Raw genomic sequence first — 52,911 nt, forward strand, 5'->3', positions numbered from 1 at the left:
GCGGGTCGACGAGGTACGTGAGGTCGGCGCTGGTGGGCAACCGGCCCACCGCGCTCACAAGTTCAGCCGAAGCCACCCACAGGGCTGCCCAGGCCAGCAGCACGGGCAGGGCCAGCCACCATGGCCGGCGGTGCAGCAGCAAGACCAGCAGGCTGCCGAGGGCGAGGTCGGACAGGTAACCGAGCGGGTTGGACCAACCCAGCATGGCGCGCGTACCCAGTGGGATCACCAGCACCAGGGCTGCCAACGCGGCAAGCCGGGTACGTGGGTGGTCTGACAGGTTCTTCACAAAAACTTCCCTTTTGCCATTAAATCGTCATGCATATGTGCTGGATGATAACAGGCCGGGGAAGGGAAAGCGGTTCGCTACAAGGCTGGTAACCAAAAGCCTGGCCCGCTTGCGCGGGCCAGGCAGAGGGCAAGTATCAGAAGTAGTAGGGGAATTTCAGGCTGAAGGAAAAGTCCGGTGCATCATCGGTCAGACCAATGGACAGGTTGGGTACGATGGTGAGGTTGTTGGTGGCGGCGAAGGTCAGGCCGACGTTGAAGTTGGCCGCGTTGTAGTCACTGTTGGAGATGGATTGCCAGTCGCCGCCGTCAGGTTTGATCTTGCTTTTGCGGGCGAACTGGTCCGACACCGAGAACGACATACTCATCTTTTCGTTCAGGGCAAAGGCGATACCGCCGCCAATCTGCCAGGAGTCGCCGAGTTTCACGTCACCTGGCACCTTGCTGTTGACCTGCGGGCTGATATCGCTGAACGAATCCTGCATGTTGTAGGTATACGACAGGCTGCCGAACAGCACGGCCGGGTCGAAGGTCTTGACCAGAGAGATGCCGGGGGTGATCGACCACACGCCGTTGCCGGTTGGCAGGCTGTCCGGTACAGACAGGTTGCTGTTGCCGTCGACCTCGCGCAGCTTGATGCCATACGGGTCCTTGCCGGTCGGTGCCTTGACCCGCAGGGTGGCGACAGCGTCCGGCCAGGTTTCGTCCTCGTCGAGGAACTTGTAAGCCACGCCCACGTTGATGTCGCCGATTTCCGGGTCACGGGTTACGCTGGCGTCCGAGGTGCTGGCGCCGGCGCCGCCTGCACCGCCGGAGGAGTAGGTGGACTCGCGGTACACCACGGGAACGTTGATGTCGAACTGCCAGCGCTGCGCCAGGTTATAGCGCGCAGTCATGTCCAGGGTCCAGTTGTCGGCCTTGATGCGGTCGAGGTTGATGCTGCCGAGGAAGATCGAGTCCAGCGCCAGGAAGCCATTGAGCGTGAGCGCCCGGGTATCGTAATGGGTATAGGTAACACCTGTTTCGAAGCTGAACTTGCCGCCGCCAAAGAACCCGCTGGCCTCGTCATACAGGTTGGATACGCTTTGCGCGGGTTCGGAATCGGCCGTAAGCGCCTGGCCGTAGGAGCTGCCTGTAGTGCCTGGCGCGCCAGACGCAACGGTCTGCGCCCCCTTGACCCCCTCGGCGGGGGACTTGACCAGGCGTTTGGGTGGCGCCGCTGCCGGGGCCTCCTCGACCTGTCGCACGCGTTGCTCAAGCACCATCAGCGCTTGTTGCTGCGCCTCGTAACGGCGTTTGAGTTCAATCAGTTCCTGTTTCAGTGCTTCGACCTGCGGGTCGGCGGCTGCGTAGAGTGCGGTGGGGGCCAAGGTAGTCAAACACACAAAAGCTCTGAGCGATAAAGATCGGTACATGGAGTTGCCGTCCCTTCCAACTACTTTTGATGAGACAGAGCGTAGATCAGTATCCGAAGGTGCGAAGACCTTTGAGCTGGTCAAGGCTGCCATTGAGCGACGCAGCGGTCGGTACGTTCTCGCGCATCACGACGTTCAGCGAGGTAACGTTGTTGACCCTGTTGCCGTTGCCGAGCAATGTCGAGTTCTGCATCAGGCCGCCCTGGGCCAGGCGTTGCACGCTGCTGCCCTGGTTATTGCTGGCATTGATGTTCAGCTGCACACCTACGCCGCTCGAAGACACGCTGAGCGCGCCGGCGCCGTTTTCGCCGACCAGGGTCTGGCCGGCGGCGAGCACCTGGCCTTGCTGTTGCACGGCGGGGGCCTGGTTGGCCTTGGTCACGTTGATATCGACGTTGTTGTAGGCGGTGTTGTTGTCACCGGCAGCACGCACTACCTGGGTGACGCCCTCGGTAGTGGTAAGGCCGTTGCCGCCGGTCACCACCCCGGTGCCCGCAGCAGAAGCGTTGCTCGACGCTGCACCTGTGCCTTTTTCATCAATCATCGAGACATAGAACTGGGGCTTGATGGTCGATTGCTGGACCTGCAACGTGGATGTCGCCCCGATCACGTCCCCTTTGGCATTTTGCCAGGTGCTGGACATGACGATGCCGAAACTCACGATCCGCCCCGGCATCACGTAGCGGCCACGCAGGTTGGCCAACTCCTGGTCCTTCAGTTCGATGGGTTTCAATGGCTCGGCGTGGCTGGGCAGGCTGGCAGCCAGGCAAGCCATGGCCAGCCACAATGAAGTCTTCATGAAATGCTCCCTGGAGCATCATGCTCCTTGTCATTAGAACAGTCGTTAGAAGAAGTCGCTTTTGATGAAGCCGAAATCCAGCAGCTCGGCGTCCTTCACTGGGGTGAAGTTGTCCACCCGGCCCTTGGCGGTCAGCGGCAGGGGTGGGTCGAGCAGGATGTTGTTCTTGTCGTAACCTTGGCCGATCACGGCGAAGATGATGCCGTTCCAGCCTTTGAGGAAGTCGTCGACTTTGTAGCGCCGATGGCCCAGTACAGGGTCACCGACATACACCCAGCCTTTGTCGACCTTCTGCATGACCACGAAGTGCTTGTAGCCGCGTACATCCATCAGCACCACGACCGGGATGCGTACGCTGTGAAGGGTGTCGGGCGCTACCCGGTAACCGCGGGCGCGCATCCCCAGGCTTTCGACGTAGCGTTTCATGTCGAGCATCGAGAAGCCTTGCGTGCGCACCAGGTCCTGGTCGGCGTGGGCCAGCATGCCTTCGATGATCTGATGTTCGTCCACATCCAGCCAGTAGGCCTGGCGCAGGATGGTTGCCAGTGCGGCGGCGCCGCAGCTGAAGTCGGTTTTCTGTTGCACCAGGTCGGCGAACTTGCGTTCACGCACGCTCTGGATGGGCTTGAATACCACGGCACCGCCCGGCAGGACGGACAGCGGCATTTGTGCAGCTTCGCTCACGCTGGCCAGGCACAGCAAAAACGCCAAGGCGATAATGCGCATGATCGGATGCCTTCCGGTGGGTGTTGAAGAAAGGCCCCCCGAAGGGGGCCTCAAGCGCAGCGTTTAGAACGAGGTGTTGGAGATGGCCAGCGAGTTGCTCTGCTGGTTGCCCACACCGGCTGCCACGTTCACGCCCAGGTTGCCGCTGCCACCGTTGACCGAACCGCTAAGGGTTGCAGTATTGGTAACAGGGTTGGCCCAGCCGGTCGGGGTCAGCACTTGGAAGGACACGGTATTGCTCAAGTCGTAAGCACTGCTTTCGCTGTAGCTCTTCGACACGTCGTTCGAGGATTGCTTCGATTTTTCGCCAGACTTGGAGAAGTCAGACGCCGAAGCATTCTCGTACGAAGAGTCGTGAGACTTGGTGTATGAAGAGTCCTTGGACTTGTCGTACGACGATTGATGCGACTTGTCGTAGTTGGAGTCGAAGGCTTTCTCGAACGACGAGTCGTAGGCACTTTCGTGCGACTTGTCGACCGATACATCCAGCGATGCGCTCAGCGAACCGTCGAAGGTGCTGGAGCGAGTGCGCTCGCGACGGCCATCATCGGTGGTAAGGGTACGCGTAGCGTTGGCGGCTGCATCCAGCGAAGCGTTGAGGTTGGCGCTGCTCGACGAGCTGTTGCTGCCGCTGGCTGAGCCGCTCAGGCCCCAGCTGTTGGAGCCACTGGCGCTGGAGTTGTTGGAACCACTGGCGTTCGAGCTGCTCGAACCGCTGGAGTTCCAGCCACTGGAGCCACTGGAGCTGGCGCTTTGCGAACCGGCCACGCTGAAGCTCGACGACGAGTTGCGGTCGTCGGTCGAGTTGAACGTGCCATCACGCGAGCTCGAGCCGCTGGCCGAGGTGGTGATGGTGATCGTGTCGACGCGATAGGTGCGGTCAGCCGCGTTGTTCACGATCAGGCCTGGGCCGTCCTGATTGGCGGATGCGGTGGCGGTAGCATTACCCAATGGTGCATTGGAGTTGGCAATAGCCATGGTGTTTTTCTGTTGGTTGAGGTCGCCACCGGCAATGTTGATGCCGATATTGCCCTCAGCCCCGCTGGCCGAGCCGCTCATCACAGCCGACGACTGGGTCGACCAGTTGTCGACCCGGTTGTTCCTGCTGGTTTGCTGAACGTCAGCAGTGGCATTGGCCATACCGAACACGAAGCTGTTATCCAGGCTCGAATCAGCGCCAGCATTGGCAATGGCAGCAGCGTTGTCCTGCTGGTTGCCGTTACCGGCCGCCACGTTGACGCCAACGTTCCCGCTGGAGCCTTGGCCCGAGTCGCTCATTTCGGCTTCGTTGATAGTGCCTTGGTTGGTGATGGCGTTACGGGTGCTGCTTTGGGTGTCAATAGCATCAGCCGTTGCATACACCGGTATTTTGGTTGGAGGAGGCGTGTGCTGGCCGTGATTATTGTGCCCATTGTGGTGCCCGCCACGCCGGTCGTTTTGGTCAGCTTGTACAGCAACAGCCATGACCGCAGCAATTGCGAAAACCAGAGGCTTGATTGCCATCGAGGGTTTCATGGTGATTCTCCGTACTCTATTTAGGTTAAGTGTTGTTCTTAACTGGAAGGGTCAATCCGCGACCCGGATGCTCAAGGTGTTGGCCATTCGGTTTCCCACCCCGGCACTCTGGTTCAACTGGATCACCCCACGGCTACCGGTGAAGGCCTGGTCACTTGTGGTGACCTGGCGATAGCCGGCCGGGATGTCAGTTGCTCCGGAGTTGTTGAGCAGCGCCACGTTCTGTTGCATGAGGACGCTGTCGTCGATGCTTTGCGGTTGCGCACTGAGGGTAATGCTCAGAGCGTTGGCTTGCTGGGTATTGGCACCGGCACTCTGGTTCACGCCCAGCGCCCCGCTGCCGTTGCTGAACGCGTTGCCCTGGATGGTCGAGCGGGCATCCATGGCGGGGTCTGCGGGTGTGTCCAGCCGTTGCCGGATCTGCGTGCTGGCGTTGGCTTCAGGCCCTGCGGCAATGGCGCGTGCGTTGACCTGTTGCTGTTTGTCGCCAGCGGCCTGATTGACCGAGAGGTTGCCCTGATAGCGGCTGCCGGAGTTGTTGATGTCGGCGTTATTGATGACGGGAACCAGCGACTCGGCGAAGGCCGGAGCACTGCACAGGGTGGCGAGGATCAGCAGCGTGTGCTTCATGTCACTTGCCCCCGCCGGTCAGGATCTGCAAGGGCGCAAGGCCGCGCTGCACACTTGAATTGACCATGTTCGAGATGCCGTTACCGGAGCCGCCCGTACCGCGACCGCCCGACAGGTTGGGCAACTGGTTCTGGTTACCGAGGTTGCCGCCCAGGTTGTTGGTCTGCTGGGTGATCATGTTGCTGATGCCCGCGCCGCTGCTGATGCTGGCGAAGTCGCCATCACTCAGTTCATTGGTTTGCTTGAGCACATAGGCAGAAGGGTTGGCGTTGACCGTGGTAGGACTCGGGTCGGGGATCAAGGGCGGTATGGTCGCATTGCGTACCTGCACGTCGCGCTTGATGATGATGATCCCGTTGTCCGCCTGGGCCGCAAGGCTCAGTGAGCCCAATACACAACCCACCAGCACCCAGTGATAGAGGCGTTTGTCACTCTTCCTCACGACGGCAACTCCTTCTTTGAGCGCTGGCCTTGTTCAGCGATGCGAACAACAGAGCAGAAGGTGTGCCGTTTTTGAGAAGCGCTTGCAGATCAACAGGTTAAGGTAAGGGGTTGAGAAGTTGCGGCGTTTTCTGTTTCAGCGCTGATACAGGCTGGCGGGAGTGGTGCGGGCGAAGCTGGCGCTGGCTTTGACTGGAAGGGATTTTGCAGGGGTGTTTCACTGGCTTGACACTACCCCCGGAGCGGGGGGGGAACCCCGCATTTTCGGGGGCTTTGACCCCCAAACCTGTGTCACTGGCTTAACACTCGGTCGGGCAGGATGGCGCATTGCTATCAATCAGCATGGCAACGGCCTGCAAGGCCAGCAATTGGCGCTGCGGCCAATCGCCCTCAAGTATCTGGTGCGCCTGATTGTGCCGTTTCAGCCAGGCAAGGCTGTTGTCGAAAAAGCGTTGCCGGTCCTTGATATCGGGCTGGTTGCGCTGGCCATCCGCAATCCAGTCCACGCCTTGCGGGCTTAGCAACAAATGCAGGTCGTAATGCCTTGCAAGCAAAGCCTGTTCCAGCCAGGCCGGGCAGTCATCGAACAAGGCCTGGCTCCAGAGCATGTTGCTGAGCAGGTGGGTGTCCAGGATCAACAACGGTGGGGCTTGTTCGCGGGCGCGGTCCTCCCAGGCCAGTTGGCCCCGGGCGATGGTGGGGATATCGGCGTAGCAGGTGTCGCGCCGCTCCTGGTCGATGAAGTGGCGCACGTATTCGGCCACTACCACGCCGCCGAAATGCGCCTGGATCACGCCGCTGAGCCAGCTTTTACCGCTGGACTCGGGGCCACACAGCACCAGCACCTTCATGGCGTGTTGAGCGCTCATGGCTGCACCAATGCCGGGTCACGGCGCCATTCCAGCCAACCGCGCACGGCAATCAGTGTGAGCACGGCAAAGAAGCCTGCGGTGAAATACAACTGCTGATGCAGGTACTGGCCCACATAGACGATGTCCACCACCACCCATAGTGGCCAGCATTGCAGGCGTTTCTGGGCCATCCACAGTTGCGCCACCAGGCTGAAACCGGTCAGGGTGGCGTCCAGCCAGGGCAGGGCGGCATCGGTCCAGTTGGCCATGGCCGCACCCAAGGCTGCGCTCAGCAGTACCCCGATAGCCAGGCCGGTGAACAGCGCCTGGTGTTGCAGGCGCGAAACCTGACGCGCGTCCTCAGCGTGGCCGGGGCGTTTCCATTGCCACCAGCCGTAGACTTGCAGGAGGGCGTAGGCCACTTGCAGCAGCATGCCCGAGTACAGCTTTACCTCGTAGAACAGCCAGCCATAGATCAGCACCATGACCAGGCCGATCGGCCAGCACCAGGCGTTTTGCTTGACCGTAAGCCAGACAGCGGTGACGCCGAGGACGGCGGCGATGAGTTCAAGGCCGGACATCGGCGATCCTTGGGGAGACTATCGGGGGAGGGCGCGATTGTAGCGGGTCGATGTGTTGCAGGCGAACCTTTGTAGGAGCAGCCTGGTGCTGCGAAGAGGCTGCTCCGGCAAAGGTCATACCCGGAATTGTCGCAACAGCTGCTCCAGCTCCTCGCTCAATTGCCCCAACGCCACCCCTGCATCGCTGGACTGGCGTGCCGCATCCGCGGTTTGCTGCGACAACCCGGCGGTATCCAGCACGTTGCGATTGATCTCCTCGACCACATGCGCTTGCTGCAAAGTGGCGCTGGCGATGGACGCATTCAACGCGGTGAGATTGGTCAGTGCCTGGTTGATGGCATCCAGGCTTGCACCGGCCTCGCGGGCCTGCTGGACGGTTTGACGCGAGGCTTCGCTGCTGGTGTCGATGGCCTTGACCGCGGCGTCCGACTGGCTTTGCAGGTGTGCGATCATGGTATGGATCTCGGCCGTCGACTGCGCCGTGCGCTGGGCCAGCAGGCGCACTTCGTCGGCAACAACGGCGAAGCCGCGGCCTTGCTCGCCGGCCCGTGCCGCTTCGATGGCGGCGTTCAGTGCCAGCAGGTTGGTCTGCTCGGCGATGGAGCGAATGACATCGAGTACACCGCCGATGCGCGTGCTGTGCCCCGCCAGGTCGCGGATCACCTGCACCGCCTGGTCGATGGTGAGCGACAGCCGATCGATCTGTACCAGGCTGCCATGGATGGCTTCCTGGCCATGGGCGACCTGTTGCTGCGCGGTGCGCATTTCGCCGGCGGCCTGTTCGGCAGTCTTGGCCACGTCCTGCACGGCGTAAGTCACCTCGTTCACGGCCGTGGCCACCTGGTCCATCTGTAGCGACTGCTGGGCACTGTGCTGCTGTGCCGCCCCTGCATTGTCGCCGACGTGCCCGGCGGACTGGGCCAACGAGTGGGCCGCGCCTTGCAACTGCCCGACCACCCCCTGCAGCTTGCCGTTGAAGCGGTTGAAGTGCTCGCCCAGGTGGGTGATTTCGTCACGGCCATGGGTGTCCAGGCGCCGGGTCAGGTCGCTTTCGCCGCTGGCGATGTTGCTCATTGCCTGCACGGCCTCCTGCAACGGGCGGGCGATGCTGCGGGCAATCAGCATGACCACCAGCGCCATCAGCAAGGCGATGCCCACGCCCACCAGCGAGGCGTCGCGCAACTGGCGGGCGAATTCGGCCTGCACGTCATCGACATACACACCCGAACCAATGATCCAGCCCCAGGGCTTGAACAGCTGTATGTAGGAAGTCTTGGCCACCGGCTCGCTGGCGCCGGGCTTGGGCCAGCGATAGTTGACCGGCCCGGCGCCCTGCTGGCGGGCCAAGGCGACCATTTCGTTGAACACGGCAAAGCCGTCGGGGTCGCGAATGGCCGAAAGGTCCTGGCCGTCGAGTTTGGGGTTGGCCGGATGCATGATCATCTTCGGCCCCAGGTCGTTGATCCAGAAGTAGTCGTCGTGGTCGTAGCGCAGCGCGCGTACCACTTGCAGCGCCTGTTGCTGGGCGGCATCACGGCTGAGCGTGCCGGCTGCTTCCAGCCCTTGGTAATAGGCCAGCACCCCGGCTGCGGTCTGCACGACGTGACGGGTCTTTTCGGCCTTGGCCTGGTACAGGTCACCGTGGATCTGGCGCAGCATCAACAGGCCTAGCACCACCAGCATGGCCACCGCCACCCAAAGGATCAGCCACAGGCGACGGCTGATCGACATAGATCTCAGAGTGTTCATCCAGGCGCTCCCGCATTGTTCTTTTTATTGAGGTGCATCCAAGCATGCTTTGCGACAGGCCCCCACCCGACTAATGGCTAAGTGCTATCTTCGCAAGAGTCTGCAACAGGTCGCGTCAAGCGATTGCAAAGCCGCTCTGCTAGGATTTCGGCCGCGCAAGATGAAACCTTTAGCAGGCGTGAACTTTTCTACTGGCGTTGCGCCCAACAGTCGCTGTAAAACAGCCGGGCCGCGTGCGGCAATTTCAAGCAAATCAAGAACAAGGGGCCTGCAGCAAGCAGCGCTCCATCCGGGGGAATGATGGATTTTTGGACTGCCTTCCAGGCAATCATCTTAGGTGTGGTCGAAGGGCTGACAGAGTTTCTGCCGATCTCCAGTACCGGGCACCAGATCATCGTCGCCGACCTGATCGGTTTTGGTGGCGAGCGGGCCATGGCTTTCAACATCATCATCCAGCTGGCGGCGATCCTGGCAGTGGTGTGGGAGTTTCGCAGCAAGATTTTCGAAGTGGTGTTCGGCCTGGCCAGCGAGCCCAAGGCGCGGCGTTTTACCGGTAACCTGCTGTTGGCGTTCATGCCGGCGGTGGTGCTGGGCGTGCTGTTCGCCGACCTGATTCACGAGTACCTGTTCAACCCGATTACCGTGGCGGCGGCACTGGTGGTGGGTGGCATCATCATGCTCTGGGCCGAGCGTCGCGAGCACCGCGTGCAGGTGGACCACGTGGACGACATGCGCTGGAGCCATGCGCTGAAGATCGGTTTTGTCCAGTGCCTGGCCATGATCCCGGGTACTTCGCGCTCCGGATCGACCATTATCGGTGGCCTGCTGTTCGGCCTGTCGCGCAAGGCAGCGACCGAGTTCTCGTTCTTCCTGGCGATGCCGACGATGGTCGGTGCGGCGGTGTATTCGGGCTACAAGTACCGTGACCTGTTCCAGCCCGGCGACCTGCCGGTATTTGCCATTGGTTTCGTGACGTCGTTCATCTTTGCCATGATTGCCGTGCGTGCGTTGCTCAAGTTCATTGCCAATCACAGCTACGCGGCGTTTGCCTGGTACCGCATTGTGTTCGGCCTGCTGATTCTGGCGACCTGGCAGTTCGGCTGGGTGGACTGGTCGACCGCCCATGGCTGAGGCGCTGCGTGAGCAACGGGTTGAGGGCGTGCGTAACGCGCGGCTGAAACTGCTGTTGTTGGCGGTGTTGTGCCTGCTGCCTTTATTGGGCGCGGCGCGCATGGCGTGGAACGACCAGGCCTGGTGGCCGCTGGCGCTGTACCCGGCGATGAGCCTGATCAGTTTGCTGCTGTATTGGCAGGATAAACAGCAGGCGCGTACCCAGGCCTGGCGCACGCCCGAGAAAGTGCTGCATGCCAGCGAGCTGTTGGGCGGCTGGCCCGGGGCGCTGGTGGCGCAGCAGGTGTTTCGGCACAAGACCCGCAAGGTGTCTTACCAGCTGGTGTTCTGGGGGATTGTGCTGGTGCATCAGGTGTTCTGGGCGGACTGGCTGTTTTTTGCAGGGCGCTACCTGCCTTTTGGTTGATGCGTGGCTGTACCGGCCTCTTCGCGAGTAAACCCACAGGGGTATCACATCCCTTGAAGCCTGTATTGTACCTGTGGGAGCGGGCTTGCCCGCGAAGAGGCCGGTACAGGCTGCCTAGATCACCAATCCCACCTGCAAGCGCTTCGGCAGCCGGCGCACCACCAGCTGGTGCGAGCGCTGCAACACATCACACAGCTCATCACGCCCCATGGGGTAGGGCAGCGCCATGCTGATCCATTTTGCCCGCGGCAGATACGGCGCAGGCCGCACCCCAGGGCGGTCGCAATAGCCGAGAAACAGCTCATCGGCCACCTTGAATGACAACCCCGCACCGGCCAGGTCGAGCACCGCGAACATCTTGTTGCCGGCTACCGAAAACACCCGGATTCCGCCCCATTTGTAGTCCTCCCGCGCACCCGGCAGGCTCAGGCAAAACGCTGCCACTTCGGCTTCGCTCATTTTCCTTTCAGACATACCGCTCTCCACAGGCCTCGAATGATGCCGCCAGGTGATCGATCCATACCCGCACGGCAGGCAGTACACCCCGCCGGTGCGGGTACACCGCCTGCAAGTACCCGCCTGGCAGTGACCAGTCTGGCAGCAGGCGCACCAGTTCGCCGCGCTCCAGCTCTTCCTCGCAAAACATGCTGGGCAGGGCAGTGAAGCCGAGGCCAGCCCGTACAGCAGCATTACGTACCACGAAATCGTCAATGGCCAAGCGCGGTTCCAGGGCGATTTCCTGTTGCTTGCCATGGGGGCCGAACAAGCGGAAGTGCACCAACCGGTCCGCCTCAGCGGCGCCCAGTACGGGTAGTGAAGCGAGCTCAGCCGGTTCACGGATGTGGTCGGCGAAACCGGGCGCGGCCACCAGTTGCATCTGTGCCTGGCGCAAGCGGCGGGTAACCAGGGCTGGGTCTTCGTCACCCAGGTCACGCACCCGCAGCGCCACATCGATGCCTTCAGAAATCAGGTCGACCCGGCGGTTGAGCAGCACCATGTCCAGTTGCACCAGCGGGTACTGCGCAAGAAAGCGGCTGATCACATCCGGCAGGAAGGCATGGGCCAGCGCCACCGGGCAAGACACCCGCAAACGCCCGCGCGGTTCGCTGCTCATGCTGGCCACGGCTTCATCAGCGGCTTCGGCTTCCAGTAGCATGGCTTGGCAGTGGTGCAGGTAGCGCTCGCCAACCGCCGTGAGTTTCAGCTGCCGTGTAGTACGTTGCAGCAGGCGGGTGCCCAAGCGCTCTTCCAGCTCGGCAATGCGCCGAGACAGGCGTGACTTGGGGATGCCCAGCTGGCGCCCGGCGGCGGCGAAGCCCCCGGCTTCGACCACGCGGGCAAAGTAGAAAAGGTCGTTAAGGTCTTGCATGGGAATGTCTCACTGTTCCACCTGTGGGACAAACTAACGCATTTTTGCCTGCTTATCAGCCATTGCTCATCCCGGTAGGATTCTCCCCATCGTGATCGCTTGACACCGCGGTCTTCAATCACAGGAGATTCCTATGAAACTGTTGCACATCGATTCCAGCATCCTGGGCGACAACTCCGCCTCCCGCCAGCTGAGCCGCGAAGTGGTTGAGGCCTGGAAAGCCGCTGATCCGAGCGTGGACGTGGTGTACCGCGATCTGGCCGCCGACGCCATTGCCCACTTCTCTGCCGCCACCCTGGTCGCGGCAGGCACCCCCGAAGACATACGTGATGCAGCCCAGGCCTTTGAGGCCAAGCTGAGCGCTGAAACCCTCGCAGAGTTTCTGGCCGCTGATGCCGTGGTAATCGGTGCGCCGATGTACAACTTCACCGTGCCGACCCAGCTCAAGGCCTGGATCGACCGCATTGCCGTCGCCGGCCAGACCTTCCGCTACACCGAAGCGGGCCCGGAAGGCCTGTGCGGCAACAAGAAAGTGGTGCTGGTGTCCACCGCAGGTGGCCTGCACGCTGGCCAGCCGACTGGCGCCGGGCATGAAGACTTCCTCAAGGTATTCCTCGGCTTCATCGGTATCACCGACCTGGAAATCGTCCGCGCCCATGGCCTGGCCTATGGCCTTGAGCAGCGCAGCCAGGCGATTGATGCTGCCCAGGCGCAGATTGCCAACGAGCTGTTTGCTGCTGCCTGATCCTGCAACTCAGAATGTTGGCGGCGTAATTACCCAGATCACTACGGCATCCACTTCACCGGGGTTGCCGTAGCGGTGGGGTTCCTGGCTGGAAAAGCTGAAACTGTCGCCTTCACCCAGCTGAAAATGCCGCTCGCCCACCCACAGCTCGAAGCTGCCGCTGAGAATGTAGCCGGCTTCTTCGCCTTCATGGCTGTAGCTTTGCTGGCTGTAGGTGCCAGGCGGGAAGCGTGAGTGCAGGACCTCCAGCTGGCGGTTGGGCTGGGGCGTGAGCAGCTGATCGACGATGCCATCCTCGTAATGCACGCTCAGGCGGCTGTTGCGCCGCACCACATAGCCCTGATCCTCGGGTGCGGTGGTGGCCTCACTGGCGAAGAACCACTGGATGGTCACGCCCAGGCTGCGGGCGATGTTGAACAGCGCCGGGATCGACGGATAGGAAAGGTTGCGCTCCAGTTGGCTGATGTAGCCCGCGGTCAGTTCACTGTGCGCGGCCAGCTCCGCCAGGGTCATGCCGCGGCGCTTGCGCAGGCCGCGGATGCGGGTGCCCAGGAACTGCGGCGCAGGGCCCCCGGTTTCGCTGGCGGGGGGCTGGGGGAGTTGGCTCATGCACGTCGGTCCATCGTAAAAGCCGCAGTATGTACAGCCTCAGAGCGACCAGGCAACCGTCAGGCCGTCGTGAATTGCTTCTTCAGCGGTGCGCGGCGCCAGGCAGTCGCCAACGCGGCGCACTTCTACCAGGCCCGCCAGCTCGCTGGCCAGGCTGTCCTCCGGTTGATGCCCCAGGCACAACACCAGGGTGTCGATACCCTCGAAGATCATCGGCTCGCCGCTGGCAGTGTGCTGCAAGTACACCGTATTGTCGTCGCTGCCATACAGGCGTGCATACGGGGTGATCGGGATGCCCAGGCGATGCAGCTCGCCGGCCAGCTGGTCACGTACATACAGCGGCAGGCTCTCGCCGCAATGGGTGCCGTTGACCGCAAGCTGTACCTGATGCCCTTCGCGCACCAGGCGTTCGGCAATACCGGGGCCGATCCAGTCGCAACGCCAGTCGATCACCAGCACCGAACGCCCCAGCTTCACGTCATTGCGCAGTACTTGCCAGGCGTCGATCACTTGCAGCTCACCGGTGCGCTCGAACGCCGGCCAGTAGGGGGTGGCACCAGTGGCGGCGATGACCAGGTCGGGGCGTTCGCGCTCGACCAGGGCGCGGTCCACCCGTGTATTGCGGACAACTTCCACACCGGCCAAGGCCATTTCCCGTTGCAGGTTGGTGCTGGCGCCGCCGAACTCGCTGCGCCGTGGCAGTAGCTGGGCAAGCAGCACCTGGCCACCGAGCTGAGGGCCGGCCTCGTACAGCGTGACCTTATGCCCACGTGCCGCGGCCACGGCGGCGGCCTTCATGCCGGCGGGGCCGCCACCGGCCACGAGGATGCGTTTGGGCGTGGTGGTGGGCGTTAGCTGGCCGTATTGCAACTCGCGACCGGTTTCGGGCCGCTGGATGCAGGAAATGGCCAGGCCGCGATGGAAATGGCCGATGCAGGCCTGGTTGCAGGCGATGCAGGCGCGCACGTCCTCGACCTGGCCGCGCTCGGTCTTGCTCGGCATCAGCGGGTCGCAGATCAGTGCACGGGTCATGCCGCAGACATCGGCCTGGCCGCGGGCCAGGATTAGTTCGGCTTCCTGAGGCTGGTTGATGCGCCCGGTCACGAACAGCGGGATATCCAGTTGCTGCTTGAAGGTGGCAGCCTCCCGGGCCAGGTAGGCCGGCTCGATGGCCATGGGCGGAACGATATGCACCGCACCCCCCAGGGAGGCCGAGGTGCCGGCGACGATGTGCAGGTAGTCCAGCTGGCTTTGCAGGGCTACCGCTGCGGCCAGCGATTCGTCCTCGCTCAGCCCTTGGTCGTCGCGTTCGTCGGCACTGATGCGCAGGCCGATGATGAACTGCTCGTCGGTGGCGGCGCGCACGGCGGCCAGCACCTCACGCAGGAACCTCAGGCGCTGTTCCAGTTCGCCGTTGTAGCCGTCGCTGCGCAAGTTCACCCGCGGGTTGAGGAACTGCGCAGGCAGGTAGCCGTGGCTTGCCACCACCTCGACCCCATCCAGCCCGGCCTGATGCAGGCGCCGGGCGGCGCTGGCGTAGCCCTGGACGATTTCGTCGATCATCGCCTGGTCCAGCGCGCGTGGCATTACCCGGAAGCGTTCGTTGGGCACCGCCGATGCGGAGTAGGCCACCGCCAGCAGCCCGTCTGCCGACTCCATGATCTCCCGCCCGGGGTGAAACAGTTGCGACAGCACCACGGTGCCGTGCGCATGGCAGGCCTCGGCAAGCTGGCGGTAGCCGTCAATGCAGGCATCGTGGGTAGCCATCAGCACATGAGAGGTGTAACGGGCGCTGTCATGCACCCCGGCAACTTGCAGCACGATCAGGCCAACGCCGCCGGCTGCGCGGTCGCGCTGGTAGGCGATCAGTTTGTCGTTGACCAGATTTTCGGTGGGCAGGCAGGTGTCGTGGCCGGTGGACATGATGCGGTTCTTCAGGCGTTTGCCGCGGATCTGCAAGGCTTCGAACAGGTGAGGGAAGGCGGTCTGCATACAGGCGGCTCCGGTACGGTGTTGTTCTTGTTTTGTTTATGAAAGTGTAGCTACAGTAAAAAATCAACTTGTTTTTTAACTGGTGCGCGACTAGCTTCTGTTCACCCTCACAGCGAGGGCGTGACCTCACAACAACAAGAAATCGGGCCCTTCGGGCACCGACAGGAGGCAACTACGATGCAGGTATTCCCACGGGTGAATGGCCTTTGCGCGGCATTGCTCGCGCTTGGCCTGGGCTGTGCGCAAGCCGCGCCAGAGATGGTTGTAGTCGCTTATGGCGGCGCGGGTCAGAAGGCCCAGGATGAGGCGATTTTCAAGCCGTTCAGTGCGCAGGACGGCAGCAAGCTGATCCAGAGCGAATACAACGGTGAGATGGCGCGCATCCAGGTCATGGCCGACACCGGCAATGTCGACTGGGACGTGGTGCAGATCGAAGGCCCGGACCTGATGCGCGGCTGTGACGAGGGTGTGTACGAGCACCTGGACTGGCAGCGCCTGGGCCACGCCGCCGAACTGATCCCCGATGCAGCACAGGACTGCGGTTCGGCTGCGTTGGTGTGGAGCGTGGCCATTGCCTATGACCGCAACAAGCTGGCCCAGGCACCCACTTCGTGGGCCGACTTCTGGGACGTGAACAAGTACCCGGGCAAGCGCGGCCTGCGCAAACGTGCGGTGTACAACCTGGAGTTCGCCCTGCTGGCCGATGGGGTCAAGGTCGAGGATGTCTACCAGGTATTGTCGACGCCAGCCGGGGTTGAGCGTGCCTTCGCCAAATTGAGCGAACTCAAGCCCTACATCCAGTGGTGGGACGCGGGGGCCCAGCCGGCGCAATGGCTGACCGCCGGCGACGTTGTAATGACCTCCACCTACAGCGGGCGCATCGCGGTGGCGGCGCAGCAGGGCAGCCCGCTGGCAGTGGTCTGGCCCGGCAGCCTGTATGGCATGGATTACTGGGCAATCATCAAAGGCTCGCGGCATGTCGACCAGGCCAAGCGGCTGATCGCCTATGCCAACCAGCCCGATACCCAGCTGCGTTATGTGCAGCAGATTCCCTATGGGCCAACCAACATCCAGGCTGCTGCCAGGCTCGACCCGGCCTTGGCCAGCTGGGTGCCTACTTCACCGCAGAACCTGCAAGGGGCGCTGGCAATGAATGTGGCGTTCTGGGTGGACCATGGCGAAGAACTGGAGCAACGTTTCAATGCCTGGGCGACCAAGTAGTCTCTCGCCACTTCATTTACAGGGGCAACAACCATGACCGCAATGGAACAGCGTTTGCGCCAGGAGCTGGCAGCCTGTTATCGGTTGATCGCGCACTTTCGCATGAGCGACCTGATCTTCACTCATATATCCCTGCGCTTGCCTGGGCCGGAGCATCACTTCCTGATCAACCCGTACGGCCTGCTGTTCGACGAGATCACGGCCTCCAGCCTGGTAAAAATCGACTTGCAGGGCAGGCCGGTGGAGCCGACCGCGCACCCGGTCAACCCGGCCGGGTTCGTGATTCACAGCGCCATTCATGCCGCCCGCGAAGATGCCCAGTGCGTGCTGCACACGCATACGCGCGCAGGTTGCGCAGTGGCGGCGCTGGAGTGCGGGCTGCTGCCGGTCAACCAGATGTCCATGGAGTTTTACGGCAAGGTGGCTTACCACGCCTACGAAGGTATCGCGCTGGATATGGATGAGCAGCAGCGGCTGGTGGCCGACCTGGGCGACAAGCCGGTCATGATCCTGCGCAACCATGGCCTGCTGACCACCGGCCGCAGCGTGGCCGAAGCGTTCCTGCGCATGTACTACCTGAAGAAGGCCTGTGAGATCCAGTTGGCGGCGCAGAGTGCCGGGCAACTGGTTCTGCCACCCCAGGCGGTGTGCGCACATACCGAGCGACAGTTCAACGAGCCGGGCAGGGGGTTGAAGCAGGGGGAACTGGCGGACCCGGATGCGCTGCAACTGGCCTGGGCAGCGCTGTTGCGGATGCTGGAAAAGGTAGCGCCTGGCTACCGGGATTGACACGCTTTGCAAAACCGCACGGCCGCTTCTACAGGGCCGTGTAGCCGCTCATACGATAACAGTTGCACTGTTGCGCAACCCTCGGTCTCAACTGTACTGCTGCATGCCAAAGGAATAGCCTTATGCTGTAACGAAATATGTCTAGAAAAGCCTGAAGAAGGAAGCCGCAATGCCGCTCAAGGACCTGCTCATCGCCCTGGTGGTGATTGTCGCCTGGGGAGTCAACTTCGTGGTCATCAAGGTTGGCCTCGACGGCCTGCCGCCGATGCTGCTGGGGGCGCTGCGCTTCTTGTTGGTGGCGTTCCCGGCGATCTTGCTGGTCAAGCGGCCCAAACTGCCGTGGCGCTGGTTGATCGCCTACGGTGCGACGATATCGCTGGGTCAGTTCGCCTTCCTGTTCCAGGCCATGTACAGCGGCATGCCACCGGGGCTTGCCTCGTTGATTCTGCAGTCGCAAGCATTCTTCACCCTGGGCTTCGCCGCGTTGTTCCTCGGTGAGCGGTTGCGCCTGGCCAGCGTACTGGGGCTGCTGGTGGCCGCCAGCGGCCTGGCGTTGATCGGCAGTGAAGATGGCGGCCATGTGCCCATGCTGGCGCTGGTGCTGACCCTGTGCGGTGGTGCCATGTGGGGCTTGGGCAACATCATCACCCGGCGTTTTGGTTCGGTCGACCTGGTGGCGCTGGTGATCTGGGGGGGGCTGATTCCACCACTGCCGTTCCTGGCGTTGTCCTGGTGGCTGGAAGGGCCTGAGCGTATTGGCCATGCGCTGGCCAACATCAGCTGGAGCTCGGTGCTGGCCCTGGCGTATCTGGCCTTTGTCGCCACCATGCTCGGCTACAGCCTGTGGAGCAAGCTGCTGTCGCGCCACCCGGCTGGCAAAGTGGCGCCGTTCTCGCTGCTGGTGCCGGTGATTGGCTTGAGTTCGTCGGCGCTGCTACTGGGTGAGCGCCTTACCGCAACCCAGGGCTGGGGTGCCCTGCTGGTGATGGCGGGGTTGCTGGTGAACGTGTTCGGTGCGCGTATTGGCCAACGGTTTCGCGCGGCCAATGCATGATTTGATGAGTCTGCAACGCCTTGCGCGGTCACTGTGGGAGCGGGCATGCCCGCGAAACAGGCGACGCAGTGGATGGCACCGGCTTTGCCGGTGTTCGCGGGCGCGCCCGCTCCCACAGGGATTGTGCGAGCTTGAAGATTGTGAATAAGACAGTTGCTCCCACAGGGATTGCGGTCAACCAGCGGCTCTGTGGGGTGGCTTGCGCTCTGTTAGAATCGGCCTCTTTTGCCAGGCCAATGGAGCGCTTTCATGATCATTTCCACCACCAGCCAGCTCGAAGGCCGCCCGATTGCCGAGTACCTGGGCGTGGTCAGCTCCGAATCGGTGCAGGGTATCAACTTCGTGCGCGATTTCTTTGCACGGTTTCGTGATTTCTTTGGTGGCCGCTCGCAAACGCTGGAGAGCGCCCTGCGCGAGGCCCGCGAGCAGGCCACCGAAGAACTCAAGGCGCGGGCACGTCAGTTGCATGCCGATGCGGTAGTGGGTGTGGATTTCGAGATCAGCATGCCGTCGGTGCAGGGCGGCATGGTCGTGGTATTTGCCACCGGCACGGCAGTGCGTTTGAAGTAGAGCAGTCTGCCACTGGTCGGCTGTCGGGCGCTTGCCCGGGCAGTCTGCAAATGACCGGCTAGTCTCACTTTCACAGGCCGCGTTTTCTTGGCAGCTTTTCTGGCTGCTGGCGCGTCCGCCACTGGAGGGAGACAGGGCATGAGCGAATCCTTTTTCGAAGACCTGAATGACGCGTTCCCGATCAACAGCCAGGTGCGTTGTGGCCAGGCGGCCTACCGTCTGGGCTTCGCCCATATGACGCTGGATGATTCCGAACAACTTCAGCCTGCACACCTGCAGCGCAGTAAAAAAGGCCGTTTCATGCCGCGGGTTCCGCTGAAGAAGTGAACCTGCATCCAGCTCAAGACCCCGCCCGATGGCGGGGTTTTTATTGCGCTTTGTTGATCCGCCTCATGGCATTGCCGGGTAGCACTCGCCGGCTGGCCGAGGTTGTGCTTTTCTGGTGGGGCATTCCAGTAACGGAGGATTGAATGCTCATGCGAGTCAGGGAACAGACCTATTGGCAGTGGGCCGACGCCCAGTTGCATATCCGCAGCCACGACGAAGCCCTCAGTGACGGTACCACGCTGGATGTGCAGGTACGCCTGTCACGCCTGGGGGCGACCCAGCTGTTTCTGGGGTTGTATGCCGAGGATGGCCGCGCAATGCTGGAGGAATACTACCCGGCCCGCCCCGGGGAGACCATGACCCGCGCCCTGGTATGGGGTGTCGACCGTGCCCGGGCCATGGCAACCGGAGCCTTGCCTTTGCCGCAAACCCGCAGCCACCGGCGCCAGGCATGAAAAAGCCCGGCCAAAGTGGGCCGGGCTCAGATAAAGGCGGGAACCCTCAGTTAAGCGGTTCGATCACCTTGACTGCCTGCTGCTCACGGGCAGCGGGCCATTCTTGTTGCAGGGTCTGCAGCACGCGGCCAACGAACTCGGTGTCGGCGGCGGCCTTCTTGCCGACGTAGCCCTGGCCACGGCGGTAGACCTTGAAGCGGGCACGCATGCTGGGCAGGTGCTCTTCAAATTCATCTTCGATAGTGTTCGGTGGCAGGCGGTCGAGCCGCACCTCACCGGTTTGGCTGACCCACAGCAAGTGGTCGTCAAGGCTGTCCTTGCGTACGGCAAACAGCTGCGCCAGTTGATCGATGGTCGGATTGTTGTTCAAGTTCATCATAAAGCCCCCATTACCCATTCGTAGGTGATTTTCACAGTTGGCGCTACCACGGTGTAGCGCACTACCAAGGCTGCTACAGCAGCATCGCAACAGGGGCTTTCTCACGCTGCCTTTTGGACAGTTCCCTCTCCACGGACGGCCTGCGTTACCGCGCAAGCCGTCTGGAACACCCTTGCCACCGCTCCCGATCAGGGAGACGGCTTCATCATGCACAAGGCCGATGAGCGGCGTCAATCATTTTGTAGTGAATATTTTTTGGCACTACATTTTTGTCATTTTGTTCGACAATCGCTGCTCCCGCTACAGCCCGGACAGTATTTCGAAGGCGGCGCGGACCCGCGCTTCGTTCGGGTAATTTCGGTTAGCCAGCAACACGACAGCCAGTTGCTCAGAGGGCACAAACGCGGCGTAGGCACCGAAGCCGTTGGTTGAACCGGTCTTGTTGTACCAGGCGGCCGCTTGTGCCGGCAGGGCCGGTTGCAAGCGCGTGGTTGCCTGCGGTTCACGGATCAGCCGCGGGCTGTTGCCATCGACCAGGGTAGCCAGCGTGACAGGGTAGGGGTAGCGCTCCCAACCCAGGCCCTGGGTCATGGCGCCGACCTGGAAATAGCCCTGTCGGGTGATCTCGGTGGCTTTGACCAGCGCCGGTGGCAGGCCCTGTGGCTGCATGTTCAGGCGCACGTAGCGCAGCAGGTCGCTGGCGCTGGTCTTGATGCCGTAGGCCTCGTCGGCGTAGGGGCCGGGGCCGACGCGCACCGGCTTGTCGGCGGCGTCGTAGCCTTGGGCATAAAGCCCCTGAGCGCTGGCCGGGACATGCAGGTAGGTGGTTGCCAGGCCCATTTTCGCCAGCAGGCCGTCGGTCATCAGCGTGGAAAACGGTTGATCCTGTGCGCGTGCGGCCAGGTCGCCGAACAAGCCAAGGCTGGGGTTGGAGTAGCAGCGCTGGGTGCCGGGCTTGGCGCGGGGTTGCCAGTGGCGGAAGAAGTCGACGACCTGTTGCGGGGTCTGTACTTCGTCAGGGAACTGCAACGGCAGGCAATCTGCACTGTAGGCGCCCAGGTCCAGCACGCTGGCGTCACCGAGGGGCGTTCCGGCCAGTGCCGGGTGATAGCGCTTGGCCTGGGCCGCGAGGTCCAGCTTGCCCTCGGCACTGGCCAGCGCGGCAAGTGTGGCTGTGTAGGTCTTGCTCAGCGAACCGATCTCGAACAGCGTGTCTCGGCTTACCGGTACGTTGTCGTCTTTGCTGGCCACGCCGTAGCTGAAGTAGTGCGCGTGGTCGCGGGCATAGATCGCCACGGCCATGCCGCTGATGCCTTGCTCCTGCATCAGCGGGCGGATGATACCGTCTACCTTGGCTTGCAGCTGGTCGTCGGCCTGGGCGCTGGCATGGCCAAGCGCAAGGGTGATGGCAGCCGCAAGCGCGGCCAGGCGAGAGAGGGGCATGGAAGGGTCCTTTTGTGGAACGTGTCCGTTGAGCGATACCGGTGGGGGTTCCGGCGTTAGCGGTAAAAAGCCGAAGACCTTATCGTCTGCCCTTGCACAATGACAAGATGGACACAGTGATGAAGTATTTGCGCATGTTATTCGACAATTTCACCCTGGCCTTGCTCGGGGTGGTTCTGATCGCCACCGTGCTGCCTTGCTCGGGCGACGGCGCGGTCTATTTTGGCTGGCTGACCAACCTCGCCATCGGCCTGCTGTTCTTCCTGCATGGTGCCAAGCTTTCGCGTGAGGCGATCATTGCCGGTGCCGGGCACTGGCGCCTGCACTTGCTGGTGTTTTCCTGCACGTTCGCGCTGTTCCCGCTGCTGGGCCTGGCGTTCAAGCCGCTGTTCCTGCCGCTGGTGGGTAACGAGCTGTACCTGGGTGTGCTCTACCTGTGCGCCTTGCCGGCCACCGTGCAGTCGGCCATCGCCTTCACCTCGCTGGCCCGTGGTAATGTGCCGGCGGCCATTTGCAGCGCAGCCGCGTCCAGCCTGCTGGGCATCTTCCTGACCCCTTTGCTGGTGATGATGTTGCTGGGCGCCAGTGGTGACACGGGTTCTGGTCTGGATGCCGTGCTGAAGATCACCCTGCAGCTGCTGGTACCGTTCGTTGCCGGGCAGATTGCACGGCGCTGGATTGGTGCCTGGGTCAAGCGCAATGCGCGCTGGCTCAAGGTAGTGGACCAGGGCTCGATCCTGTTGGTGGTGTACACCGCCTTCAGCGAAGCCGTGGTCACCGGGTTGTGGCACACAGTATCGCCGCAGCACCTGGCCGGGTTGTTCGCCGTATGCGGGATTCTGCTGGCGGTGGTGCTGTTCGGCACTCGTGTGCTTGGCAAGCTGCTGGGCTTTGACCTTGAAGACCGTATCACCATCCTGTTTGCCGGCTCCAAGAAAAGCCTGGCTACCGGGGTGCCCATGGCCCAGGTGCTGTTCGTGGGCAGTGGTATTGGCGCGATGATCCTGCCGCTGATGCTGTTCCACCAGATCCAGCTGATGGTCTGTGCAGTGTTGGCGCAGCGCTATGCCAGCCGTGAACAGGTGGCTGAAGAGGCTTCGGCGGCGTCCTGACAATCTCTTCGAGGCAGTTGCAATTCGTGTGGGAGCGGCCTTGTGTCGCGAAAGGGCCGCAGAGCGGCCCCAGCAAACTGCGCTGCGAAGCTGGAAATCGGGGCTGCTTTGCAGCCCTTTCGCGACGTAAGGCCGCTCCCACAGAGCAGTGCGTCGCTTCTGCTATCGAGCCTGCCCAGAAGCGCGTTCGCGCAAGGCCTTGCCCACCTCCGCCTCGATTTTGTAGGCCGGCCCCTCCAGCGCGTCATAGTCGCGCGTATAGCGCCGGGCAAATTCCTCCACGCCCAGTTCCTGATACTGCTGCACATGCTTCAACTCGTGCGCCCACAAGGCCACGTTGTCTTCGGCATCGCCCGCCCGGCGGAAAATGATCGTATCGATCAGCGTCACGGCATTCACGTCGGGGTTTTGCAGCAGCGCATTGGCTGCGCTCATCTGCTGCTCGTCACCTACCCGGAAGCGGGCTGCGTCGAGCACGGCAAAGTCGTACCAGGCTTCGAGCTGCGCGCGGATGTGAAGCGGTATGGGCTGCACGCCGCTGGCGGTGGCCTCGTCCCTGGCCTGGCGCAAGGCGAATGTCAGGCTGGACGACGCCATGACTTCTACATCCTTCAGAATCTGGCCGGCCTGGCCAGGGTCGATCGGCGCACAGAAACAACCCATGAGGCACACCTGGTACTGCCCTGGCGGACAAGCTTGTTCGGCGAATGCAGGTAATGCCAGCAGCAACCCCAGCGCTGCACTAATCCACTTCATGCAAGGCCTTTTCGACAAACTGGCGGCTCGCATCCAGCACCTGCGACTGCACTGTTTCAGTGGCCAGCATGCGGCCGACCATCAACGCACCGACGCACTGGCTGATCAGCACCCAGGCCAGTTGCTCATCCTCCAGTGTTGCGCTCCAGGCCTGGTGCAGTTCGACCAGCCAATGTTCGGCCTCTTCGCGCACCGGCGCTGGAGCCCTGGCGATTTCCACCCCCAACGGCGGTAGCGGGCAGCCACCTTCGGCGTTGTGCAAGTGGGCCAGGCTCAGGTACTGCTGCAGGCAGCGACCCAGGCGTTCACGGCTGGCACCTTGGTTGGCCAGGCGCGCCAGTGGGCTGTTGCACAGTTCTTGTCGCACGACTTCGGTGAACAGGTCGTCCTTTGATGGGAAGTGGTTGTAAAAGGCGCCGCCGGTCAGGCCGATCGCCTTCATCAGCCCGGCCACACCGGTGCTGGAAAAGCCCCCGCGCTTGGCCAGCGCGCCGCTACTGCTCAGCAACCGTTCGCGGGTCTGTTGCTTGTGTTCGTTGGAATAACGCATTCACTTGCCTCTGCAGGCGGGCTTGACGATGACGGGGATCATAACATAGCGTTCGTTTACTAAACGATCATTCACCAATGGAGTCAGGCATGGCAGAACAACAAAAAGTAGTGCTGGTGATCGGTGCGGGCGACGCGACCGGTGGCGAGATTGCCAAGCGGTTCGCCCGTGAGGGCTACATTGCCTGCGTGACTCGGCGCCAGGCTGAAAAGCTGCAACCGCTGCTGGACGAAATACGCGCCGCTGGCGGCCAGGCCCGCGGGTTTGGTTCCGATGCCCGCAAGGAGGATGAAGTTGCAGCATTGGTCGAGACTATCGAGCGCGACATCGGCCCGATTGAAGCATTTGTCTTTAATATCGGCGCGAATGTGCCCTGTGGCATCCTTGAGGAGACCCCGCGCAAGTACTTCAAGATTTGGGAAATGGCCTGTTTTGCCGGCTTTCTCACCGCCCAGGCGGTTGCCCGGCGCATGGTCCAGCGTGAGCGCGGCACCATCCTGTTCACCGGCGCCACCGCGGGAACCCGCGGGGCGGCGGGTTTTGCGGCGTTCGCCGGGGCCAAGCATGGCTTGCGTGCGCTGGCCCAGAGCATGGCCCGTGAACTCGGGCCGCGGAACATCCATGTTGCGCATGTGGTGGTGGATGGGGCCATCGACACCGCCTTCATTCGTGACACCTTCCCCGAGCGCTATGCCCTCAAGGACCAGGATGGCATCCTCGCCCCGGCGCACATTGCCGACAGCTACTGGTTCCTGCACGCCCAACCCCGCGACGCCTGGACCTTCGAGCTGGACCTGCGTCCCTGGATGGAACGCTGGTAGGCCCCTTTTCACCGAGCAAGGACCGAAACCATGCACAAGACTGTCGATTTCTATTTTGACCTGGGCAGCCCGGCCAGCTACCTGGCCTGGACCCAGTTGCCCGGCCTGTGTGCCCGCCAGGGCGCCACGCTGCGTTACCGGCCAATGCTGCTGGGCGGGGTGTTCCAGGCTACCGGCAATGCCTCGCCGGCCATGATCCCGGCCAAGGGGCGCTACATGTTCACCGACCTGGCACGCTTTGCCGCACGCTATGGGGTGCCGTTTGGCATGCCGTCAGGTTTTCCGGTCAATACGCTGAGCCTGATGCGCGGCGTGATGGGCACGCAGATGCATTCACCAGAGCGGTTCGAGGCGTTGTTGGCCACGCTGTTCAACGGGTTGTGGGTGCAGCGGCGCAACCTGAGCGACAGCGCAGTCCTGGATGAAACACTGGCCCAGGCAGGCTTCGATCCGCAGGCTTTTCATGCCGTGGCGGCGGACGGCGAAGTAAAAGCAGCGCTCAAGCAGGCGACCGAGGCTGCGGTCGGGCGCGGGGTTTTCGGCGCACCGACCTGCTTTGTTGGCGAGGCGATGTTCTTTGGGCAGGACCGTCTGGACTTTGTCGAGGAGGCGCTATTGCAACCAGCTTGAACGTTACGGCTGGACCTGTGGGGGCGGGCCAGGCTGCTCTTCCATAGAACTACACATCACTTACTGGTTTAGCAGGGACCCTGTGGGAGCGGGCGTGTCGAGGCGTCGAACCGCCGCGAACACCGGCGCAGCCGGTGCCATGCACCGCGTGGATTTTTCGCGGGCACGCCCGCTCCCACAGGGTACGCGGTGCACCCGCCATGCACTGCGCATCAAACAGTCAGAAATTCGCCGGCGTGTTTGCGCTGATGATCTCGGCTTCGTCCTGGCCGATGTTCTTGAAGCTGTGCGGCAGGGTAGTGGGGATGTAATACCCATCGCCCGAGTTCAGCACGCTGACCTGGCCATCGACCCACAGCTCAACGGTGCCCCGGGTGACCAGGCCACATTCCTCGCCCTCGGCGTGCACGATTGGATCGCCCGAGTCGGCACCGGGGGCATACAGCTCACGCAGCATGCGCATCTGCCGGCCCTCGACACTGGCACCCACCAGTAGCATGCGCAGGCCATTGCGGCCCAGGTCTGGCTGTTCGCCACCACGGAACACGTAGCGCTCCTCGCGTACCGGTTCGTCGAAGCTGAAAAACTCTGCCAGGCTCATCGGGATGCCTTCGAGCAGCTTTTTGAGGGAGCTGACCGAAGGGCTGACGCGATTCTGCTCGATCTGCGAGATCGTCGAATTGGTCAGCCCGCTGCGGCGGGCCAGTTCCCGTTGGGAGAGGTTGTTGCGTTCACGCACCAGTTTGAGTCGCGTCCCCGTGTCCATAGCCGCCTTGTAATCAGAGGTGTCAATAATAATGAGCGATGCGCATTAAAACACACTCTGGTCGCTTGCGCGCTGTGCTTTCAAACCCGCTGTTCACGCGGCATCGGCCACAGGCCGACCAGCAGCAACAGCACGGCCACGGCCAGGAATGGCAGGCGCGGATCGAGTGCATAGACCAACGTGCCTGCCAGCGGCCCGATCACTGCCCCCATGCCTTGGGCCGCGCCAATGGAGCCGGCTGTGGCCCCTTGCTCGGAGGCCTGCATGGCATTGGCTGCCAGCGCTGAAAACGACGGGAATACGAAGCCCATGCCGGCTGCTGCGACGAAGTAGCAGGCCCATAGCATCGGTGCGCTGGTAGCGAGCGAGCCGCAGGCAAAGCCAAGCGCCGAAACAGTGGCACCTACCCGGATCATTTTCAGCGGCGGCCATTCCAGTTTGCGCAGCAGCACCTGCGACAGCATCAGCGCCACGCCCACGGTGGTCAGTGCGATGCCGGCCGCCTGCGCAGCTTCCGCTGGCCCCAGGTGCAGGCGGTCGAGCGCGAAGAAGCCGACAATGATCTGCGAAACGGTGACACTGAGCATGGCGCTGAACGCCACCAGCAGGGGCCGGCGCAAGCGCGGGTCGTTCAACCGCACCGGGCTGGGGGCATAGTTGTGGGGCAGCGCCTGCGGCTTGAGGGTGAACAGCAGCACGAGAAACGCGGTAGCCGGCAGCAGTGACATGATATGGAACGGCAGGCTCAGGCTGTGCCGCGCCAGCAGCGCCGCCAGCGCCGGCCCCACCACCAGGCCGACGGCGTTGGCCGCCCCCAGCGAGGCCATGGCCCGTGCCCGGCGCTGCGGTTCGACGTGGTCGGCAATCAGCGCGTTGCCGCCTACCGGGATGGCGGCATAAAAGGCACCAATACAGCCGCGGGCGACCATCAGGCCGATGAACGCTGCGGTCGCCCCCGGCATCCAGCGCAGCGCACCTTCGACGAACAGGCACAGCAGCCAGTAGGCCAGGGTGAAGCCGGCGGTGCCCAGCAGCAGGATGCGCCGGCGACCCAAACGGTCGGCCGCACGGCCCCAGGGGCGCGCCAGCAGCACCCAGACCACGCCGGCGACTGTCACTGCGGCGCCGGCCTGCCAGGTGGCCATGCCGAGTTGGCGGGCAATCGGGCCGATCAGGGCGACAAACGCCATCATCGACATGGTACAGGCCATGTTGGCCAGCAGCAGCGGGCGCAGGTCCAGTGTGTTGGCGGGTAAAAGTCTTGCAGGATCCTTTGCAACGTTCATGGGCAGTCCAGGGCAGTGCGGCAAAAAGAGCGCCGATCTTATTAAGAATGATTATCGCTTGTCTAATGCCCCGGGCTGCTGCAGGTCATTCGCTGCGGCGCAGGGGGCCAGGCCACATGCTACGCAACACGCCGTCACGGCGCACCCACGCGTGCATCAAGGCGCCAGCCACGTGCACCAGTACCGTGGCGAAAAGCAGGTAGCCGGCCCAACCGTGCGCCATGCGCAACACGGCATACAGTTGCAGGTTGTGCGGGGCGATGGCAGGCAAGCCCAACGGGCGAGGGTAGTCGCCGGCCGACAGCATGGCCCAGCCCAGTAGCGGCATGGCCAGCATCAGGCCATAGAGCACCAGGTGCGATGCCCCGGCGGCCCAACGCTGCAAGGCAGGCAGGTCTCGCGGCAAGGGCGGATGCGGCACGGCCAGGCGCACGCCAATGCGTAGTAGCACCAGCACCAGCAGCGCCAGGCCGGTGGCCTTGTGTAGCCCGATCAGTACTGGGTGGCGTGTCGACAGGTCGGCAACCATGCTCACACCAATAAACAGCATGGCCAGGATCAGCACGGCCATCAGCCAGTGCAGCAGGCGGGCGAACGGGTGGAAGGCGTCGGGTTTCATGGGCGGGCTCCGGTGCCGAGCGATTCGCGGCTGCGGCGGTTGAACGATTCCGAATAGGCAGCCGAACGGGCGGCGAGGATTGGGTCGGCAGAGGCCTCGATGCCGCTGGGCAGGATCAGTGGGTCAAAGTTGAGGTCACGGCATGCCCCCTGTTCCGGGGCGTCGACCTGCTCCAGCACCAAGGTGCCGGCGTCTACACTGCGCCGCTCGGCGGGCCAGGGGCGCGCAGGGTCGTCCACCGCATCGCCGGGTTCGGCCAGCACCAGGCGCAGCGTCCAGCGCAGCGGGCCTTGGGCCAGGCGTTGCTGCAGGTCGTGCTGCAGGAACTGCTTGTCATCGACCTGGCCAGGCAATGCGGCAAACGCGGCCTGCGGCTCAAGCTGCCAGCGCACGGGGTGGCGCGTGCCGTCTGTGTCAATCAGCAAAAAGGCATTGATGCTGTGGTACTGCGTGCTGGCAAAGCTGTTACTGGGCTTGTAGCCCGCCGCCCATTGGCGAAATGCAGCACTTTCCGGGTGAGCGGCGAAGAACGCCTGCATGCTGGCAGGGTTCGGCTTGCCGGTGGCGGGGTCTGGCGTGCCCGCCAGTACTTGCTCGTAGAACCCTTGGGGTGTGCTGACCGCCAGCACTGGCGGGTTGTTCATGCCAGTGCGCCAGACCTGCCCGTCGTCAGTGCTCAGCTGGATAGCCAGGCTGCGCACGGGGATGCCGGTGTCCGGGGCGAACGGGTTGGCACCGCCAATGGCGAAACGGCCGATCACCGGCACGCGCGCCTGGCTGAACACACGCGCCGTGGACAGGTTGGCAGCCTGCCCGCTGGCCTGGAAGTAACCGCTGACGCACAGGCCCTTGGCGTGGTTCTTTCGGTAGCCCGGGTAGTGCCCGGCCTGGGCCTCGAAGGTGTCGATGATGCGCTGTGGCGTCAGCCGGGTTTCGCCGAGCCAGCCGGCGGCATAGGCAAAGCCGGCGCCTGCGGCCAGCATTACGGCGCCGATGGCGGCCAGGCGCAAGGCTTTGGCCGGGCCGTGCAAGGGTGGGTTCATGGTTATCGTCCGGTTGGGTGAGTGTGCCGGTACGACGGCGCAGGGAATAACTTATTCCATCGGCGGGAATAGAATTTCCTGCCGGGCGTCTGCCTTTTACACTGACAACCTCAACGCCTGGAACTTTGCCATGCACGATCTGGACGACCATCAGTGGCGCGAGCTGCTGGCCCGCCTGCGCCGCTTTGCCGTGTGGCTGACCCGCGAGCCTGGCAGCGCCGACGACCTGGTGCAGGCCACGGTCGAGCGGGCGCTGAGCCGGCGCGAGCAGCAACGTGACGCTGAGGCGCTGCGGGCCTGGCTGTTCACCATTCTCTATCGGCTGTTCCTTGATGGTAAGCGCCGCGACCGCCTGCATGCGCGGTGGCTGTCCTGGTTTGGGCGTGGCGAACGCGAGGAAGAACCGGCCGGCGACAATCTCGAATCCATTGTCCTGGCGCAAGCTGACTTGCAGGCGTTTGCCCGGTTAACCACCGAACAGCGTGCCTTGTTGCTGCTGGTCAGCATCGAAGGCTTGAGTTACAAGGAGGCCGCCGAGGCCTTGGGCATCCCCATTGGCACTGTGATGTCGCGCCTCTCACGCGCCCGCAGTGCCTTGCGCCAACTGACCGAGGGCACCCCCCAGCCACCGGCCTTGCGGAGACTGAAATGACCCGTCTGATCCCCAGCGAAGACGAATTGCATGCTTACGTCGATGAGCGCCTGGAGCCTGTGCGTCGAGCCGAGGTGCAGGCTTGGCTGGCGGCGAACCCGCAGGCTGCGCAGCGAGTAGAGGGCTGGCGCGCCGATGCCCGACGGCTGCGTACGGCGCTGGCCGGGTTTGGTGAGCTGCCTGGGGCGGCGCAGCTGGACCTTGGTCAGTTGCGACGGCAATTGCGCCAGCGTCGGCAACGGCGTTGGGCGGCGGCGGCGGTGCTGATGCTGGCAGTGGGCGTTGGTGGGGTCGGCGGCTGGCAGGTGCGCGATGCTTCCCTGGCGCGTGTCGAGCTACCCATGGCCGATGCCGTCCAGGCCCATCGTTTGTTTGCCGCCAGCGAGGCGCTGGATATCCAGGCCAGCGACCCGGGGCAGTTGCGTGACTGGCTGGGGCGCCATTTCAGCCGCGTGGGCCAGTTACCGGATTTGGCGGGCTATGGCTTCAAACCGGTGGGCGCGCGCTTGCTCAGCAACGAGCAAGGGCCGGCGGCGCTGCTGGTGTTTGAGGATGGCAAGGGGCAGCGCATCAGCCTGTTCCTGCGTTCACCGGGCGAGCTTTATCGGCGCATGCCGGACGGGCAGCGGGTCGATGGCCAGCTGGAGGCGCGCTACTGGTCGCATGGGGCTTACAATTTTGCCTTGGTCAGTGCGGCGGATGATGTGCGTGGGGCCGGGGTGGGGGAGGCGTTGCGGTTGGGGTTGTGAGCCCCACATAGCCACACGGCTCGGATAGCTGCGACGAAAATCGAATCTGGGGCCGCGCTGGGGCCCTATCGCGACACAAGGCCGCTGATACAGGGGATCGATAGGTTTATTGAGATCAGCTCCAGCCAGCTTGTACGTACTGACCACCTAGGATTGGCGCTTAAGCTGATTCAATCGAGCCATATTGAACCATTCTGCGCCATACCTAGTGGTAATCAATTCCAGGTTTTGAAAATTATTCGGCATGCCAAGGGTTGTTGTCGGTTGATTGAATCTCAAGTAAATCTCCTCATCAATCGGCAATTGCGTATGGGTGGCCATGTGACTCAGCACATTTGACTGGATAGCGTCATTTTGATCGATCGTGTAATCGAGCGGCACACCCAGTTCGCTCTCAGAAATGCTTGAAGACATGCTAGAAGTCGACGAACGGCGTGAGCCCGCCCGCTCGACGGTGAGCTGAGCAGCCAAGCCGGTTGGTGACGTTGTATGTGTTGCCGTCTGTGATTGGCTGAGCCTGTTGATCGCAACAGGTGATCTGGACCTGGATCGTGAGGAAGTGTTTGAACTCAGGCTTTCCATTGAGGAACTTCGGGACGAGCTGACCGAGTGGGTGCGTGTCAACTGCCGTGATGTAGGCAGCCGTCCCCTGGAGCCGGGTGTGTTTCCACCGCGCGACCGCCACATATGCCCTGAGGGGTCGTTTCTGTTGATAGGGTCACCCGCACAGTACGCATAGGCGTTGATGCCTCCGTTACCGAAGGGACTCAAATCATCCGCTGAGTAAAAGCGGTTAAGGGTAGGGGAATAGGCCCTGTATCCATTACCGAGCAAATACAGGCCCGTCCCCAGGCTTTGATTCTGGCCATTGAACCCCAGCACCGAGTGGTGCTCACTGACACGTGATGTATACCCGTAGGCCGTGTAGAAATGCTGCCAATCTTTATACTTGGTATGCATGATGCACCCATGGCTAACTTTTGTGATGAGCAGATTGGCTTAGATCAGGAGAGCTGAAAACTGGTAGTTTTGATGGGTGATGTCTTTGGTCGATTCCTTAGATGGAGTCGTAGAGGAAGAGATTGGGGTTAGGGTTGTAATCGGTACAAGTGGCTGGCGTGCTTACATTCCGGGCGCAAATGTATTAAATACCCTTCTGACCAGTTCTGCTCTTGTGGCGGCCTAGTACCGCGATGGGCTGCGAAGCAGCCCCAACGTATCAGCACAGATGTACAAATTGTCGGGGCTGCTTTGCAGCCTATCACGACGTAAGCCCGGTCCTTGGGTTCTCGGCTGCCTTGTAGGCAAAGTTTGGGAAATCCGGCTTTGGTGATCAGCCCAGTTCCAGCCAGATCGGCGCATGGTCCGAAGGCTTTTCCATCCCGCGCAGTTCATAGTCCACGCCCGCCGCCTTGATCCGCGGTACCAGGTGCTGCGAGGCCATGATCAGGTCGATGCGCAGGCCACGCTTGGGATCGTCCTCAAAGCCGCGGCTGCGGTAGTCGAACCAGCTGAAGCGGTCGGTCACGTCAGGGTGCAGGTGGCGGAAACTATCGACCAGCCCCCAGCCTTTCAAGCGTTCCATCCACTCACGCTCCTCCGGCAGGAAGCTGCACTTGCCGGTCTTCAGCCAGCGCTTGGCGTTATCCGGGCCGATGCCGATGTCGCAGTCCTGCGGCGAGATGTTCATGTCGCCCATTACCAGCAGTGGCTGGTCATTGCGGAACTGGCCCTCCAGCAGTGCCTGCAGGTCACTGTAGAAGCGCTGCTTGGCCGGGAACTTGGTAGGGTGGTCGCGGCTTTCGCCCTGGGGGAAATAGCCGTTCATGATGGTGATCGGGTTGCCATCGGCATCGGCGAAGGTGCCCCAGATAAAGCGGCGCTGTGCGTCTTCTTCATCAGTGGCAAAGCCCTTGTGCAGGCTCAGCGGTGCCTGGCGCGACAGCAGGGCCACGCCGTAGTGGCCCTTTTGGCCGTGGTAGTGCACGTGATAACCCAGTGCCTGTACGTCGGCGAGCGGGAACTGATCGTCGCTGACCTTGGTTTCCTGCAGGCCGATCACGTCTGGCTGGTGCTTTTCGATCAGCGCCGCCAACTGGTGCGGGCGGGCCCGCAGGCCGTTGATGTTGAAACAGACGATCTTCATGGAAAGACAATCCCGGTAAAAGGCGCGATGCTAGCCGACATCGCCCGTCATCACCAGCGTGGCAGCCTGGGTATTCAGCTGCTAACGTGCCAAAGGGGGTGAACGATACGCGGTGCGGCACCTCCAAGGCCTTGTACGCCCATTCCAGGAGGTCTGCCCGCAATGCCCGAAACCACTGCCGCCCCGGCTCGTATCTGCCTGCTCGATGACGGTTTCAGCCGCGAGGCGCGTTCGCTGCTGTACAACGCCTACCGCCACGAACCTACCTTTGCCTATATCTTCGAAGCCCAGCGCCCAGGGTATGAGCAGCGCTTGCGGGTGATGGTGCGCGAATGGGTACGCCAGCACTTCTACCTGCAACTGCCCGCCATTGGCTTGCTGGTGGAAGACCGCCTGATCGCCCTGGCCCTGATCGTGCCGCCGCTGCGCCGGCTGGGCGTGGCCGACAGCTGGGCCTGGCGCCTACGCATGATCCTGGGCACTGGCCTGCGCTGCACGCGGCGCTACATGGACTACCAGGCCGCCCTGGCCACGTGCTTGCCCACCGGCCAGGTGCATGTGTTGCCATTGCTGGGGGTGCACCCGCAATTCCAGGGCAAGCACTACGGCGAGCAATTGTTGCAAGCGGTGCATGACTGGTGCGCGGACGACCCTGGTACCCAGGGCGTGGTGCTGGACACCGGCAACGAGCATTACCTGGCGTTTTACCAGCGCCAGGGCTATGAAGAAATTGGCGAGGTGGCTATTGGACCAATCCGTGAAAGGGTGTTCTTTCACCCCAATCCGGTCTCATCAAATTCCGCTTTTGCCTGAGCAGGCTGCCAGGCTGCTCCCTTGAGCGCCTGGCTCTGGTAGCATGCGCCGCATGACGTATTCAGGAAGATTGACCTGGGGCCTGGTTTTCTGGGCCGCCAGTTTCGCAGCATGGGGCCAGAGCGAGTTGCTGGTGAAGGTTAAACCAGCCAACAAGGCGCTCAAGGCCAATGTCGAAGGCTATATAGGCACGTTGGGTGACCGCGATGAAGAAGCGCTGCTGCGCTTCAGTCGCGGGGCAGAGGAGCAGGCGCGCAAAGCCGCGCAGGCACTTGGCTACTATCAGGCGCAGATCGATACCGAGGTCAAGCCCCCCAAAGATGCCGACCACTCCCCACAACTGACCCTCAACATTAACCCGGGCGAGCCGATTCGCCTGCGTAACGTTACCGTGCGTATCGAAGGCCCAGCCAGCGAAATGAAGGCCTTCCGCGTACCCGACAGCAAGGCGCTGCGTGCGGGCGAACAACTCAACCATGGCCATTACGAAGATGCCAAGCGGCTGATCCAGAACCAGGCCTCGCGCTATGGCTTCTTCAGTGGCCGCTTCAGCCGCCAGCGCCTGGCGGTCGACCCGCAGGCGGGTGTGGCAGATATCGAGCTGGTCTACCAGAGTGGCCCACGCTATCACCTGGGCGCCGTCACCTTCGGTGGCGACACACCGCTGGACGACGACCTGCTGCAGCGCATGGTCTCGTTCAAGCCGGGAACGCCTTACGATTCGGAACTGATCGCCGAACTGAACAACGACCTGCAATCGAGCGGCTATTTCGAAGGCGTACGGGTGGATGCTGCGCCCACCGCCGCCGTGGGCGAGGAAATCCCTGTAGATGTCCACCTGGAAACCCGCAAACCACGCACCATGGGCCTGGGCCTGGGGTTCTCGACCGACGTCGGGCCGCGCGGCAAGGCCAACTGGACCCGCCATTGGGTGAACCCGCAGGGCCACAGTTATGGCTGGGAAACCGAGCTTTCGGCACCCCGGCAGAACGTTGGCCTGTGGTACGACATTCCCCTCGACCCGCCACTGACCGACAAGTTGCGCTTCGCCGGCGGCTACCAGAACGAGGAAATTGCCGGTACCGATACCCTCAGCAAGCTGTTGACCGTCGGCCCTGAGTGGCACAGCAAGCTGCCCAGCGGCTGGCAGCGTGTCATTTCGCTCAAGTACCAGCGCGAGGAATATCGCCTGGGTGACGACTCCGGGTTGAGCAACCTGCTGATGCCGGGGGTGAGCTATTCCTTCCTGCGCAGCGACAACCGTATTGACCCGCACAACGGCTACCGCCTGCAATTCGATGTGCAGGGGGCCAAGGAGGGGCTGGTTTCCGACACCAACCTGCTGCACGGCAACGTGCTGCTCAAGGGCCTTACAACGCTTGGTCACAACCACCGCCTGCTCGGCCGTGTGCAGTTCGGCGGCAGTGCGACCAATGGCTTCAAGAACAACATCCCGCCGTCGCTGCGCTTCTTCGCCGGTGGCGACCAGAGCGTGCGGGGCTACGACTATCAGACCCTGTCACCGAAAAACAGCGATGGCGACCGCATCGGCGGGCGCTACCTGGTAGCCGGCAGTGTCGAGTACCAGTATTCGCTGACCGAAAAGTGGCGTATTGCGACGTTTGTCGACCAAGGCAACTCGTTCAACACCCTCGAGCTGCCCAGCCTCAAGACCGGTGTCGGTTTTGGTGTGCGTTGGGTATCGCCGGTCGGGCCGCTGCGCCTGGACCTGGCCAAGGCGCTGGATGACGACGGGGGCATCCGCCTGCACTTTTCCATGGGGCCCGAGCTGTGAAACGCGTGATCAAATACATTGTTGCGGGCTTGCTCGGAGTCGTTGCCAGCCTGAGCCTGGTACTGGGCCTGCTGCTGGGTACCGAGGCCGGCAGCCGCTGGGCGCTGGGCAAGGTGCCCGGGCTTGAGGTAAACGACTTCCAGGGGCGTCTGGCGGGCAGCTGGCAAGCCAGCACGCTGCGCTGGACCGATGGCGGCAGCACGGTAGAGGTTCAGTCGCCGCTGCTGGCCTGGTCGCCCGCGTGCCTGATGCGCGCCACGTTGTGCATCGACCAGTTGCAGGCACAACGCATCGACATGGCATTTGCACCAAGTGCCGAGCAAGCCGACAGCAGCCCGCTGCAACTGCCAGCACTGCGCTTGCCACTGGCCATTGAACTGGGTGAGGTCAAGGTCGGCCAGTTGCGGCTGGATGGCAGCGACCTGCTTGGTGACTTGCAACTGGCGGCGCACTGGACCGGTGCTGGCATGCGCATCGACACCCTGCACCTGCAGCGCGATGACTTGCAATTGAACCTGCAAGGCGACTTGAAGCCAGAAGGTGCCTGGCCGGTGCAACTCCAGGCGCAGCTGCAACTGCCTGCGGTTGAGGGCAAACCCTGGCAGGTGGCGCTGACCGCCACGGGTGAACTGCAAAATACCCTTGAGCTCGCCGGCACCAGCAGCGGTTATCTCGATGCCACGCTGAGCGGGCAGTTGCAAGCGCTGGCAGAACACCTGCCCGCGACGCTGCAGATCCGCTCCGAGGCGTTCAAGCCGGCTGGCTCGTTGCCCGATACCTTGCAACTGAATCAGCTGAAGCTCGAGGCCAAGGGCGATCTGCTCAACGGTTATCAATTGTCGGGTTCGGCTAGCCTGCCGGCTGAGCAGGCACCGATAGCGTTGGCGTTATCCGGGCGGGTCGACAGCAAAGGGGCGAAGGTTGACGCCCTCGACCTGACCGCCAGCGGCACTCAGCGCGTCAAGCTTCAGGCCACTGCGAACTGGCAGCAAGGCCTGACCGCTGATGCGCAACTGGACTGGCAGGATTTTCCGTGGCTGCGCTTGTACCCACTGGAGACACCGCCTGAAGTTACTCTCAAACGCTTCAATACCCAGGTGCACTACCGCGATGGCAACTACCAGGGCACCTTCAAGGGCGATCTCGACGGCCCTGCAGGTGCATTCAGCCTGGCCAGCCCGTTCGAAGGCGACCTGGGCCAGGTGAAACTGCCGCAGGTTGCGCTGACCGCTGGGCAAGGCAAGGCTGCCGGCAGCGTTGCCGTTCGCTTTGCCGACACCCTGGCATGGGACGTAGACCTGCAGCTTTCGGCACTGGACCCTGCCTATTGGCTGGCCGAGCTGCCGGGCACCCTGGCGGGGCCACTGCGCAGCAAGGGCGAGATGAAGGGGGAAGTGCTCACCCTCGATGCCCAGCTTGACCTCAAGGGCCGCCTGCGCGGCCAGCCGGCCGTGCTCAAGGCCGAAGCCCAGGGGGCGGGGCAAAGCTGGACGCTCGGCGCCCTGGCTATCCAGCTGGGTGACAACCGTATCAACGGCAGTGGCAGTTTGCAGCAGCGCCTGGCTGGGCGCATCGACCTCGACCTGCCGCGCCTGGGCCAGCTGTGGCCACGGCTGCAGGGCCAGGTCAAGGGCCGGCTGGATGTAGCGGGCACCCTGCAAGCCCCGCAAGGTACGCTGACCTTGCAGGGGCAGCGCCTGGCCCAGGCCGAAAACCGTGTGCAACAACTGGATCTGGATGCCCGCCTGGACAATGCCCAGCGAGGCGTGATCGATCTCAAGGCCACGGGTATTCACCTGGGCGATACGGCACTCGGCACGCTACAGGCCAACGGCAAAGGCGACATTCGTCAACAGGCCTTGACCCTGGCGCTGGATGGCCCGCAACTGAAGCTCGACCTCGGCGTGGATGGCCAGCTGAACAAGGGTGACTGGCGTGGGCGCCTGGCCAGTGGGCGCATCCGGGCCGGTGGCCAGGATTGGCAGTTGCAAGCGCCGGCACGCCTGCAACGTCTGGCCAGCGGCCAGCTGGATTTCGGTGCCCATTGCTGGCGCTCCGGCCAGGCCAGCCTGTGTGGTGACGACCAGCGTCTGGCGCCTGAGCCGCGCTTGCGCTACCACCTCAAGCAGTTCCCGCTCGACAGCCTTGCTCAATGGCTGCCAAAGGATTTTGCCTGGCAAGGCCTGCTTAATGCCGATATCAACATGGATATCCCGGCCAGTGGCCCTAAAGGCAACGTTGTCGTCGATGCCAGCGGCGGCACCCTGCGCGTGCGCGACAAAGGCCGCTGGGTCGATTTCCCTTACCAGACGCTGCGTGTGGACAGCACCCTGGCGCCACGGCGCATCGACACCCGTCTGGCCTTCCGGGGTGAGCGCCTGGGTGAACTGAACGTCAATACTCGCCTCGACCCATTGGGCAAGAACAAGCCGCTGTCGGGCGATTTCCGCCTGGCCGGCCTGGACCTGTCGGTGGCCCGTCCGTTCGTGCCGATGGTCGAACGCCTGGCCGGGCAGCTCAATGGCAGTGGTCAGCTGTCGGGCACCTTGCTGGCGCCGCAGGTGAATGGCAACCTGATGCTAAGCGGCGGCGAGGTCAGTGGCGCCGAGCTACCGGTCAGTCTTGAAGGCTTGTCATTGCAGGCGCTGATTGCTGGCGAACAGGTGCAACTCAATGGCAGCTGGCGCAGTGGTGATGCAGGCCGCGGCCAGCTTGCCGGCAACCTGACGTGGGGCCAGGCGCTGGGCATGGACCTGCGCCTGCAAGGCCAGCAATTGCCGGTCACGGTCGAGCCCTATGCAGCGCTGGAGGTCGCCCCGGACCTGACCTTGCGCCTGGTCGACGACAAGCTGGCGGTGACTGGCAAGGTGCAAGTGCCCAAGGGCAAGATCACCGTGCGCGAGCTGCCGCCGTCGACCGTAAAGGTGTCGGATGACACGGTGATCGTCGGCCACCAGACCGAAGAGGGCAAGTCGCCCATGGCCATGGCCATGGACATTGATGTGGACGTGGGCCGCGACAAGTTGTCGTTCAGTGGCTTTGGCCTCACTGCCAACCTGCTTGGCCACGTGCATATAGGCGACAACCTCGATACCCGTGGCGAGTTGAGCCTGGCCGACGGCCGCTACCGTGCCTACGGCCAGCGCCTGACCATTCGCCGCGCGCGCTTGCTGTTCGCCGGCCCGATCGACCAGCCCTACCTGGACATCGAAGCCATCCGTACGGTCGATGACGTAATTGCCGGTATCCGCCTGAGCGGCAGTGCCGAGCAACCGACCACCAAGGTCTTCTCGGAGCCTGCCATGAGCCAGGAGCAAGCGCTGTCGTACCTTGTGCTGGGCAGGCCCCTGGGCAACTCTGGCGAGGACAACAACATGCTTGCCGAAGCAGCGTTGGGCCTGGGGCTGGCCGGCAGTGCCGGCATTACCGGCAGCCTGGCATCGAGCTTGGGTATTGATGACTTCCAGCTGGACACCGAGGGTTCGGGCAATAGCACCAGCGTTGTGGCCAGCGGCAACATCACTGAAAAACTGAGCCTGCGTTACGGCGTAGGTGTGTTCGAGCCTGCGAACACCATCGCGTTGCGCTACAAGCTGAGCAAGAAGGTGTACCTGGAGGCTGCCAGTGGGCTGGCGAGCTCGCTGGACATCTTCTACAAGCGCGATTTCTGATGCAGTGACGAGGCGGCCGTCAACGCACGGTGGCCGCCTCGATGAATTCATTGGTGTCGGGCAGGGGGGGCAGTCTGGGCGTGCGTACTGGCACGATCAGGTTGGTGTATTCCTCGATCAACCGGTTCAGGGCTTCGGGGGGCTCGCTGGCCTGGAATTGCATGCGGATCTGCACTTCGTCCGGGTCGCGGTTCTCGCCCTGGCGGCCATTGCCACCAATAGTGACCTTGAAACTTGCGGCCTGGTTACCGTCTGCGTTCAGCAGTGCCTGCTGTGCTTCGGTACCTTTGACCCGAACGGACAGGTCCACCTGCATGCGCTCCAGGGCCAGGCCTTTGGGCGACACCAATGCAAACAAAGGCACGCGCATGATGTGCTGCCCATCCATGGCAACCTCCACCATCTTGGCTTTCATGGGTGCGCCCAGCGCGTCGGGGTCGCATTCGAAGAACTGGTCGAACAGGTTGATGTATTGCTGCGCAATCAGGCTGTTGGTGGCGCTTGCAGCTTCTTGCAGCCCGCGGGTGATCTCTCGCAGGTCAAGGGACGTCATGGGGGCAGGGGGCTTTTGCAATTGTTCCACTCCTCAAGCCGGATCGTGCCCCTCCTGTGGCCAGCCAGGAGGGGCTATTGTTTGGGGCCCTGGCGTTTCACGGGGTCGGGGTGCTTTCAGGTTCGGGCCCTTTTAACCTGTCTGCCTGGGAAATTTCGTCCGGGCTTGCCAGTTCAGCCGTTTTGATCACGGTTGGCTTGGTCGCAGCATCGGTAAGAAACTCGATCACCCGCATCATCGCTTCAGGGGGTTCCTGGCGCCTCATCGTCGTGTTGAAGGCGTAGCGGGCGCGGGTGTCGGTCTTGCGTGTCTGGGAGGACTTGTGGCTGATGCTGCCCTTTACGTTCAGCTTGAACGGCCCCCAGCCCAGTGAGCCGGTCACCTCGGCCCCCATTTCCGTGCTGGAGTTGTCTTCCGACATCTGGTTGATGATCAGTTCGAACTCGACAGTACCTTCATCGATGGAGATGTTCGGGTGGGTGATGGCGGCCAGCAGCGGCACTTTCATGGTCTTGCTGACCACACCCTTGTATTCGCCCTGTTCGTCGACAATGGTCTCGTCGTAGTCGAACTGGATGGCCACGGCCTTGCCGTCCTGCACGCACACCTGCATCAGGAAGTCGGCGTACGATTTGCTGGCCGTGACCTGTGCCTGCACCATGGCCTGCAAAGGGCCTGCGATCATGCGGTCCATGGGCAGGGCGTTGATGACGGATCCGATCAGGCTGTTATCTATCGACATGCTGGGTTGCTCTTGTTGTGTTGAGGGAACGGGTGGTCAAAGTGCCTGGTTGTCAGCGGGTGCACGGTTCCTGGCGCCGGATGTTGCCGATCTGGCGCAGGCTCAGGCCGTACTTGTTGGCCAGCAGGCTGCGTGAAAGGCCGTTGGCACTTTCTTTCTGGATCTGCTGGTTGCGGAGCTGGCGCAGGAAGTGGTCAGCCTTGGGGATCTCCAGGGCGACCCCGGCGTAGCGCTTGATCAGTGCGTCCAGGGCTTCGGCCGGCAGCACGTCGGCGAGCTTGGTGCGTTCGCGGTACTTGGGGATGTACTTGGGCCTGCCGCCGTAGGCGCAGGTCAATTGATAGGCGTTGTCCATGCCGATACAGTCGATCAGCGCCTGCAACGAGTGAGGCAGTTGGCTGATATCGATGTGGCTCAAGTCTGGTAATTGCATATGGCGCTCCTTCGGGATGGGGAATGTGCGGCCCGATCACCCGCGGCGTTATGTCGAGGTGTGAGCAAATTCTGTGTGACAGCCACCGCGTGTCGCTAGGCGACATATGGGTTGAGGTTTGTAGCCTCCGTGAACAGGTTTTGCAGGCAGCGATATCCTGGGTTGTAGGAGATGCCTTCAACATCTGGCGGTGGCGGTTGAATTCCCGTCAGGAGGCTCATTGCATTGGGTGAAGGGCGGCGGACCCTCAGTCGCAGGGGTAGGTACTCAGCAAGCTGGCACTTTGCAGGTAGGCCCGGGGGGCGCCCAGCATGCTTTGCGGCAGCGTTCGCCAGTCGACCAGCAGGCACAGCGTATGCAGTGGCTGCCCGCCGCGCTGGCCGATGACCGTGCCTGAAAAACTGCGACGGTAAAGCGCCTGGCTTTGCCGGAGCGCCTGTACGTTGTCGGCCTGGGCCAGGGTTTGCCGGGCCAGGTCGGGCAGTTGGCCCATGGGTACACTGAAATGCATTGGCGTACCGTTTGCCTGCAGGTAGCCGGCCTGGCGCACGCGCTGCCACATCTGTTGCCACTGGCTGGTGCCGGCATGGCTTGCCAGGTCGCGGCCAAGCTCAAGCAGCTGCGCCGGTGGCACCTGGCGGGTGTCCAGCGCAAAAAGGGGAAGGGGGGTAAGAAGCAGGGACGCGAACAGCAGCGGTTTGTACATGATGCCTCCGGCATGGGTGCTTGGAACCCCATGCTTTCAGGCAGTCGCCAGGCTACCCAGCAGGAAATGCAGCGCCGGGCCGTGTGGGCGTTGTATCATTGCCACCGCTCGTTGCGAGCTATTTGCCCCGATGTTGCAAGGAACCTTCGATGACACACGTGCAGCGCCTCAAATATTCCCTTCTGATCATCCTGGTGGTACTGGGCCTGATGCTGGGCCTGTCTCACCTGCAGAAGCAGGGCACGATCAGTGAGCAGACCTTCCAGATGCTGGCCATCGCCATTGCCGTGGTGGTCGTGGTGATCAACGGCATCCTGCGGCGCAAGGTCAAACCCTGAACTGTGCAGGCCGGCCAGGTGTGGCCGGCCATGCGCTCAGCGCAGGGGGGCTTGTTCCAGTACGGCGCGCGCCTGCGGGTTGAGGCTGTAGCACTTGTCGCTGCCCAGCTGGATGACGCCCTCGGCGCACAGCCGCTTGAGCACTTCGCGCACACTGAGAAACGACAGCGGAATATCCAGCTGTTCCAGTTGTGCGTGCACGCCGCGCACGCCAATGCTGCGGCCATTGCGGTCTGCGGCGTGCAGGGCATCGATCACCTTGAGGCGGATCAGGCTGGTGCGCAAGCCAAAGGTGCGCAACAGTTCGCGGATCTGTTCGTTGCCGATGCGTTCGTCAGAAAAAACGTCCTGTCCCTTGGGCGCTTTGCCTGGGACGCGCCCAGCCTGGATCGAGGGTTGCGGGTTGTACATGTGAATGCTCCTTTTCGTGGACGAACCCGAAATGTGGTTGCCTCACTTACTAGGACGAATGAGAACGCAAAAACTGCAACCCACTCGTAAAAAAAATGCCTGTTCCTCTTCAAGACGTTCCATCGCGTTGTAATACGTAAAATTTTCATCTGGCCATTCGTCTGATCGGGATAAGCCCCGAACCCGAGGAGTGCCCGTGTTTCCACTTTCCCGCCCCATGACTTGCGCTGGCCTGGCCGCTGCCCTGGTGGCCTTTAGCGTTACCGTTCAGGCGCAGCCCACCCTTGATGCCAGTGCGCAGATCCGTCGAACCGGTTACGGGGTGCCGCACATCGTGGCCAAGGATGAGCGCGGCCTGGGCTATGGCGTTGGTTATGCCTACGCCCAGGACAACCTGTGCCTGCTGGCCAACGAGGTGCTGACCGTGAGCGGCGAGCGCTCACGCCATTTCGGTGCCAAGGGCAAGACCCTGGAACAACGTGACAACCTGGCCAGTGACCTGTTCTTTACCTGGCTCAACAGCCCGGCAGCGGTCAGTGCGTACTTGCAGGCGCAGCCGGCGCCGGTGAAGGCACTGCTGGAGGGCTATGCCACTGGCTACAACCGGGCGCTGGCTGAGCGCCGCAGCCAGGGTTTGCCCAAGGAGTGTGGCAATGGCGAGTGGGTGCGGGCCATCACCAGCGAGGACCTGGTCAAACTGACCCGCAGGCTGCTGGCCGAAGGCGGTGTCGGGCAGTTTGTCGAGGCGTTGGCAGGGGCGCACCCCCCTGCGCAGGCCAATCAGCAGGCCAATCAGCAGGCGTCGACGGGCTTTGCCGCTGCACTGGCGCGGCAGGAACGCTTTGCCACAGAGCGTGGCAGCAACGCCGTGGCGGTTGGCGCGCAGCGCTCGGCCAATGGTCGTGGCCTGCTGTTGGCCAACCCGCACTTCCCGTGGATGGGCGGCATGCGCTTTTACCAGATGCAGCTGACCATCCCCGGCCAGCTGGATGTAATGGGGGCCGCATTGCCAGGCCTGCCGGTCGTGAACATCGGTTTCAACAAGCACCTGGCCTGGACGCACACCGTCGACACGTCGAATCACTTCACCTTGTACCGTTTGCAGCTCGACCCCAAGGACCCGACCCGCTACCTGCTCGATGGCAAGTCGCTGCCGCTGGCGAAGCAAACCGTCAGCGTTGCGGTCAAGGCCGAGGATGGCAGCCTGAGCCAGGTAGAACGGCAAGTCTACAGTTCGCAGTTCGGCCCGGTGGTGCAGTGGCCCGGGCGCCTGGACTGGGATGCGCAGGCGGCCTACAGCTTGCGTGATGCCAACCTGGACAACACCCGGGTGCTGCAGCAGTGGTACCAGATCAACCGTGCCGACAGCCTGGCCGCGTTGAAAGGCTCGGTCGAGCAGCTGCAGGGCATCCCATGGGTCAATACCCTGGCGGTGGACCAAGGCGGTAGGGCGTTGTACCTGAACCAGTCGGTGGTGCCCTACGTGGATCAGCAACTGCTGGGCGCCTGCAGCAACCCGAAAGCGCTGGGGCGTTTTGTGGTGCTGGATGGCTCGCGCAGTGCTTGCCAGTGGAAGGTGGATGCCCAGGCCGCGCAGCCGGGCATTTTCCCGGCGCGACTGCTACCAAGCCTGGAGCGCGAAGACTTCGTGCAGAACTCCAACGACCCGGCCTGGATGGCTAACCCGGCGCAGCCACTGACCGGTTACTCACCGTTGGTCAGCCGCAACGACCAGCCACTGGGCATGCGTGGGCGCTTTGCCCTGCAACGCCTGCAAGGCACGGCAAAGCTGGGCGTTGATGACCTGCAGCGCATGGTGACCGATGACGAAGTGTACCTGGCCAGCCTGGTGCTGCCAGACCTGCTGCAGTGGTGCAAAGGCGCAGGCGCCCATGTGCAGGCCGTGTGCAGCAGCCTGGCGGCCTGGAATGGCAAGGCTGACCTCGACAGCGGCATTGGCCTGGTGCATTTCCAGAACCTGTTCAACGCCCTGGCCGAGCACCCGGAAAGCTGGCGGGTAGCCTTCAACCCGGCCGACCCGCAGCACACGCCACGTGGCCTGGCAGTCGAGCAGGCGGCCGTGCGCAAGCTGGTACACGAAGCGGCGCTGGCGTCGATCAAGCAGGTGAATGAAAGTGGTGTGGCGGGTGAGGCGCGTTGGGGGCAGGTGCAACAGGCGCTCGATGGCACCCCGGTACCGGGCGGCCCGCAGGCGCTAGGTGTGTATAACGCGATGTACAGCGTGCCGCACGGGCAGGGCAAGCGGCTGGTAGTCAGCGGTACCAGCTACCTGCAACTGGTCAGTTTCACCGACAAGGGGCCAGAGGCTCGTGGGTTGCTGGCGTTCTCGCAGTCGAGCGAAGCGGCTTCGGCGCATGCCAGTGACCAGACCAAGGCGTTCGCTGCCAAGCAACTGGCGGTGATTCCGTTTACCGAGGCGCAGATCAAGGCTGACCCGGAGTACCGGGAAGTGGTGATCAGTGAAGGGGACAAGGGGGCAGTAGCCCAGCAGTAAGGCATTGCAGCCCTTTCGCGGGCAAGCCCGCTCCCACAGAAATCCCACAAACATCAGCGTCTGTGGAATACCTGTGGGAGCGGGCTTGCCCGCGAAGAGGCCAGTGCTGGCAACCCTGTAATGTCAGGAAAACTCGAACGGCGCCAGCTGAAAGCCTTGCTCATCCACCTGCAAGGCCCACCCCCGGCGGTCCCAGTCCCCCAGCACGATACGCCGTGCCGGCTGCCCGTCGACCACCAGCTTGTGAATCGCCGGCCGGTGGGTATGGCCATGCACCAGCGTGCGCACGCCATGCGCCGCCATCACCTTCGGCACTTCCTCCGGCGTGACATCGACAATTTCGGTGGACTTCATCCGTGTTTGCGTGCGGCTTTCGCTGCGCAGCTTGCGTGCAAGCTTGTAGCGGGCCGACAGCGGCAGGTGGCGCAGGATCCACAGGCTCAGCGGGTTGCGCAGCAAACGGCGCATCTTCATGTAGCCCAGGTCGCGGGTGCACAAGGTGTCGCCATGCATCAGCAGCACCTGTTCGCCGCCCAGTTCGATCACGCTGGGGTCGTTCAACAACGTGCAACCGGCGGCGTCGCAAAAGGCCTGGCCTATCAGGAAGTCACGGTTGCCGTGCATCAGGTAGATGGCCGTGCCACTGTCGCTCAGCCGGCGCAGGGCCTGGCAGATCGACTGCTGGAAGGGCGTCATGGCGTCGTCGCCAATCCACGCTTCGAAGAAGTCGCCAAGAATGTACAGCGCCTTGGCGTGGCGTGCCCGGCCATCGAGCAGATCAAGAAACGCCCGGGAAATATCCGGGCGTTCTTCTTGCAGGTGCAGATCAGAGATCAGCAGAATCACTCAATGATCTCGGCTTTCTCGATGATCACGTCGTCTTTCGGTACGTCCTGGTGGCCAGCCTTGGAACCGGTGGCAACCTTTTCGATGGCATCAACCACTTCACGGCCTTCGATCACTTCGCCGAACACCGCGTAACCCCAGCCTTGCACGTTCTTGCCGCTGTGGTTGAGGAAGTCGTTGTCCGAGGCGTTGATGAAGAACTGTGCCGAGGCAGAGTGCGGCTCCATGGTGCGGGCCATGGCGATGCTGTACTTGGTGTTTTTCAGGCCGTTGTCAGCTTCGTTCTGGATGCTGGCGCGGGTTTTCTTTTGGGTCATGCCTGGCTCGAAGCCGCCGCCCTGGATCATGAAGCCCTTGATCACACGGTGGAACACGGTGTTGGTGAAGTGGCCGTCTTTGACGTATTGAACGAAGTTCTCAACAGTTTGCGGAGCTTTCTCGGCGTTCAGTTGCAGGACGATGTCGCCGTGGTTGGTGCTCAGTTTGACTTTGGACATGCTGAAATTCGCTCTTTCAAGGCATACGGAAATTAGGGTGCGCTGGGCGCGTGTTATCACCTGACGCAGGATCAGGCGATCGCGACACATGGCGCGCACCGGCCATTTTGCCAGGCTGCGGCAAAAAGCCGTGATAAATCACGCCAGTTTGTCCGGGCCCGACTGTCAGCAGCTTGACTGCTTCGGCTATGATAGGCCCTTTGATTCAATCGGCCTACCCAGGCTGGACACATGCATTCAAGGATCCTATGAGCAAGCCCACTGCCGACAACGCGCCCAACGCCGCTGCCAAAGGCGCCCCCGCTGTCCCTGCGAACTTCCTGCGGCCGATCATCCAGGCCGACCTGGACTCGGGCAAGCACAGCAGCATCGTTACCCGCTTCCCGCCGGAGCCTAACGGCTACCTGCACATCGGCCACGCCAAGTCGATCTGCGTCAACTTCGGCCTGGCCAAGGAATTCGGGGGCGTCTGCCACCTGCGTTTCGACGACACCAACCCGGCCAAGGAAGACCAGGAATACATCGACGCCATTCAAAGCGACGTCAAATGGCTGGGCTTTGATTGGGCCGGCGAGGTGCGTTATGCGTCCAGCTACTTCGACCAGCTGCACGACTGGGCGGTCGAGCTGATCAAGCGTGGCAAGGCCTATGTCTGCGACCTGACCCCTGATCAAGCCAAGGAATACCGCGGCAACCTCAAGGAGCCGGGCAAGAACAGCCCGTTCCGCGAGCGCAGCGTGGAAGAAAACCTCGACCTGTTCGCCCGCATGAAAGCCGGCGAGTTCAAGGACGGCGAGTGCGTACTGCGGGCCAAGATCGACATGGCCTCGCCGAACATGAACCTGCGCGACCCGATCCTGTATCGCATCCGCCATGCCCACCACCACCAGACCGGTGACAAGTGGTGCATCTACCCCAACTACGACTTCACCCACGGCCAGTCGGACGCCATCGAGGGCATTACCCACTCGATCTGCACCCTGGAATTCGAAGGGCATCGTCCGCTGTACGAATGGTTCCTCGACAACCTGCCGGTGCCGGCTCACCCGCGCCAGTACGAGTTCAGCCGCCTGAACCTGAACTACACCATCACGTCCAAGCGCAAGCTCAAGCAGCTGGTTGATGAAAAGCACGTCGACGCCTGGGACGACCCACGCATGTCGACCCTGTCCGGCTTCCGTCGCCGTGGCTACACCCCGGCATCGATCCGCAACTTCTGCGAAATGATCGGCACCAACCGCTCCGACGGCGTGGTCGACATGTCGATGCTCGAATTCAGCATCCGTGACGACCTGGACCGCACTGCGCCGCGCGCCATGTGCGTGCTGCGCCCGTTGAAAGTGGTCATTACCAACTACCCGGAAGGCCAGGTCGAGCAGCTCGAACTGCCGCGCCACCCGAAGGAAGACATGGGCGTGCGCGTGCTGCCGTTCGCTCGCGAGCTGTATATCGACCGCGACGACTTCATGGAAGAGCCGCCAAAGGGCTACAAGCGCCTGGAACCGGCCGGTGAAGTGCGCCTGCGTGGCAGCTACGTGATCCGCGCCGACGAGGCCATCAAGGACGCCGACGGCAACATCGTCGAGTTGCGTTGCTCGTACGACCCGGACACCCTGGGCAAAAACCCTGAAGGCCGCAAGGTCAAGGGCGTGATCCACTGGGTACCGGCTGCAGGCAGTGTCGAGTGCGAAGTGCGCCTGTACGACCGCCTGTTCCGCTCGCCTAACCCGGAAAAGACCGAAGAAGGCGGCAGCTTCCTGGACAACATCAACCCGGATTCGCTGCAAGTGCTCGAAGGTTGCCGTGCCGAGCCGTCGCTGGCCCAGGCCCAGCCCGAGGACCGCTTCCAGTTCGAGCGCGAAGGTTACTTCTGCGCCGACCTGAAAGACAGCCAGCCGGGCCGCCCGGTGTTCAACCGCACTGTCACCCTGCGTGACTCCTGGGGCAGCTAAGGAACCGCCGTGCTTAACATCTACAACACGCTGAGCAAAACCAAGGAAGCCTTCAAGCCGCTGGATGGCAACAAGGTGCGCATGTACGTGTGCGGCATGACCGTGTACGACTACTGCCACCTGGGCCATGGCCGCAGCATGGTGGCTTTCGACCTGGTCACCCGCTGGCTGCGCAAGAGTGGCTACGACCTGACCTACGTGCGCAACATCACCGACATCGATGACAAGATCATCAACCGGGCCAACGAGAACGGCGAAACCTTCGACGCCTTGACCGCCCGCATGATCGACGCGATGCACGAAGACGAGCGCCGCCTGAACATCCTGCCGCCAGACCAGGAACCGCGTGCCACCGACCACATCGCCGGCATGCACGCGATGATCCAGACCCTGATCGACAAGGGTTACGCTTACGCCCCGGGTAATGGCGACGTGTACTACCGCGTCGGCAAGTTCGTCGGCTACGGCAAGCTGTCGCGCAAGAAGATCGAAGACCTGCGCATCGGTGCGCGTATCGAGGTCGACGAGGCCAAGCAGGACCCGCTGGACTTCGTGCTGTGGAAGGGCGTGAAGCCGGGCGAGCCGAGCTGGGAATCGCCATGGGGCCCGGGCCGTCCGGGTTGGCACATCGAGTGCTCGGTGATGTCTACCTGCTGCCTGGGTGAAAGCTTCGACATCCACGGTGGCGGCAGCGACCTGGAGTTCCCGCACCACGAGAACGAGATCGCCCAGAGCGAGGCAGCCACTGGCAAGCAGTACGCCAATGCCTGGATGCACTGCGGCATGATCCGCATCAATGGCGAGAAGATGTCGAAGTCGTTGAACAACTTCTTCACCATCCGCGACGTGCTTGAGAAGTACCACCCGGAAGTGGTGCGCTACCTGCTGGTGGCCAGCCACTACCGCAGCGCGATCAACTATTCGGAAGACAGCCTGCGTGACGCCAAGGGTGCGCTGGAGCGCTTCTATCACGCCCTGCGCGGCTTGCCACGTGTGGCGGCCAAGGGTGGCGAAGCGTTCGTCGAGCGCTTCAGCGTGGCGATGAACGACGACTTCGGCACCCCTGAAGCCTGCGCCGTGCTGTTTGACCTTGTGCGCGAGATCAACCGCCTGCGCGACAGCGATGTGGAAGCTGCCGCCGGCCTGGCTGGCCGCCTGCGTGAGCTGGGTGAGGTGCTGGGTGTGCTGCAACTGGAAGCCGATGACTTCCTGCGTGCGGGTGCCGAAGGCAAGGTTGATGCGGCCGAAGTTGAAAGCTTGATCCAGGCGCGGCTCCAAGCCCGTACCGACAAGAACTGGGCCGAGTCGGACCGTATTCGCGACCAGTTGACTGCCATGGGTGTAGTGCTGGAAGACAGCAAAGGGACGACTACCTGGCGCTTGGCTGACTAAAGCAACTGGGGCTGCGTTGCAGCCCTTCGCGGGCACGCCCGCTCCCACAGGTTGGCGCAACATCTCAGGTGTGCGCTATCCCTGTGGGAGCGGGCGTGCCCGCGAAGGGGCGCAAAGCGGCCCCTGCCTTTATTTGGCCAGCCCCGCGAGCGGGCAATGCAATACCAGCTTCGCCCCACCCAACTCACTCTCGCCAATCTCCAGCCCGAACCCGTGCAGGTCGACGATCGCCGCAACGATCGACAAGCCCAACCCGAACCCCGCATGGCGATGGCCTTCATCGCTGCGATAGAAGCGCTTCAACACAGCGGTTCGTTCTTCTTCCGGAATACCCGGCCCACTGTCCTCAATGGCCAGGTGCAGGCGGTTATCGTCCTGTATCGCGCTAATCCGCACTTGCCCACCCTCGGGCGTGAACTTGATAGCATTGCCCACCAGGTTGGCCAGTGCCTCGAACAGCAGTTCGCGGTCACCGTACAGTGCCGGTAATTGTGCAGGCTGGTGCAATTCCAGGTGGATGCCACCATCTTCGGCCAAGGGCAGGTAAAAGTCGTGCAGTTCCACCAGCAGATCATGCGGGTCAAGCTGGACGAAACCGGCCCGTCGCTGACGGTCCTCCAGCTCGCTGATACGCAATAGCCCGCGAAAACGCGCCATCAGCGTATCGGTTTCGCCAATGGCCTGGTCCAGCGCCTCGGCTTGCGCAGAATCCGCATCGCTTTGTTGGCGAATCCGGTACAACTGGGCGCGAAGGCGGGTGAGGGGCGTACGCAGGTCGTGGGCAATGTTGTCACACACGCCCTTGACCTCGTGCATCAGCCGTTCGATCCGGTCGAGCATGGCGTTGACGATGGCGGCCAGCATGTCCAGCTCGTCACGTCGGGCCGACAACGGCAAGCGGTGGGTCAGGTCGCCGGCGACGATCAGCTCGGCCTGGGCCTGAATGGCGCGGATCCGCTTGAGCGGCCGGCGGCGTAGCAGGTACCAGCCTGCAAAGCCCGGGATCAGTGTCAGGGAAATACCCCAGAGCAGGGCATCGAGAATGATCCGGGTCACCACGAACAGTGAGCCGTTATCACGGAACAGGACCAGCCAGCGACCGTCCTGTACGTTGATCGCCACCGCGTCGCAACTGTCGCGGGGCATGCGCGGGTCGTCGGCATCCAGGCAGCGTTTCAGTTCATGGATCTTGCCGTCCAGCCTCAGCTCCGGGGGCAGGGCGCGTACACTGCCACCTAGCGGGTTGAGCTGGGCGTCGAACAGGCCATAGGCGTCAAAGCTGCGCTCTTCAAAGGCCTGGCTGGCAACCAGGGCGTCGTCCAGCTGCTTGCCGCTCATGTGTGCGAACAGGTGCTGGCGTTGCAGCATGGAGTGGCGGGTAAGTTTGTTCAGGTAGCTGGATACCTCGAAATACAGCACCCCCATGAGGATGCTGCTCCAGGCCACGAACAGAAAGCTGTACAGCGCCAGCAGGCGGCTGGTGGAGGAACTCCAGCCTTTAGACGGGTTCAGCAATGGCATAGCCGGAGCCCCGTACCGTACGGATCAGCGGTGACTGGCCGGGGGAGTCGATTTTCTTGCGCAGACGGCCGATGTGTACGTCGATCAGGTTGGTGCCAGGGTCGAAGTGGTAGCCCCAGACCTCCTCGAAAATCATCATCCGCGTGATCACCTGGCCGCTGTGGCGCATCAGGTACTCCAGCAGCTTGTACTCGGTAGGCAGCAAATTGAGCGTATTGTCACCGCGGCGCGCCTCGTGGCTGATCAGGTCCAGTTGCAGGTCGGCGACTTGCAAGCGGGTCTGGGTCATGGGCACGCTGTTGCGGCGCAGCAATACCTCGACACGTGCGGCCATCTCGTCGGAGGCAAACGGTTTGGTCAGGTAGTCGTCACCGCCGGCCCGCAGGCCTCGCACCCGCTCATCGACATCGGAGAGGGCGCTGATCATCAGGATTGGCGTGGCAATCTTGAGGCTGCGCAATGTAGTGACGATGGTCAGCCCATCGACCTCGGGCAGCATACGGTCCAGGGTGATCAGGTCGTAACCGCCGGCAATGGCCTTGGCCAGGCCTTCACGGCCATTGTCGGCCCACTCCACGTCCAGGCCGTGGCTGGTAAGTTCGGCGACGATTTCCTGGCCGGTGACGGCGTCGTCTTCGATGGTCAGTACGCGAGGCATGCTGGTTCCTGGGCATCTAATAGAGATTTGATTGTGCCAAAGAATAGACAACAGGCGATTTAAGAAAAATTCATCTAGCTGATTCAGAAGCTCGCGCGGTCATTGTGGGAGCGGGCGTGCCCGCGAAGCAGGCAACGCAATGGATGGCACCGGCTGCGCCGGTGTTCGCGGGCATGCCCGCTTGTGTCTTGAGAGGGGATTAGAATCTGGAGTGAGAGCGGTGAATGGCAAGCTGAATGCCGGAGGTGCCTTGAGCACGTGTGGGAGCACAAGCTGCCATTCACCGTTCCACTTTGGCGAGAGCCCGAACAGTTGGATGAGGGCCTAATCTCGAACCACAAGCGTGGGCCAAGCCAAAGCTCTCTCACACTGTTGAGTCTAGGAGGTTTTGGCGATGGCTTCCTTCTTGGGTATCGATGTTTCCAGTCTTTCCCTTGATGCACTGGTGCGGCCTCAGGGCATCAAGATCAGCGTGCGCAATGATCCAGCGGGTTTTGAGGAACTGGTGAAGAGCCTTCGAGGGCTCAGCATCAAGCGCATCTTGCTGGAAGCTACAGGCGGCTACGAGCGTGATGTCATGCGTTTTCTCCAGGACGCCAGCTACAAGGTCATACGCGTGAACCCCAAGCGAGCCAGATCGTTCGCGGATTCCTTGGGCATCAAGGCCAAGACCGATGCCATCGACGCCGCAGTGCTGGCCCATTTCGCTGAGGTCATTCCAGACAAGCCAACCCTGAAGACAAGCCCTGAAAGAGCCCTGTTGCGGGAACTCCTTCAGCAGCGTGATCGCCTAGTCCAACAGCGAGATGACGACCGGCGGCGCCTGAAGCAGGCTCAGTCAGCGATGGTCGCCAATTTCCTGAAAACCAATCTTCAGCACTTTGCATCGCAGATAAAGTTGGTGGAGCAAGCGATCAAGCGGCAGGCCACAGTGCTCAACGATGAACGGATTGCCAAACTGGACGAAGTCAAAGGCATCGGGATGGTAACCGCGACCAAGCTGGTAGCGCTCTTGCCGGAGCTGGGGCATGTGGAGTCCAGGGAAATAGCCTCTTTGGTCGGTGTGGCCCCCTTCAATCACGACAGCGGAAAGTCCGTGGGCAAGCGCTTTATCTCAGGAGGCCGATTTGAGGTCAGGCGTGCGCTGTACATGGCGTGCCTGGTGGCGGTGAAACATAATCCAACGCTCAAAGCCCGATATGAGGCGCTGCGTGGGCGGGGGAAACTTGCCAAGGTTGCGCTTGTAGCCTGCATGAGAATCTTCATCGTGCGCCTCAACGCGATGCTCAGAACGGGCACGCCATGGCGGGATGACTTACCGCAGCCTGAAAACATGGCGCAGATCACAGCGTGATCAGTGTGGGAGATTCTATGGCCGGAGGCAAATTTTCAGTAGAAAAGCCCACGGCCTCTCTCAGCAACATCCAGGCACGAATCAGCCTGCCAGAGAATT

At 62.4% G+C, this 52,911-nt stretch carries 55 protein-coding genes and 1 pseudogene (1 of these 56 only partly in view); 22 read left to right on the plus strand and 34 right to left on the minus strand.

What is annotated here, in order from left to right; all coding sequences use genetic code 11:
* From ACFY9W_RS19405 to mcpP, 10 genes are all read right to left on the minus strand, one after another.
* Positions 1-289, minus strand: the beginning of a protein-coding gene (locus tag ACFY9W_RS19405; protein WP_391133237.1) for a sulfatase-like hydrolase/transferase. Its footprint begins 1,913 nt before the window's first position; the window shows 289 of its 2,202 coding nt (coding positions 1-289); the start codon lies at positions 287-289; its stop codon lies beyond the left edge, outside the window.
* Positions 290-425: 136 nt separating this feature from the next.
* On the minus strand, positions 426-1,703 hold the full coding sequence (locus tag ACFY9W_RS19410) for a hypothetical protein (RefSeq protein WP_391133240.1): 1,278 nt from the start codon (positions 1,701-1,703) through the stop codon (positions 426-428).
* A gap of 46 nt (positions 1,704-1,749) precedes the next feature.
* Positions 1,750-2,502: a hypothetical protein gene (locus ACFY9W_RS19415; RefSeq protein ID WP_391133243.1), complete on the minus strand. Its 753-nt coding sequence runs from the start codon at positions 2,500-2,502 to the stop codon at positions 1,750-1,752.
* A 45-nt stretch (positions 2,503-2,547) separates the two neighbouring features.
* Positions 2,548-3,228, minus strand: coding sequence for a cysteine peptidase family C39 domain-containing protein (locus tag ACFY9W_RS19420; RefSeq protein WP_391133246.1), 681 nt, complete (start codon positions 3,226-3,228; stop codon positions 2,548-2,550).
* A gap of 63 nt (positions 3,229-3,291) precedes the next feature.
* The gene (locus ACFY9W_RS19425; protein ID WP_391133248.1) at positions 3,292-4,743 is read right to left on the minus strand and encodes a heme utilization protein; all 1,452 of its coding nucleotides are present in this window, start codon (positions 4,741-4,743) and stop codon (positions 3,292-3,294) included.
* A gap of 51 nt (positions 4,744-4,794) precedes the next feature.
* A complete protein-coding gene (locus tag ACFY9W_RS19430) occupies positions 4,795-5,373 on the minus strand; it encodes an adhesin (RefSeq protein WP_391133251.1) in 579 nt (192 codons plus the stop codon).
* Position 5,374: 1 nt separating this feature from the next.
* Positions 5,375-5,815: a hypothetical protein gene (locus ACFY9W_RS19435; protein WP_391133254.1), complete on the minus strand. Its 441-nt coding sequence runs from the start codon at positions 5,813-5,815 to the stop codon at positions 5,375-5,377.
* Between the two features lie 298 nt (positions 5,816-6,113).
* Positions 6,114-6,683, minus strand: coding sequence for an AAA family ATPase (locus ACFY9W_RS19440; protein ID WP_391133256.1), 570 nt, complete (start codon positions 6,681-6,683; stop codon positions 6,114-6,116).
* On the minus strand, positions 6,680-7,246 hold the full coding sequence (pnuC, locus tag ACFY9W_RS19445) for a nicotinamide riboside transporter PnuC (protein ID WP_391133259.1): 567 nt from the start codon (positions 7,244-7,246) through the stop codon (positions 6,680-6,682). The genes ACFY9W_RS19440 and pnuC overlap by 4 nt, the downstream gene beginning before the upstream one ends.
* A gap of 114 nt (positions 7,247-7,360) precedes the next feature.
* Complete coding sequence (gene mcpP / locus ACFY9W_RS19450; protein ID WP_391133262.1) at positions 7,361-8,995, minus strand: methyl-accepting chemotaxis protein McpP; 1,635 nt, start codon at positions 8,993-8,995, stop codon at positions 7,361-7,363.
* A 300-nt stretch (positions 8,996-9,295) separates the two neighbouring features.
* On the opposite strand from mcpP, the gene ACFY9W_RS19455 reads away from it, so the two are divergent.
* Both ACFY9W_RS19455 and ACFY9W_RS19460 read left to right on the plus strand, forming a co-directional pair.
* Positions 9,296-10,126: an undecaprenyl-diphosphate phosphatase gene (locus ACFY9W_RS19455; protein ID WP_391133265.1), complete on the plus strand. Its 831-nt coding sequence runs from the start codon at positions 9,296-9,298 to the stop codon at positions 10,124-10,126.
* Positions 10,119-10,532 carry a DUF1294 domain-containing protein gene (locus tag ACFY9W_RS19460; RefSeq protein WP_391133268.1) on the plus strand — a complete coding sequence of 138 codons (414 nt, stop codon included), beginning with the start codon at positions 10,119-10,121 and terminating at the stop codon, positions 10,530-10,532. The genes ACFY9W_RS19455 and ACFY9W_RS19460 overlap by 8 nt, the downstream gene beginning before the upstream one ends.
* A 114-nt stretch (positions 10,533-10,646) precedes the next feature.
* Here ACFY9W_RS19460 and ACFY9W_RS19465 read toward each other — a convergent pair whose 3' ends face one another.
* Together ACFY9W_RS19465 and ACFY9W_RS19470 are read right to left on the minus strand one after the other, a co-directional pair.
* Positions 10,647-11,006 carry an MmcQ/YjbR family DNA-binding protein gene (locus ACFY9W_RS19465; RefSeq protein ID WP_391133271.1) on the minus strand — a complete coding sequence of 120 codons (360 nt, stop codon included), beginning with the start codon at positions 11,004-11,006 and terminating at the stop codon, positions 10,647-10,649.
* Positions 10,999-11,901: a LysR substrate-binding domain-containing protein gene (locus ACFY9W_RS19470; protein WP_391133274.1), complete on the minus strand. Its 903-nt coding sequence runs from the start codon at positions 11,899-11,901 to the stop codon at positions 10,999-11,001. The genes ACFY9W_RS19465 and ACFY9W_RS19470 overlap by 8 nt, the downstream gene beginning before the upstream one ends.
* 133 nt (positions 11,902-12,034) lie before the next feature.
* Here ACFY9W_RS19470 and ACFY9W_RS19475 point away from each other — a divergent pair, with 133 nt between their 5' ends.
* The gene (locus ACFY9W_RS19475) at positions 12,035-12,646 is read left to right on the plus strand and encodes an NAD(P)H-dependent oxidoreductase (protein WP_391133277.1); all 612 of its coding nucleotides are present in this window, start codon (positions 12,035-12,037) and stop codon (positions 12,644-12,646) included.
* Between the two features lie 9 nt (positions 12,647-12,655).
* On the opposite strand, the gene ACFY9W_RS19480 is transcribed toward ACFY9W_RS19475, so the two are convergent.
* Positions 12,656-13,255 (minus strand): cupin domain-containing protein, encoded by a 600-nt coding sequence (locus ACFY9W_RS19480; protein ID WP_391133280.1) that lies wholly within the window; start codon positions 13,253-13,255, stop codon positions 12,656-12,658.
* A 39-nt stretch (positions 13,256-13,294) separates the two neighbouring features.
* Entirely contained in the window at positions 13,295-15,247 is a 1,953-nt protein-coding gene (locus ACFY9W_RS19485; protein ID WP_391133283.1) for an FAD-dependent oxidoreductase, read from the minus strand.
* 177 nt (positions 15,248-15,424) lie between these two features.
* On the opposite strand from ACFY9W_RS19485, the gene ACFY9W_RS19490 reads away from it, so the two are divergent.
* From ACFY9W_RS19490 to ACFY9W_RS19515, 6 genes are all read left to right on the plus strand, one after another.
* On the plus strand, positions 15,425-16,468 hold the full coding sequence (locus ACFY9W_RS19490; RefSeq protein ID WP_391133286.1) for an extracellular solute-binding protein: 1,044 nt from the start codon (positions 15,425-15,427) through the stop codon (positions 16,466-16,468).
* A 33-nt stretch (positions 16,469-16,501) separates the two neighbouring features.
* Positions 16,502-17,257, plus strand: a complete 756-nt coding sequence (locus ACFY9W_RS19495; protein WP_391133289.1) for a class II aldolase/adducin family protein — start codon at positions 16,502-16,504, stop codon at positions 17,255-17,257.
* Positions 17,258-17,426: 169 nt separating this feature from the next.
* Complete coding sequence (locus ACFY9W_RS19500) at positions 17,427-18,311, plus strand: EamA family transporter (protein WP_391133292.1); 885 nt, start codon at positions 17,427-17,429, stop codon at positions 18,309-18,311.
* A gap of 249 nt (positions 18,312-18,560) precedes the next feature.
* Positions 18,561-18,881: a YbjQ family protein gene (locus ACFY9W_RS19505; protein ID WP_008098148.1), complete on the plus strand. Its 321-nt coding sequence runs from the start codon at positions 18,561-18,563 to the stop codon at positions 18,879-18,881.
* 138 nt (positions 18,882-19,019) lie between these two features.
* Positions 19,020-19,208, plus strand: a complete 189-nt coding sequence (locus ACFY9W_RS19510) for a hypothetical protein (RefSeq protein ID WP_056803777.1) — start codon at positions 19,020-19,022, stop codon at positions 19,206-19,208.
* A gap of 143 nt (positions 19,209-19,351) precedes the next feature.
* Complete coding sequence (locus ACFY9W_RS19515; protein ID WP_391133297.1) at positions 19,352-19,663, plus strand: hypothetical protein; 312 nt, start codon at positions 19,352-19,354, stop codon at positions 19,661-19,663.
* Positions 19,664-19,709: 46 nt separating this feature from the next.
* Here the strand turns inward: ACFY9W_RS19515 and ACFY9W_RS19520 are convergent, their stop codons facing one another.
* Both ACFY9W_RS19520 and ampC read right to left on the minus strand, forming a co-directional pair.
* Entirely contained in the window at positions 19,710-20,042 is a 333-nt protein-coding gene (locus tag ACFY9W_RS19520) for a hypothetical protein (RefSeq protein WP_284353762.1), read from the minus strand.
* A gap of 300 nt (positions 20,043-20,342) precedes the next feature.
* On the minus strand, positions 20,343-21,485 hold the full coding sequence (gene ampC / locus ACFY9W_RS19525) for a class C beta-lactamase (RefSeq protein ID WP_391133300.1): 1,143 nt from the start codon (positions 21,483-21,485) through the stop codon (positions 20,343-20,345).
* Between the two features lie 119 nt (positions 21,486-21,604).
* Between ampC and ACFY9W_RS19530 the strand changes: the two genes are divergently transcribed.
* Complete coding sequence (locus ACFY9W_RS19530; protein ID WP_391133303.1) at positions 21,605-22,597, plus strand: bile acid:sodium symporter; 993 nt, start codon at positions 21,605-21,607, stop codon at positions 22,595-22,597.
* Positions 22,598-22,759: 162 nt separating this feature from the next.
* On the opposite strand, the gene ACFY9W_RS19535 is transcribed toward ACFY9W_RS19530, so the two are convergent.
* Together ACFY9W_RS19535 and ACFY9W_RS19540 are read right to left on the minus strand one after the other, a co-directional pair.
* Entirely contained in the window at positions 22,760-23,353 is a 594-nt protein-coding gene (locus tag ACFY9W_RS19535; protein WP_391133306.1) for a DUF4157 domain-containing protein, read from the minus strand.
* On the minus strand, positions 23,340-23,903 hold the full coding sequence (locus ACFY9W_RS19540) for a TetR family transcriptional regulator (RefSeq protein ID WP_391133309.1): 564 nt from the start codon (positions 23,901-23,903) through the stop codon (positions 23,340-23,342). The genes ACFY9W_RS19535 and ACFY9W_RS19540 overlap by 14 nt, the downstream gene beginning before the upstream one ends.
* 89 nt (positions 23,904-23,992) lie before the next feature.
* Here ACFY9W_RS19540 and ACFY9W_RS19545 point away from each other — a divergent pair, with 89 nt between their 5' ends.
* On the plus strand, positions 23,993-24,724 hold the full coding sequence (locus tag ACFY9W_RS19545) for an SDR family NAD(P)-dependent oxidoreductase (protein WP_391133312.1): 732 nt from the start codon (positions 23,993-23,995) through the stop codon (positions 24,722-24,724).
* Between the two features lie 30 nt (positions 24,725-24,754).
* The gene (locus ACFY9W_RS19550) at positions 24,755-25,354 is read left to right on the plus strand and encodes a DsbA family protein (protein WP_391133315.1); all 600 of its coding nucleotides are present in this window, start codon (positions 24,755-24,757) and stop codon (positions 25,352-25,354) included.
* A 220-nt stretch (positions 25,355-25,574) separates the two neighbouring features.
* Here ACFY9W_RS19550 and ACFY9W_RS19555 read toward each other — a convergent pair whose 3' ends face one another.
* From ACFY9W_RS19555 to ACFY9W_RS19570, 4 genes are all read right to left on the minus strand, one after another.
* The gene (locus tag ACFY9W_RS19555; protein ID WP_391133318.1) at positions 25,575-26,120 is read right to left on the minus strand and encodes a cupin domain-containing protein; all 546 of its coding nucleotides are present in this window, start codon (positions 26,118-26,120) and stop codon (positions 25,575-25,577) included.
* An 80-nt stretch (positions 26,121-26,200) separates the two neighbouring features.
* Entirely contained in the window at positions 26,201-27,406 is a 1,206-nt protein-coding gene (locus ACFY9W_RS19560) for an MFS transporter (RefSeq protein ID WP_391133321.1), read from the minus strand.
* A gap of 85 nt (positions 27,407-27,491) precedes the next feature.
* Complete coding sequence (locus ACFY9W_RS19565) at positions 27,492-28,025, minus strand: cytochrome b/b6 domain-containing protein (RefSeq protein ID WP_391133324.1); 534 nt, start codon at positions 28,023-28,025, stop codon at positions 27,492-27,494.
* Positions 28,022-29,074, minus strand: coding sequence for a catalase (locus tag ACFY9W_RS19570; RefSeq protein WP_391133376.1), 1,053 nt, complete (start codon positions 29,072-29,074; stop codon positions 28,022-28,024). The genes ACFY9W_RS19565 and ACFY9W_RS19570 overlap by 4 nt, the downstream gene beginning before the upstream one ends.
* Positions 29,075-29,198: 124 nt before the next feature.
* Here ACFY9W_RS19570 and ACFY9W_RS19575 point away from each other — a divergent pair, with 124 nt between their 5' ends.
* Both ACFY9W_RS19575 and ACFY9W_RS19580 read left to right on the plus strand, forming a co-directional pair.
* Positions 29,199-29,720 carry a sigma-70 family RNA polymerase sigma factor gene (locus tag ACFY9W_RS19575; protein ID WP_391133327.1) on the plus strand — a complete coding sequence of 174 codons (522 nt, stop codon included), beginning with the start codon at positions 29,199-29,201 and terminating at the stop codon, positions 29,718-29,720.
* Positions 29,717-30,469 carry an anti-sigma factor family protein gene (locus ACFY9W_RS19580; protein ID WP_391133330.1) on the plus strand — a complete coding sequence of 251 codons (753 nt, stop codon included), beginning with the start codon at positions 29,717-29,719 and terminating at the stop codon, positions 30,467-30,469. Before ACFY9W_RS19575 ends, ACFY9W_RS19580 begins: the two co-directional genes overlap by 4 nt.
* 147 nt (positions 30,470-30,616) lie before the next feature.
* On the opposite strand, the gene ACFY9W_RS19585 is transcribed toward ACFY9W_RS19580, so the two are convergent.
* The 3 genes and pseudogenes from ACFY9W_RS19585 to xthA all read right to left on the minus strand — a co-directional run bounded on the left by ACFY9W_RS19585 (position 30,617) and on the right by xthA (position 32,615).
* Positions 30,617-30,883, minus strand: a complete 267-nt coding sequence (locus ACFY9W_RS19585; RefSeq protein ID WP_391133382.1) for a hypothetical protein — start codon at positions 30,881-30,883, stop codon at positions 30,617-30,619.
* Positions 30,884-31,168: 285 nt separating this feature from the next.
* Positions 31,169-31,429, minus strand: a pseudogene (locus tag ACFY9W_RS19590) (RHS repeat-associated core domain-containing protein); the annotation flags it as partial.
* Between the two features lie 373 nt (positions 31,430-31,802).
* Entirely contained in the window at positions 31,803-32,615 is an 813-nt protein-coding gene (gene xthA / locus ACFY9W_RS19595) for an exodeoxyribonuclease III (protein ID WP_391133333.1), read from the minus strand.
* A 162-nt stretch (positions 32,616-32,777) separates the two neighbouring features.
* Between xthA and ACFY9W_RS19600 the strand changes: the two genes are divergently transcribed.
* From ACFY9W_RS19600 to ACFY9W_RS19610, 3 genes are read left to right on the plus strand one after another with little or no spacing between them, the layout of a single operon-like run.
* On the plus strand, positions 32,778-33,428 hold the full coding sequence (locus tag ACFY9W_RS19600; RefSeq protein ID WP_391133335.1) for a GNAT family N-acetyltransferase: 651 nt from the start codon (positions 32,778-32,780) through the stop codon (positions 33,426-33,428).
* A gap of 52 nt (positions 33,429-33,480) precedes the next feature.
* Positions 33,481-35,223 (plus strand): BamA/TamA family outer membrane protein, encoded by a 1,743-nt coding sequence (locus ACFY9W_RS19605; protein ID WP_391133379.1) that lies wholly within the window; start codon positions 33,481-33,483, stop codon positions 35,221-35,223.
* On the plus strand, positions 35,220-38,894 hold the full coding sequence (locus ACFY9W_RS19610; RefSeq protein ID WP_391133338.1) for a translocation/assembly module TamB domain-containing protein: 3,675 nt from the start codon (positions 35,220-35,222) through the stop codon (positions 38,892-38,894). The genes ACFY9W_RS19605 and ACFY9W_RS19610 overlap by 4 nt, the downstream gene beginning before the upstream one ends.
* Before the next feature lie 19 nt (positions 38,895-38,913).
* Here ACFY9W_RS19610 and ACFY9W_RS19615 read toward each other — a convergent pair whose 3' ends face one another.
* The 4 genes from ACFY9W_RS19615 to ACFY9W_RS19630 all read right to left on the minus strand — a co-directional run bounded on the left by ACFY9W_RS19615 (position 38,914) and on the right by ACFY9W_RS19630 (position 41,328).
* Positions 38,914-39,468 carry a DUF2589 domain-containing protein gene (locus ACFY9W_RS19615; protein WP_391133341.1) on the minus strand — a complete coding sequence of 185 codons (555 nt, stop codon included), beginning with the start codon at positions 39,466-39,468 and terminating at the stop codon, positions 38,914-38,916.
* Positions 39,469-39,544: 76 nt separating this feature from the next.
* Positions 39,545-40,189: a DUF2589 domain-containing protein gene (locus tag ACFY9W_RS19620; RefSeq protein WP_391133344.1), complete on the minus strand. Its 645-nt coding sequence runs from the start codon at positions 40,187-40,189 to the stop codon at positions 39,545-39,547.
* A 52-nt stretch (positions 40,190-40,241) separates the two neighbouring features.
* On the minus strand, positions 40,242-40,622 hold the full coding sequence (locus ACFY9W_RS19625; protein WP_391133347.1) for a Mor transcription activator family protein: 381 nt from the start codon (positions 40,620-40,622) through the stop codon (positions 40,242-40,244).
* Positions 40,623-40,869: 247 nt separating this feature from the next.
* Entirely contained in the window at positions 40,870-41,328 is a 459-nt protein-coding gene (locus ACFY9W_RS19630) for a hypothetical protein (RefSeq protein WP_391133349.1), read from the minus strand.
* Between the two features lie 149 nt (positions 41,329-41,477).
* On the opposite strand from ACFY9W_RS19630, the gene ACFY9W_RS19635 reads away from it, so the two are divergent.
* Positions 41,478-41,666 (plus strand): hypothetical protein, encoded by a 189-nt coding sequence (locus tag ACFY9W_RS19635; protein WP_003248064.1) that lies wholly within the window; start codon positions 41,478-41,480, stop codon positions 41,664-41,666.
* 36 nt (positions 41,667-41,702) lie between these two features.
* Here the strand turns inward: ACFY9W_RS19635 and ACFY9W_RS19640 are convergent, their stop codons facing one another.
* A complete protein-coding gene (locus ACFY9W_RS19640; RefSeq protein ID WP_391133353.1) occupies positions 41,703-42,077 on the minus strand; it encodes a fe2+ zn2+ uptake regulation protein in 375 nt (124 codons plus the stop codon).
* Positions 42,078-42,273: 196 nt separating this feature from the next.
* On the opposite strand from ACFY9W_RS19640, the gene ACFY9W_RS19645 reads away from it, so the two are divergent.
* Positions 42,274-44,592 carry a penicillin acylase family protein gene (locus ACFY9W_RS19645; protein WP_391133356.1) on the plus strand — a complete coding sequence of 773 codons (2,319 nt, stop codon included), beginning with the start codon at positions 42,274-42,276 and terminating at the stop codon, positions 44,590-44,592.
* A 123-nt stretch (positions 44,593-44,715) separates the two neighbouring features.
* Here the strand turns inward: ACFY9W_RS19645 and ACFY9W_RS19650 are convergent, their stop codons facing one another.
* Entirely contained in the window at positions 44,716-45,438 is a 723-nt protein-coding gene (locus tag ACFY9W_RS19650) for a UDP-2,3-diacylglucosamine diphosphatase (RefSeq protein ID WP_391133359.1), read from the minus strand.
* Positions 45,435-45,935 (minus strand): peptidylprolyl isomerase, encoded by a 501-nt coding sequence (locus ACFY9W_RS19655; protein ID WP_201203862.1) that lies wholly within the window; start codon positions 45,933-45,935, stop codon positions 45,435-45,437. The genes ACFY9W_RS19650 and ACFY9W_RS19655 overlap by 4 nt, the downstream gene beginning before the upstream one ends.
* Before the next feature lie 248 nt (positions 45,936-46,183).
* Here ACFY9W_RS19655 and ACFY9W_RS19660 point away from each other — a divergent pair, with 248 nt between their 5' ends.
* Together ACFY9W_RS19660 and cysS are read left to right on the plus strand one after the other, a co-directional pair.
* Positions 46,184-47,887: a glutamine--tRNA ligase/YqeY domain fusion protein gene (locus ACFY9W_RS19660; protein ID WP_391133363.1), complete on the plus strand. Its 1,704-nt coding sequence runs from the start codon at positions 46,184-46,186 to the stop codon at positions 47,885-47,887.
* A gap of 9 nt (positions 47,888-47,896) precedes the next feature.
* Positions 47,897-49,279, plus strand: coding sequence for a cysteine--tRNA ligase (gene cysS / locus ACFY9W_RS19665; protein ID WP_391133366.1), 1,383 nt, complete (start codon positions 47,897-47,899; stop codon positions 49,277-49,279).
* Positions 49,280-49,408: 129 nt separating this feature from the next.
* Here cysS and ACFY9W_RS19670 read toward each other — a convergent pair whose 3' ends face one another.
* Positions 49,409-50,800, minus strand: a complete 1,392-nt coding sequence (locus ACFY9W_RS19670) for an ATP-binding protein (protein WP_391133369.1) — start codon at positions 50,798-50,800, stop codon at positions 49,409-49,411.
* Positions 50,778-51,458 carry a winged helix-turn-helix domain-containing protein gene (locus ACFY9W_RS19675; protein ID WP_391133372.1) on the minus strand — a complete coding sequence of 227 codons (681 nt, stop codon included), beginning with the start codon at positions 51,456-51,458 and terminating at the stop codon, positions 50,778-50,780. The genes ACFY9W_RS19670 and ACFY9W_RS19675 overlap by 23 nt, the downstream gene beginning before the upstream one ends.
* 394 nt (positions 51,459-51,852) lie before the next feature.
* On the opposite strand from ACFY9W_RS19675, the gene ACFY9W_RS19680 reads away from it, so the two are divergent.
* Complete coding sequence (locus tag ACFY9W_RS19680; RefSeq protein WP_346646893.1) at positions 51,853-52,812, plus strand: IS110 family transposase; 960 nt, start codon at positions 51,853-51,855, stop codon at positions 52,810-52,812.
* The last annotated feature ends 99 nt before the right edge of the window (positions 52,813-52,911 follow it).

Origin of the sequence: Pseudomonas sp. NPDC008258 (assembly GCF_042956345.1) — a bacterium.
Lineage (GTDB): Bacteria > Pseudomonadota > Gammaproteobacteria > Pseudomonadales > Pseudomonadaceae > Aquipseudomonas.

Excerpts from the sequence above, each read along its gene's own strand:
- ACFY9W_RS19585 (WP_391133382.1), bottom strand. The coding sequence starts at position 30,883 with ATGTCTTCAAGCATTTCTGAGAGCGAACTGGGTGTGCCGCTCGATTAC.
- ACFY9W_RS19545 (WP_391133312.1), top strand. The coding sequence starts at position 23,993 with ATGGCAGAACAACAAAAAGTAGTGCTGGTGATCGGTGCGGGCGACGCG.
- ACFY9W_RS19640 (WP_391133353.1), bottom strand. The coding sequence starts at position 42,077 with ATGTACAACCCGCAACCCTCGATCCAGGCTGGGCGCGTCCCAGGCAAA.
- ACFY9W_RS19675 (WP_391133372.1), bottom strand. The coding sequence starts at position 51,458 with ATGCCTCGCGTACTGACCATCGAAGACGACGCCGTCACCGGCCAGGAA.
- ACFY9W_RS19505 (WP_008098148.1), top strand. The coding sequence starts at position 18,561 with ATGATCATTTCCACCACCAGCCAGCTCGAAGGCCGCCCGATTGCCGAG.
- pnuC (WP_391133259.1), bottom strand. The coding sequence starts at position 7,246 with ATGTCCGGCCTTGAACTCATCGCCGCCGTCCTCGGCGTCACCGCTGTC.
- ACFY9W_RS19420 (WP_391133246.1), bottom strand. The coding sequence starts at position 3,228 with ATGCGCATTATCGCCTTGGCGTTTTTGCTGTGCCTGGCCAGCGTGAGC.
- ACFY9W_RS19515 (WP_391133297.1), top strand. The coding sequence starts at position 19,352 with ATGCTCATGCGAGTCAGGGAACAGACCTATTGGCAGTGGGCCGACGCC.
- ACFY9W_RS19680 (WP_346646893.1), top strand. The coding sequence starts at position 51,853 with ATGGCTTCCTTCTTGGGTATCGATGTTTCCAGTCTTTCCCTTGATGCA.
- ACFY9W_RS19415 (WP_391133243.1), bottom strand. The coding sequence starts at position 2,502 with ATGAAGACTTCATTGTGGCTGGCCATGGCTTGCCTGGCTGCCAGCCTG.
- ACFY9W_RS19440 (WP_391133256.1), bottom strand. The coding sequence starts at position 6,683 with ATGAGCGCTCAACACGCCATGAAGGTGCTGGTGCTGTGTGGCCCCGAG.
- ACFY9W_RS19485 (WP_391133283.1), bottom strand. The coding sequence starts at position 15,247 with ATGCAGACCGCCTTCCCTCACCTGTTCGAAGCCTTGCAGATCCGCGGC.
- ACFY9W_RS19655 (WP_201203862.1), bottom strand. The coding sequence starts at position 45,935 with ATGTCCAAAGTCAAACTGAGCACCAACCACGGCGACATCGTCCTGCAA.
- mcpP (WP_391133262.1), bottom strand. The coding sequence starts at position 8,995 with ATGAACACTCTGAGATCTATGTCGATCAGCCGTCGCCTGTGGCTGATC.
- ACFY9W_RS19580 (WP_391133330.1), top strand. The coding sequence starts at position 29,717 with ATGACCCGTCTGATCCCCAGCGAAGACGAATTGCATGCTTACGTCGAT.
- ACFY9W_RS19635 (WP_003248064.1), top strand. The coding sequence starts at position 41,478 with ATGACACACGTGCAGCGCCTCAAATATTCCCTTCTGATCATCCTGGTG.
- ACFY9W_RS19565 (WP_391133324.1), bottom strand. The coding sequence starts at position 28,025 with ATGAAACCCGACGCCTTCCACCCGTTCGCCCGCCTGCTGCACTGGCTG.
- ACFY9W_RS19480 (WP_391133280.1), bottom strand. The coding sequence starts at position 13,255 with ATGAGCCAACTCCCCCAGCCCCCCGCCAGCGAAACCGGGGGCCCTGCG.
- ACFY9W_RS19510 (WP_056803777.1), top strand. The coding sequence starts at position 19,020 with ATGAGCGAATCCTTTTTCGAAGACCTGAATGACGCGTTCCCGATCAAC.
- ACFY9W_RS19625 (WP_391133347.1), bottom strand. The coding sequence starts at position 40,622 with ATGCAATTACCAGACTTGAGCCACATCGATATCAGCCAACTGCCTCAC.
- ACFY9W_RS19465 (WP_391133271.1), bottom strand. The coding sequence starts at position 11,006 with ATGTCTGAAAGGAAAATGAGCGAAGCCGAAGTGGCAGCGTTTTGCCTG.
- ACFY9W_RS19620 (WP_391133344.1), bottom strand. The coding sequence starts at position 40,189 with ATGTCGATAGATAACAGCCTGATCGGATCCGTCATCAACGCCCTGCCC.
- ACFY9W_RS19495 (WP_391133289.1), top strand. The coding sequence starts at position 16,502 with ATGACCGCAATGGAACAGCGTTTGCGCCAGGAGCTGGCAGCCTGTTAT.
- ACFY9W_RS19555 (WP_391133318.1), bottom strand. The coding sequence starts at position 26,120 with ATGGACACGGGGACGCGACTCAAACTGGTGCGTGAACGCAACAACCTC.
- xthA (WP_391133333.1), bottom strand. The coding sequence starts at position 32,615 with ATGAAGATCGTCTGTTTCAACATCAACGGCCTGCGGGCCCGCCCGCAC.
- ampC (WP_391133300.1), bottom strand. The coding sequence starts at position 21,485 with ATGCCCCTCTCTCGCCTGGCCGCGCTTGCGGCTGCCATCACCCTTGCG.
- ACFY9W_RS19430 (WP_391133251.1), bottom strand. The coding sequence starts at position 5,373 with ATGAAGCACACGCTGCTGATCCTCGCCACCCTGTGCAGTGCTCCGGCC.
- ACFY9W_RS19475 (WP_391133277.1), top strand. The coding sequence starts at position 12,035 with ATGAAACTGTTGCACATCGATTCCAGCATCCTGGGCGACAACTCCGCC.
- ACFY9W_RS19550 (WP_391133315.1), top strand. The coding sequence starts at position 24,755 with ATGCACAAGACTGTCGATTTCTATTTTGACCTGGGCAGCCCGGCCAGC.
- ACFY9W_RS19630 (WP_391133349.1), bottom strand. The coding sequence starts at position 41,328 with ATGTACAAACCGCTGCTGTTCGCGTCCCTGCTTCTTACCCCCCTTCCC.
- ACFY9W_RS19500 (WP_391133292.1), top strand. The coding sequence starts at position 17,427 with ATGCCGCTCAAGGACCTGCTCATCGCCCTGGTGGTGATTGTCGCCTGG.
- ACFY9W_RS19425 (WP_391133248.1), bottom strand. The coding sequence starts at position 4,743 with ATGAAACCCTCGATGGCAATCAAGCCTCTGGTTTTCGCAATTGCTGCG.
- ACFY9W_RS19490 (WP_391133286.1), top strand. The coding sequence starts at position 15,425 with ATGCAGGTATTCCCACGGGTGAATGGCCTTTGCGCGGCATTGCTCGCG.
- ACFY9W_RS19600 (WP_391133335.1), top strand. The coding sequence starts at position 32,778 with ATGCCCGAAACCACTGCCGCCCCGGCTCGTATCTGCCTGCTCGATGAC.
- ACFY9W_RS19535 (WP_391133306.1), bottom strand. The coding sequence starts at position 23,353 with ATGAAGTGGATTAGTGCAGCGCTGGGGTTGCTGCTGGCATTACCTGCA.
- ACFY9W_RS19470 (WP_391133274.1), bottom strand. The coding sequence starts at position 11,901 with ATGCAAGACCTTAACGACCTTTTCTACTTTGCCCGCGTGGTCGAAGCC.
- ACFY9W_RS19575 (WP_391133327.1), top strand. The coding sequence starts at position 29,199 with ATGCACGATCTGGACGACCATCAGTGGCGCGAGCTGCTGGCCCGCCTG.
- ACFY9W_RS19560 (WP_391133321.1), bottom strand. The coding sequence starts at position 27,406 with ATGAACGTTGCAAAGGATCCTGCAAGACTTTTACCCGCCAACACACTG.
- ACFY9W_RS19460 (WP_391133268.1), top strand. The coding sequence starts at position 10,119 with ATGGCTGAGGCGCTGCGTGAGCAACGGGTTGAGGGCGTGCGTAACGCG.
- ACFY9W_RS19670 (WP_391133369.1), bottom strand. The coding sequence starts at position 50,800 with ATGCCATTGCTGAACCCGTCTAAAGGCTGGAGTTCCTCCACCAGCCGC.
- ACFY9W_RS19520 (WP_284353762.1), bottom strand. The coding sequence starts at position 20,042 with ATGATGAACTTGAACAACAATCCGACCATCGATCAACTGGCGCAGCTG.
- ACFY9W_RS19410 (WP_391133240.1), bottom strand. The coding sequence starts at position 1,703 with ATGTACCGATCTTTATCGCTCAGAGCTTTTGTGTGTTTGACTACCTTG.
- ACFY9W_RS19530 (WP_391133303.1), top strand. The coding sequence starts at position 21,605 with ATGAAGTATTTGCGCATGTTATTCGACAATTTCACCCTGGCCTTGCTC.
- ACFY9W_RS19540 (WP_391133309.1), bottom strand. The coding sequence starts at position 23,903 with ATGCGTTATTCCAACGAACACAAGCAACAGACCCGCGAACGGTTGCTG.
- ACFY9W_RS19605 (WP_391133379.1), top strand. The coding sequence starts at position 33,481 with ATGACGTATTCAGGAAGATTGACCTGGGGCCTGGTTTTCTGGGCCGCC.
- ACFY9W_RS19660 (WP_391133363.1), top strand. The coding sequence starts at position 46,184 with ATGAGCAAGCCCACTGCCGACAACGCGCCCAACGCCGCTGCCAAAGGC.
- ACFY9W_RS19455 (WP_391133265.1), top strand. The coding sequence starts at position 9,296 with ATGGATTTTTGGACTGCCTTCCAGGCAATCATCTTAGGTGTGGTCGAA.